This is a genomic window from Streptomyces sp. NPDC042638 (assembly GCF_040647235.1).
GTDB lineage: Bacteria > Actinomycetota > Actinomycetes > Streptomycetales > Streptomycetaceae > Streptomyces > Streptomyces rameus.
The window spans coordinates 1-57,671 of record NZ_JBEZBT010000002.1 but is presented as its reverse complement, the minus strand read 5'-3'; the positions used below and the strand labels follow the sequence as shown (position 1 = coordinate 57,671).

General features: G+C 71.9%; 48 protein-coding genes and 1 tRNA gene (1 of these 49 running past the window's edge). 15 read left to right on the top strand and 34 right to left on the bottom strand.

The annotated features are described in order from the left end of the window. The 5 genes in view from hisH to hisD are tightly spaced (at most 5 nt apart) and all read right to left on the bottom strand, a layout consistent with a single transcriptional unit that may run on beyond the window. A protein-coding gene (gene hisH / locus AB0B40_RS01845; protein WP_345050515.1) for an imidazole glycerol phosphate synthase subunit HisH crosses the window boundary here: on the bottom strand, positions 1 to 605 show its 5' portion. 37 nt of this gene lie to the left of the window's left edge; only the first 605 of its 642 coding nucleotides appear in the window; it begins with the start codon at positions 603 to 605; the stop codon falls past the left edge of the window. Continuing rightward, positions 605 to 769 (bottom strand): hypothetical protein, encoded by a 165-nt coding sequence (locus AB0B40_RS01840; protein ID WP_345050512.1) that lies wholly within the window; start codon positions 767 to 769, stop codon positions 605 to 607. The genes hisH and AB0B40_RS01840 overlap by 1 nt, the downstream gene beginning before the upstream one ends. 5 nt (positions 770 to 774) lie before the next feature. Further along, positions 775 to 1,368: an imidazoleglycerol-phosphate dehydratase HisB gene (hisB, locus tag AB0B40_RS01835; RefSeq protein WP_161295998.1), complete on the bottom strand. Its 594-nt coding sequence runs from the start codon at positions 1,366 to 1,368 to the stop codon at positions 775 to 777. Beyond that, a complete protein-coding gene (locus AB0B40_RS01830; RefSeq protein ID WP_345050508.1) occupies positions 1,365 to 2,471 on the bottom strand; it encodes a histidinol-phosphate transaminase in 1,107 nt (368 codons plus the stop codon). The genes hisB and AB0B40_RS01830 overlap by 4 nt, the downstream gene beginning before the upstream one ends. Then, positions 2,468 to 3,793, bottom strand: coding sequence for a histidinol dehydrogenase (gene hisD, locus AB0B40_RS01825; RefSeq protein WP_362262115.1), 1,326 nt, complete (start codon positions 3,791 to 3,793; stop codon positions 2,468 to 2,470). The genes AB0B40_RS01830 and hisD overlap by 4 nt, the downstream gene beginning before the upstream one ends. A gap of 211 nt (positions 3,794 to 4,004) precedes the next feature. On the opposite strand from hisD, the gene AB0B40_RS01820 reads away from it, so the two are divergent. The 4 genes from AB0B40_RS01820 to ybaK all read left to right on the top strand — a co-directional run bounded on the left by AB0B40_RS01820 (position 4,005) and on the right by ybaK (position 8,334). After that, positions 4,005 to 5,582 carry an oxidoreductase gene (locus AB0B40_RS01820; protein WP_345050503.1) on the top strand — a complete coding sequence of 526 codons (1,578 nt, stop codon included), beginning with the start codon at positions 4,005 to 4,007 and terminating at the stop codon, positions 5,580 to 5,582. A 409-nt stretch (positions 5,583 to 5,991) separates the two neighbouring features. Then, positions 5,992 to 7,044, top strand: coding sequence for a hypothetical protein (locus AB0B40_RS01815; protein WP_345050501.1), 1,053 nt, complete (start codon positions 5,992 to 5,994; stop codon positions 7,042 to 7,044). 11 nt (positions 7,045 to 7,055) lie between these two features. Beyond that, positions 7,056 to 7,796, top strand: a complete 741-nt coding sequence (locus AB0B40_RS01810; protein WP_345050499.1) for an LON peptidase substrate-binding domain-containing protein — start codon at positions 7,056 to 7,058, stop codon at positions 7,794 to 7,796. A 34-nt stretch (positions 7,797 to 7,830) separates the two neighbouring features. Next, complete coding sequence (gene ybaK, locus AB0B40_RS01805; protein WP_345050496.1) at positions 7,831 to 8,334, top strand: Cys-tRNA(Pro) deacylase; 504 nt, start codon at positions 7,831 to 7,833, stop codon at positions 8,332 to 8,334. A gap of 382 nt (positions 8,335 to 8,716) precedes the next feature. Here the strand turns inward: ybaK and AB0B40_RS01800 are convergent, their stop codons facing one another. From AB0B40_RS01800 to AB0B40_RS01785, 4 genes are all read right to left on the bottom strand, one after another. Further along, positions 8,717 to 9,358, bottom strand: a complete 642-nt coding sequence (locus AB0B40_RS01800; RefSeq protein WP_362262109.1) for an AAA family ATPase — start codon at positions 9,356 to 9,358, stop codon at positions 8,717 to 8,719. A gap of 34 nt (positions 9,359 to 9,392) precedes the next feature. Continuing rightward, entirely contained in the window at positions 9,393 to 10,214 is an 822-nt protein-coding gene (locus AB0B40_RS01795; RefSeq protein WP_345050493.1) for an ABC transporter permease, read from the bottom strand. 64 nt (positions 10,215 to 10,278) lie between these two features. Further along, positions 10,279 to 11,289 (bottom strand): ABC transporter ATP-binding protein, encoded by a 1,011-nt coding sequence (locus AB0B40_RS01790; protein WP_345050967.1) that lies wholly within the window; start codon positions 11,287 to 11,289, stop codon positions 10,279 to 10,281. 62 nt (positions 11,290 to 11,351) lie between these two features. Then, the gene (locus AB0B40_RS01785) at positions 11,352 to 12,572 is read right to left on the bottom strand and encodes an NYN domain-containing protein (RefSeq protein ID WP_345050490.1); all 1,221 of its coding nucleotides are present in this window, start codon (positions 12,570 to 12,572) and stop codon (positions 11,352 to 11,354) included. A gap of 225 nt (positions 12,573 to 12,797) precedes the next feature. On the opposite strand from AB0B40_RS01785, the gene AB0B40_RS01780 reads away from it, so the two are divergent. Then, on the top strand, positions 12,798 to 12,968 hold the full coding sequence (locus tag AB0B40_RS01780) for a hypothetical protein (protein WP_345050488.1): 171 nt from the start codon (positions 12,798 to 12,800) through the stop codon (positions 12,966 to 12,968). Between the two features lie 71 nt (positions 12,969 to 13,039). On the opposite strand, the gene dnaE is transcribed toward AB0B40_RS01780, so the two are convergent. Beyond that, positions 13,040 to 16,579: a DNA polymerase III subunit alpha gene (dnaE, locus tag AB0B40_RS01775; RefSeq protein ID WP_345050485.1), complete on the bottom strand. Its 3,540-nt coding sequence runs from the start codon at positions 16,577 to 16,579 to the stop codon at positions 13,040 to 13,042. A gap of 170 nt (positions 16,580 to 16,749) precedes the next feature. Between dnaE and AB0B40_RS01770 the strand changes: the two genes are divergently transcribed. From AB0B40_RS01770 to AB0B40_RS01755, 4 genes are all read left to right on the top strand, one after another. Further along, positions 16,750 to 18,075 carry a DUF2252 domain-containing protein gene (locus tag AB0B40_RS01770; protein ID WP_345050483.1) on the top strand — a complete coding sequence of 442 codons (1,326 nt, stop codon included), beginning with the start codon at positions 16,750 to 16,752 and terminating at the stop codon, positions 18,073 to 18,075. Positions 18,076 to 18,143: 68 nt separating this feature from the next. Beyond that, positions 18,144 to 18,830: a hypothetical protein gene (locus AB0B40_RS01765; RefSeq protein WP_362262104.1), complete on the top strand. Its 687-nt coding sequence runs from the start codon at positions 18,144 to 18,146 to the stop codon at positions 18,828 to 18,830. A 102-nt stretch (positions 18,831 to 18,932) separates the two neighbouring features. Continuing rightward, positions 18,933 to 19,745: a thioredoxin domain-containing protein gene (locus AB0B40_RS01760; protein ID WP_345050477.1), complete on the top strand. Its 813-nt coding sequence runs from the start codon at positions 18,933 to 18,935 to the stop codon at positions 19,743 to 19,745. Positions 19,746 to 19,825: 80 nt separating this feature from the next. Beyond that, positions 19,826 to 21,496: an alkaline phosphatase D family protein gene (locus AB0B40_RS01755; protein WP_362262101.1), complete on the top strand. Its 1,671-nt coding sequence runs from the start codon at positions 19,826 to 19,828 to the stop codon at positions 21,494 to 21,496. Between the two features lie 7 nt (positions 21,497 to 21,503). On the opposite strand, the gene AB0B40_RS01750 is transcribed toward AB0B40_RS01755, so the two are convergent. Beyond that, entirely contained in the window at positions 21,504 to 22,073 is a 570-nt protein-coding gene (locus AB0B40_RS01750; RefSeq protein ID WP_345050472.1) for a dienelactone hydrolase family protein, read from the bottom strand. A 107-nt stretch (positions 22,074 to 22,180) separates the two neighbouring features. Between AB0B40_RS01750 and AB0B40_RS01745 the strand changes: the two genes are divergently transcribed. Then, positions 22,181 to 23,287, top strand: a complete 1,107-nt coding sequence (locus tag AB0B40_RS01745) for a mechanosensitive ion channel domain-containing protein (RefSeq protein ID WP_345050470.1) — start codon at positions 22,181 to 22,183, stop codon at positions 23,285 to 23,287. Between the two features lie 16 nt (positions 23,288 to 23,303). On the opposite strand, the gene AB0B40_RS01740 is transcribed toward AB0B40_RS01745, so the two are convergent. From AB0B40_RS01740 to AB0B40_RS01715, 6 genes are all read right to left on the bottom strand, one after another. Further along, the gene (locus tag AB0B40_RS01740; RefSeq protein WP_345050467.1) at positions 23,304 to 24,044 is read right to left on the bottom strand and encodes an SDR family oxidoreductase; all 741 of its coding nucleotides are present in this window, start codon (positions 24,042 to 24,044) and stop codon (positions 23,304 to 23,306) included. Positions 24,045 to 24,140: 96 nt separating this feature from the next. Next, positions 24,141 to 25,727, bottom strand: coding sequence for a Na+/H+ antiporter (locus AB0B40_RS01735; protein WP_345050464.1), 1,587 nt, complete (start codon positions 25,725 to 25,727; stop codon positions 24,141 to 24,143). Between the two features lie 196 nt (positions 25,728 to 25,923). Beyond that, entirely contained in the window at positions 25,924 to 26,391 is a 468-nt protein-coding gene (locus AB0B40_RS01730; RefSeq protein ID WP_345050462.1) for a GNAT family N-acetyltransferase, read from the bottom strand. Then, entirely contained in the window at positions 26,388 to 27,332 is a 945-nt protein-coding gene (locus AB0B40_RS01725) for an RluA family pseudouridine synthase (protein ID WP_345050459.1), read from the bottom strand. The genes AB0B40_RS01730 and AB0B40_RS01725 overlap by 4 nt, the downstream gene beginning before the upstream one ends. Positions 27,333 to 27,394: 62 nt before the next feature. Next, a complete protein-coding gene (gene lspA / locus AB0B40_RS01720; RefSeq protein WP_345050456.1) occupies positions 27,395 to 28,039 on the bottom strand; it encodes a signal peptidase II in 645 nt (214 codons plus the stop codon). A 67-nt stretch (positions 28,040 to 28,106) separates the two neighbouring features. Next, positions 28,107 to 29,519 (bottom strand): TraR/DksA C4-type zinc finger protein, encoded by a 1,413-nt coding sequence (locus AB0B40_RS01715; RefSeq protein WP_362262094.1) that lies wholly within the window; start codon positions 29,517 to 29,519, stop codon positions 28,107 to 28,109. A gap of 528 nt (positions 29,520 to 30,047) precedes the next feature. Here AB0B40_RS01715 and ileS point away from each other — a divergent pair. Beyond that, positions 30,048 to 33,191: an isoleucine--tRNA ligase gene (gene ileS, locus AB0B40_RS01710; RefSeq protein ID WP_362262091.1), complete on the top strand. Its 3,144-nt coding sequence runs from the start codon at positions 30,048 to 30,050 to the stop codon at positions 33,189 to 33,191. A 77-nt stretch (positions 33,192 to 33,268) separates the two neighbouring features. Here the strand turns inward: ileS and AB0B40_RS01705 are convergent. From AB0B40_RS01705 to rsmH, 17 genes are all read right to left on the bottom strand, one after another. After that, positions 33,269 to 33,343, bottom strand: a tRNA-Ala gene (locus AB0B40_RS01705). Between the two features lie 250 nt (positions 33,344 to 33,593). Next, a complete protein-coding gene (locus tag AB0B40_RS01700) occupies positions 33,594 to 34,775 on the bottom strand; it encodes a DivIVA domain-containing protein (RefSeq protein ID WP_362262088.1) in 1,182 nt (393 codons plus the stop codon). A gap of 52 nt (positions 34,776 to 34,827) precedes the next feature. After that, complete coding sequence (locus tag AB0B40_RS01695) at positions 34,828 to 35,118, bottom strand: YggT family protein (protein ID WP_059248823.1); 291 nt, start codon at positions 35,116 to 35,118, stop codon at positions 34,828 to 34,830. 61 nt (positions 35,119 to 35,179) lie between these two features. Continuing rightward, positions 35,180 to 35,821 (bottom strand): cell division protein SepF, encoded by a 642-nt coding sequence (gene sepF, locus AB0B40_RS01690; RefSeq protein WP_362262085.1) that lies wholly within the window; start codon positions 35,819 to 35,821, stop codon positions 35,180 to 35,182. Positions 35,822 to 35,949: 128 nt separating this feature from the next. Further along, a complete protein-coding gene (locus AB0B40_RS01685) occupies positions 35,950 to 36,669 on the bottom strand; it encodes a YggS family pyridoxal phosphate-dependent enzyme (RefSeq protein WP_362262082.1) in 720 nt (239 codons plus the stop codon). A gap of 6 nt (positions 36,670 to 36,675) precedes the next feature. Beyond that, positions 36,676 to 37,404, bottom strand: a complete 729-nt coding sequence (gene pgeF / locus AB0B40_RS01680; RefSeq protein ID WP_362262079.1) for a peptidoglycan editing factor PgeF — start codon at positions 37,402 to 37,404, stop codon at positions 36,676 to 36,678. Beyond that, entirely contained in the window at positions 37,401 to 38,609 is a 1,209-nt protein-coding gene (ftsZ, locus tag AB0B40_RS01675) for a cell division protein FtsZ (protein WP_345050432.1), read from the bottom strand. The genes pgeF and ftsZ overlap by 4 nt, the downstream gene beginning before the upstream one ends. 279 nt (positions 38,610 to 38,888) lie before the next feature. Then, entirely contained in the window at positions 38,889 to 39,683 is a 795-nt protein-coding gene (locus tag AB0B40_RS01670) for an FtsQ-type POTRA domain-containing protein (RefSeq protein ID WP_345050430.1), read from the bottom strand. Between the two features lie 26 nt (positions 39,684 to 39,709). Continuing rightward, positions 39,710 to 40,798: an undecaprenyldiphospho-muramoylpentapeptide beta-N-acetylglucosaminyltransferase gene (gene murG / locus AB0B40_RS01665; protein ID WP_345050428.1), complete on the bottom strand. Its 1,089-nt coding sequence runs from the start codon at positions 40,796 to 40,798 to the stop codon at positions 39,710 to 39,712. A 6-nt stretch (positions 40,799 to 40,804) separates the two neighbouring features. Beyond that, positions 40,805 to 42,166: a putative lipid II flippase FtsW gene (gene ftsW / locus AB0B40_RS01660; protein WP_345050426.1), complete on the bottom strand. Its 1,362-nt coding sequence runs from the start codon at positions 42,164 to 42,166 to the stop codon at positions 40,805 to 40,807. A gap of 68 nt (positions 42,167 to 42,234) precedes the next feature. Further along, complete coding sequence (gene murD, locus AB0B40_RS01655) at positions 42,235 to 43,668, bottom strand: UDP-N-acetylmuramoyl-L-alanine--D-glutamate ligase (protein ID WP_362262074.1); 1,434 nt, start codon at positions 43,666 to 43,668, stop codon at positions 42,235 to 42,237. Further along, positions 43,650 to 44,723: a phospho-N-acetylmuramoyl-pentapeptide-transferase gene (mraY, locus tag AB0B40_RS01650; RefSeq protein WP_201838575.1), complete on the bottom strand. Its 1,074-nt coding sequence runs from the start codon at positions 44,721 to 44,723 to the stop codon at positions 43,650 to 43,652. Before mraY ends, murD begins: the two co-directional genes overlap by 19 nt. Continuing rightward, the gene (gene murF / locus AB0B40_RS01645; protein WP_345050418.1) at positions 44,720 to 46,135 is read right to left on the bottom strand and encodes a UDP-N-acetylmuramoyl-tripeptide--D-alanyl-D-alanine ligase; all 1,416 of its coding nucleotides are present in this window, start codon (positions 46,133 to 46,135) and stop codon (positions 44,720 to 44,722) included. Before murF ends, mraY begins: the two co-directional genes overlap by 4 nt. Positions 46,136 to 46,139: 4 nt before the next feature. Beyond that, on the bottom strand, positions 46,140 to 47,660 hold the full coding sequence (locus tag AB0B40_RS01640) for a UDP-N-acetylmuramoyl-L-alanyl-D-glutamate--2,6-diaminopimelate ligase (protein WP_345050415.1): 1,521 nt from the start codon (positions 47,658 to 47,660) through the stop codon (positions 46,140 to 46,142). Positions 47,661 to 47,826: 166 nt separating this feature from the next. Next, positions 47,827 to 49,791 carry a penicillin-binding protein 2 gene (locus AB0B40_RS01635; RefSeq protein WP_345050413.1) on the bottom strand — a complete coding sequence of 655 codons (1,965 nt, stop codon included), beginning with the start codon at positions 49,789 to 49,791 and terminating at the stop codon, positions 47,827 to 47,829. Positions 49,792 to 50,014: 223 nt separating this feature from the next. Beyond that, positions 50,015 to 50,566, bottom strand: a complete 552-nt coding sequence (locus tag AB0B40_RS01630; protein WP_362262069.1) for a septum formation initiator family protein — start codon at positions 50,564 to 50,566, stop codon at positions 50,015 to 50,017. A 67-nt stretch (positions 50,567 to 50,633) separates the two neighbouring features. After that, positions 50,634 to 51,590: a 16S rRNA (cytosine(1402)-N(4))-methyltransferase RsmH gene (rsmH, locus tag AB0B40_RS01625; RefSeq protein WP_345050411.1), complete on the bottom strand. Its 957-nt coding sequence runs from the start codon at positions 51,588 to 51,590 to the stop codon at positions 50,634 to 50,636. Positions 51,591 to 51,943: 353 nt separating this feature from the next. Here rsmH and AB0B40_RS01620 point away from each other — a divergent pair, with 353 nt between their 5' ends. The 4 genes from AB0B40_RS01620 to AB0B40_RS01605 all read left to right on the top strand — a co-directional run bounded on the left by AB0B40_RS01620 (position 51,944) and on the right by AB0B40_RS01605 (position 57,526). Beyond that, a complete protein-coding gene (locus AB0B40_RS01620; RefSeq protein ID WP_345050408.1) occupies positions 51,944 to 52,492 on the top strand; it encodes a carbonic anhydrase in 549 nt (182 codons plus the stop codon). A 257-nt stretch (positions 52,493 to 52,749) separates the two neighbouring features. Continuing rightward, on the top strand, positions 52,750 to 53,787 hold the full coding sequence (locus tag AB0B40_RS01615; RefSeq protein ID WP_345050406.1) for an AAA family ATPase: 1,038 nt from the start codon (positions 52,750 to 52,752) through the stop codon (positions 53,785 to 53,787). After that, positions 53,787 to 55,148, top strand: a complete 1,362-nt coding sequence (locus AB0B40_RS01610; RefSeq protein WP_345050404.1) for a DUF58 domain-containing protein — start codon at positions 53,787 to 53,789, stop codon at positions 55,146 to 55,148. Before AB0B40_RS01615 ends, AB0B40_RS01610 begins: the two co-directional genes overlap by 1 nt. Then, positions 55,145 to 57,526 carry a DUF3488 and transglutaminase-like domain-containing protein gene (locus tag AB0B40_RS01605; protein WP_345050402.1) on the top strand — a complete coding sequence of 794 codons (2,382 nt, stop codon included), beginning with the start codon at positions 55,145 to 55,147 and terminating at the stop codon, positions 57,524 to 57,526. The genes AB0B40_RS01610 and AB0B40_RS01605 overlap by 4 nt, the downstream gene beginning before the upstream one ends. Positions 57,527 to 57,671 lie beyond the last annotated feature (145 nt).

Below are 57,671 nucleotides of genomic sequence, written 5' to 3'. Positions count from 1 at the left end.
CCGGCGTCGCCGGACTTCTCGGGGTGGAACTGCGTGGCCCACAGGGCGCCGTTCTCCACGGCGGCCACGAACGGCTTGCCGTGCGTCGACCAGGTGACCTTGGGGGCCTCGATCACCGGGTTGTGGCTCTCCAGGGCCCAGTCGTGGACGGCGTAGGAGTGCACGAAGTAGAAGCGGGCGTCGGCGTCGAGGCCGGCGAACGCCTGCGAGCCGGCCGGGGCGTCCACGGTGTTCCAGCCCATGTGCGGGACGACGTCGGCCTGGAGGGGCTCGACCGTGCCGGGCCACTCGTCCAGGCCGTCGGTCTCCACGCCGTGCTCGATGCCGCGCGCGAAGAGGATCTGCATGCCGACGCAGATGCCCATGACCGGGCGGCCGCCGGACAGCCGGCGGTCCACGACCCAGTCACCGCGGGCCTCGCGCAGGCCCCGCATACAGGCGGCGAAGGCACCGACGCCCGGCACCAGCAGGCCGTCGGCGTTCATCGCCTTGTCGAAGTCGCGCGTGATCTCGACGTCGGCGCCCACGCGCGCGAGGGCGCGCTCGGCGGACCGGATGTTGCCGAAGCCGTAGTCGAAGACGACGACCTTCTTCGGCACGCTCATCAGCTCCACACCTCCAGTCGCATGACACCCGCGACCAGGCACATGGCCGCGCCGATGGAGAGCAGCACGATCAGGCTCGTGGGCATCTTCTGCTTGACGAAGGAGATGATCCCGCCGACGAGGAAGAGGCCGACGACGATCAGGATGGTGGACAGACCGTTCATGGGGTTTACAGCGCGCCCTTCGTCGACGGGAGGATGCCGGCCGCGCGCGGGTCGCGCTCGGAGGCGTAGCGCAGTGCCCGGGCCAGCGCCTTGAACTGGCATTCCACGATGTGGTGGGCGTTGCGGCCGTACGGCACGTGCACGTGCAGCGCGACCTGTGCCTGGGCGACGAAGGACTCCAGGATGTGCCGGGTCATCGTCGTGTCGTACTCGCCGATCATCGGCGCCATCTTCTCGGGCTCGGTGTGCACGAGGTAGGGGCGGCCGGAGAGGTCGACGGTGACCTGGGCGAGGGACTCGTCCAGCGGGACCGTGCAGTTGCCGAAGCGGTAGATGCCCACCTTGTCGCCGAGGGCCTGCCTGAAGGCGGCGCCCAGCGCGAGGGCGGTGTCCTCGATGGTGTGGTGGGAGTCGATGTGCAGGTCGCCGTCGGTCTTCACGGTCAGGTCGAACAGACCGTGCCGGCCCAGCTGGTCGAGCATGTGGTCGTAGAAGCCGACGCCGGTGGCGATGTCGGTCCGCCCGGTGCCGTCGAGGTCTATCTCGACGAGGACCGAGGTCTCCTTGGTGGTGCGCTCCACACGTCCTACGCGGCTCATACCTGGGACTCCTTCTTGACTTCACGGACCGCGTCGAGGAACGCGTCGTTCTCTTCGGGGGTGCCGGCGGACACCCGCAGCCACCCCGGCACGCCGTTGTCCCGGACCAGGACGCCGCGGTCGAGGATCCTCCGCCAGACCTCGTGGGCGTCCTCGAAGCGGCCGAACTGCACGAAGTTGGCGTCGGACGCGGTGACCTCGTAGCCGATCGCGCGCAGCTCGGTGACCAGCCGGTCCCGCTCCGACTTGAGCTGCTCGACATAGCCCAGCAGCGTGTCGGTGTGCTCCAGCGCGGCCAGCGCGGTCGCCTGGGTGATCGCCGACAGGTGGTACGGCAGCCGGACGAGCTGTACGGCGTCCACGACCGCCGGGTCGGCGGCGAGGTAGCCGAGGCGCAGACCGGCCGCGCCGAACGCCTTGGACATGGTCCGGGAGACGACCAGGTGGGGACGGCCCGCCAGCAGCGGCAGCAGCGAGTCGCCGTGGCTGAACTCGACGTACGCCTCGTCCACGATCACCATCGACGGCTTGGCCGCCTGCGCCGCCTCGTACAGCGCGAGCACCGTCTCCGGCGGGATCGCGTTGCCGGTGGGGTTGTTGGGGGTGGTGAGGAAGACGACGTCGGGCCGGTGCTCGGCGATGGCCCGCTCGGCGGCGGCGAGGTCGATCGTGAAGTCCTCGCTCCGCGGGCCGGAGATCCAGCCGGTGCCCGTCCCGCGCGCGATGAGCGCGTGCATCGAGTACGACGGCTCGAAGCCGATGGCCGTGCGGCCCGGTCCGCCGAAGGTCTGCAGCAGTTGCTGGATGACCTCGTTGGAGCCGTTGGCGGCCCACACGTTCTCCACGCCGAGCGGGTACTTGCCGGTCTTGGTCAGATACGCGGCCAGCTCGGTGCGCAGCTGGACCGCGTCCCGGTCGGGGTAGCGGTTCAGGTCGCGGGCGGCCTCGCGCACCCGCTCCGTGATCCGCTCGACCAGCGGCTCGGGCAGCGGGTAGGGGTTCTCGTTGGTGTTCAGCCGTACGGGGACGTCCAGCTGGGGCGCGCCGTAGGGGGACTTGCCGCGCAGCTCGTCCCGTACGGGGAGATCGTCGATGCGAGTCACTTGCTCTCGGGTACCTTCCAGCCGAACCTCGCCTTGATCGCCGCGCCGTGTGCCGGCAGGTCCTCGGCGTCGGCCAGCGTGACCACGTGGTGCGCGACCTCGGCGAGCGCGTCCCGCGTGTAGTCGACGATGTGGATACCGCGCAGGAACGACTGCACGGACAGGCCCGAGGAGTGGCAGGCGCAGCCACCGGTGGGCAGGACGTGGTTGGACCCGGCCGCGTAGTCGCCGAGCGAGACGGGGGCCCAGGGGCCGATGAAGACCGCGCCGGCGTTGCGGACCCGGTCGGCGACCGCGGCGGCGTCGGCGGTCTGGATCTCCAGGTGCTCGGCGCCGTACGCGTCGACCACCCGCAGGCCCTCCTCGATGCCGTCCACGAGGACGATCGCGGACTGCTTGCCCCTCAGCGCGGGCACGATCCGGTCGTCGACGTGCTTGGTGGCCGCGACCTGGGGCTCCAGCTCCTTCTCCACCGAGTCCGCCAGTTCGACGGAGTCGGTGACCAGGACGGCCGCCGCGAGCGGGTCGTGCTCGGCCTGGCTGATCAGGTCCGAGGCGACGTGCACCGGGTCGGCGGTGGAGTCCGCGAGGATCGCGATCTCGGTGGGGCCGGCCTCGGCGTCGATGCCGATCTTGCCGGTGAAGTAGCGCTTGGCGGCGGCGACCCAGATGTTGCCGGGGCCGGTGACCATGTTGGCGGGCGGACAGGACTCGGTGCCGTGGGCGAACATCGCGACGGCGGTGGCGCCGCCGGCCGCGTAGACCTCGTCCACGCCGAGCAGGGCGCAGGCCGCGAGGATCGTCGGGTGCGGCAGGCCGCCGAAGCCGGCCTGGGCCGGCGAGGCGAGCGCGATGGACTCGACCCCGGCCTCCTGCGCGGGCACCACGTTCATGACCACCGAGGACGGGTAGACCGAACGGCCACCGGGCGCGTACAGCCCGACGCGCTCGACCGGCACCCACTTCTCGGTGACCGAGCCGCCGGGCACGACCTGCGTGGTGTGGGTGGTCCGGCGCTGCTCGCGGTGGACGAGGCGGGCGCGGCGGATGGACTCCTCCAGGGCGGCGCGCACCGCCGGGTCGAGGCCGGCGAGCGCCTCGGTGAGTGCCCGGGCCGGGACACGGACGCTTTCCAGCCGTACTCCGTCGAACTTCTCGGCGAAGTCGATCAGCGCCGCGTCGCCACGATGATGCACGGCCTCGCAGATCGGGCGCACCTTCTCCAGGGCGGCCTGAACGTCGAAGTCGGCTCGGGGCAGCAGGTCGCGCAGGGCGGGTCCCTCGGGAAGGGCGTCGCCGCGCAGATCGATTCGGGAAATCACAGTCCCAATTCTCTCAGACCGCCGTCGGGAGCCGTCCGCGCGTATCAATGGCTGATACAGAACGTGGGCCAATGGCTGGTACATAGGCTGGCCGGAACCCGGAAGATCACCCTCACGCTTTGTGTTCGAGACGTCACCCACCGGGCATGAACGCCAGTACGACACAAGTGACTCACTAGTAGCCCCTGGGGGCGAGGGAGAAGGAACAGCGGTGACCGAGGGGACCGGCGCCCGCGCCGGGGACCTGCCGGACGACCTGACCGCGACCGAGGCGGGCATGTGGCAGGCCTTCCGCAACGGCAGCCTGTACGACCTGAGCAGCGGCGAATTCGTGGTGGACGATCCGCACGGCGGGCACCCCTGGGGCCCGGAGCGGACCGTGCGGGCCCGCATCGTCTGCTGGCTGCTGCTGGACGGCCCGCCGGCGCTCGCCGGCCGGGTGGCCTCGCTGAAGCTCGTCGGCGTGCGGATCACCGGCGTGCTGGATCTGGCGGGCGGCCAGGTGACGCCGTACGTGGAGCTGCGCGGCTGCCGCTTCGACGAGGAGGTCCGGCTGCCGGAGGCCCGGTTCACGACCGTACGCCTGGTGGACTGCGCGGTGCCGCGCCTGGAGGCGGCCCGTGTGCACACGGAGGGTGACCTGCACCTGCCGCGCTGCCGCTTCCAGAACGGAGTCCGGCTGACGGACGCGCACATCGGCACCGACCTGCTGCTCAACCAGGCGATCGCGTACCGCGACCGCAGCGGCCGGTCGATCGCGGCCGACGGCATGACCGTCGGACAGGACCTCCAGGCGGAGATGCTGGAGTCGCACGGCGAGATGAGCCTGCGCGGCGCCCAGGTGGGCGTCTCGCTCAGCCTGCGCGGCGCGAAGCTCACCAACCCCTACTCACGCTTCGCCCTGAACGCGCCCCAGATGACGGTCGAGCGCACCCTGTACCTGACCCCGGCCGGCGTGGGCAGCCCGCTGCTGAGCGGCACGACCCCCGCGCGCGGGACGCGCATCCAGCGGTTCGAGTGCCGGGGCGGGGTGCGGCTGGACGACGGGCGGTTCGGGGACGCCGTCGACCTGGAGCGGGCCCGGTTCGTCTTCACCGACGACCAGGAGCTGTCGCTGCGCCGGGCGCAGACGCCGGAGCTGCGCTTCCTCGGGGACCGGCCGGAGCGCGGCAAGGTCGTGCTCTCGGGCGCCCGGATCACGACCCTGGTGGACCGCGCGAGCAGCTGGCCGGAGGCGGGCAACCTGCACATGGGCGGGTTCACCTACGAGAACCTGGTGCCGCAGGGGCCGTTCCCGCTGGCCCGGCGCCTGGACTGGGTGGCGGCGGCCACCGCCGAGTACGCCCCGGAGCCGTACGAGCGGCTGGCCGCGGTGCTGCGGGCCGCCGGTGAGGACGAGGACGCGCGCGAGGTGCTGCTCGCCAAGCAGCGCCGGCGGCGCGAGACGCTGCCGCCGGCCGCCAAGGTCTGGGGGTTCGCACAGGACTGGACCGTGGCCTACGGCTACCGTCCGGGCCGGGCCGCGGTGTGGATGGCGGTGCTGTGGGCGGCGGGCACGCTCGCGTTCGCGCACGCGGACCATCCGCCCGTGAACGCCGGTGGCCATCCCGCCTGGAATCCGGCGCTGTTCACGCTGGACCTGCTGCTGCCGGTGATCGACCTGGGCCAGGTCGGCCAGTGGCAGCTGCGGGGCGGCTGGCAGTGGCTCGGGGCGGCGATGGTCCTGCTCGGCTGGGTCCTCGCGACGACGGTGGCGGCGGGCGCGACCCGGATGCTGCGCCGGAACTGACGGGCGCACGCCGCCGGCGGTCACCGGCGGCCGCGCACCCCCGGCCGTCGGCGGTCACCGGCCGCCATGTGTACGGCATGACCGAGGTGGGCGGCCCTTCGTCACCCTCGGCCCCGCCGAACACCCGGCCCCGGGCGACGGGCTGCCCGAGGTGATGCCCGGCGGCACATCCCCGGCCGTCGCCGTGCATCGCCCCGGCCGTCGCCGTCGCCGCGCATCGCCCCGGCCGTCGCCGTCGCCGCGCATCCCCGGCCGTCACCGCCGGACCACATCGCTCACCGCGACCCCTCACCCGCCCCGCTCGCTCACCGGATCGACATGGACCCTTTACCGGTCCTTGACCGCGGGGCGTACAACCTTCCATGACTTGGCACAACGCTCTGGCGCCGCCCCGACCTGCGGACTTTCAATGGTCGACACCATGGCTCTGCTGCCCTCGTTCATCCGCCCGACCCGGATGACCAAACGCCCCGCGCGCCCGGCCGGCCGACCACCGGCCGGGGACGAGGCCGTGCTCGACGCGCCCGACGACCGCCTCTCCCCCGCGCTCGTCGCGGCGGGCCGGGGCGAGTGGGCCGCCGCGGCCGGCCTGCTCGCCGCCACCCGCGCCGCCGCCGAGTGGGAGCCCCGCGACCGGTACGTGCGGCGCCTGGCCGCGTTCGCCCGCTCGCGCCCCGAGTGGTACGAGGAGTGGCGCACCACCGCCCCGGCCGACCCCGGGGTGCTGCTGGTCGGCACCCAGCTTGCGGTGGACCGCGCCTGGCCCTCGCCGGCCCGGGCCGAGCTGCTGCGCGAGGTGAGCCCCCTGATCACCGCGGCCGCCCGCGCCGACGACCGTGACCCGGTGCCCTGGCGGATCGCGCTCGACCACGCGCGCGGCTCACGGGCCGGACACCGCTACTTCGAGGAGCTGTGGGAGGCGGCCGTCCGGCGTGCCCCGCACCACTACGGCTGCCACGTGGCCGCTCTGCGCTACCTGGCCGCCTCCTGGCACGGCTCCCACCGCGAGTGCTTCGACTTCGCCGACCGGGCCGCGCAGGACGCCCCGGCCGGCTCGCTGGTCCAGGCTCTGCCCGCCCGTGCGGCCTTCGGCTATCTCACCGACGGCTGCGGGCCCGCCGTGCCGCGGGCCCGGCTGGACGCGGCGGCGGACCGGGCGATCGCGCTGTCCGGGCGTCTGCCGGCGGCCGACCCCGCTTCCGCCGAAGTGCGCAACAAACTGCTGTACGTCCTGCTCACGCTGGACCGCTGGGAGGACGCCCGGGTCCAGCTGCGCCTGATCGGGCCGTACGCCACCTCGTTCCCCTGGGACCGGTTCTCCGACGACCCGCTCGGCCACTTCCTGCGCCTGCGCGAACACCTGGAGACGGCGGGTCCGGGGCCCGCCCCGGCCGGGCTGCTGCCGGTGCCCGTGGAGTCCCTCGGCGCCCGCGGCGGACACGCCCGCGGCGCGGACCACTAGGCTGGGGCGCCGTGACCACCGTCCGTCTCCCGCTCTTTCCGCTGAACTCGGTGCTCTTCCCGGGTCTCGTGCTGCCGCTGAACGTCTTCGAGGAGCGTTATCGCGCCATGATGCGCGATCTGCTGAAGACCCCGGAGGACGAGCCGCGCCGGTTCGCCGTCGTCGCCATCCGCGACGGCCACGAGGTCGCGCCCAGCCTCCCCGGCATGCCCGACCCCACGGCGCAGCCCGAGCGGGGCCCGGCCGCGGGTCTCGGCCCCGATCCGCTCAAGGCCCTGCACGCGGTGGGCTGTGTGGCGGACGCGGCGACCGTCCGGGAGCGGTCCGACGGCACCTTCGAGGTGCTGGCGACCGGTACGACCCGGGTGCGGCTGCTGTCCGTGGACGCCTCGGGCCCGTTCCTCACCGCGGAGCTGGAGGAGCTGTCCGAGGAGCCGGGGGACGAGGCCGGCGCGCTGGCCGAGGGCGTCCTGCGCTCCTTCCGCCAGTACCAGAAACGCCTGGCGGGCGCCCGGGAACGGTCGATGTCGACCGGGGCCGAACTGCCGGACGACCCGAGCGTGGTGTCGTACCTGGTGGCGGCGGCGATGGTGCACGACACGCCGACCAAGCAGCGCCTGCTCCAGGCCCCCGACACCGCGTCCCGGCTGCGGGACGAGCTGAAACTCCTTCGCGCGGAGACGGCGATCATCCGTAGCCTGCCGTCGTTGCCCGCGTTCGAGCTCACGCGGGCGCCGACGAGCCTGAACTGAGGAAGACCGGGAAGACCGAGGCCGAGACACTCCGATGGCGAAGAAGTCGAAGAAGCAGCAGCAGTCCGGGGGCACGCCCGCCACGGTCGCGCTGACGGCGGCGGGTGTGGGCTTCACGGTCCATGCCTACGACCACGACCCGTCCCACCCCTCCTACGGCGAGGAGGCGGCTGAGGCGATGGGCGTCTCCCCGGACCGCGTCTTCAAGACCCTGGTGGCCGACGTGGACGGTTCCCTGGTGGTCGGCGTGGTCCCGGTGGCCGGCTCGCTGGATCTGAAGGCCCTGGCGGCGGCGGTGGGCGGCAAACGGGCGGCCATGGCCGACCCGGCCCTCGCCGAGCGCACCACCGGCTACGTCCGCGGCGGCATCTCCCCGCTGGGCCAGCGCAAGAAGCTCCGCACGGTCCTCGACGACTCGGCACCGGCCCACGCGACGATCTGTGTGTCGGCCGGCCGCCGCGGCCTGGAGGTGGAGCTGGCACCGGGGGACCTGGCGAAACTGACGGAAGCGGTCCTGGCACCGATCGGCCGGGGCTGAGACAGCCCCCGCACACCCGGCCAGAACGTCAGCCTCCCGCCCGCCCGCCCGGCCGCACCGGACAGACAGCCGTATCGGGCGGACGGCGGCAGGCCGCTACGGCTGCCGCGGATACGGCGGCTCGGGATCCCGGGGCGGGCAGACGGCCGCACCGGGCGGACGACCCCACCGGGCAAACGACCCCACCGGGCAGACGACCCCACCGGGCAGACGGCCGTGCCGGGCAGACGGCCCCACCGGGCAGACGGCCCCACCAGGCAGACGGCCGTGCCAGGCAGACGACCCGGCCACCGGGCGAACGGCTCCACCGCGCGAACGGCCGCGCCGAGCGGACAGCCGCGCACCGGACAGACAGCCGTACCGAGCAGACGGCGGCAGGCCGCTACGGCTGCTGCGGATACGGCGGCTCGGGATCCCGGGGCGCGAACAGGGCGGTCAGACCGAGGTGCGCCAGCAGCCCGGCGAGCGGCCACGCCAGCAGCGCGCCCTTCGCCGAGAGCTTCAGCGGCGCCGAGAACGTCACGCCCTTGCCCACGGCCCGCGCGTGCGCGAGCACGTCGGACTCGGGGCCCAGCCAGACCCCGAGCCGCCAGGCGAGCAGGGAGCCCAGCAGCCCGCCGAGGCCCAGTGCCACGACGATCGGCACACCCCCGCGCCGCCGCCACAGGAACACCACGACCCCGACGACCAGCCCGAAGGCGAGGCCCAGCAGGGTGAACGTGCCGTCCACCCCGATCGCCTGCTCCCCCTCGGTGTCCCTCAGATAGACGACCCAGCTCTTGTCGATCTCGTCACCGACCAGCGGCACGTGCGGCGCCAGCCACCACCACAGCAGCCCCAGCAGCACCCCGCCGAGCACCGACACCACGGTGAGCACGGCGGCCTCGCGCAGTTCCGTCCGCAGGCCGGGACCGTCCTGTTCGTACCCGGCCCCGGCGGGTGCCACGGCGGACGGCGGAGCCTGCCGGACCTGGTGCGGGGAGTCGTCGTGCGGCGGCGGTGGCGGAGTCAACGGTGCGGTCACCCTGCCATCGTGCCAGGTCGCCCTGTGGGCCGCGTCACCGGACGGCGGCCCTGCGGTAGGCCCGGGCCGCCACGGCCAGCGTGATCATCCCGACACCCGCGCACACGCCCAGGTCAGCGAGGACGACGGCCCAGTCGGGGTGCGGCCCGAAGGTCCGCGCGTACGCCTCCACGCCATAGGTCGAGGGCAGCAGGTCGCGGGCCAGCCGTACGATCTCCGGCATCCGGTCGGCCGGCAGCACACCCAGCAGCAGCGCCGCCGACATGCCCAGCTGCCCCAGGAGCGTGGCCAGTTCGGGGCGGGGCGCGAGCAGCCCGCAGGCGGCGCCGAGCCCGGCCAGCGCGGCCCCGGCGAGCGGAATCACGGCCACCAGGATCCACAGGTTCGACAGCGGCAGCCCGAACAGCACGCAGCCGAACACGGCGGTCACCAGGGTCCCGGGCACGGTGAAGGAGGCGTACGCCGCCGCCGCGCCCAGCACCACGGCAGCCGGCGGCACCGGCAGCGTCGCGTAGTGGTCGAGGCCCCCGCTGGCCCGCAGCTGCCCGAAGTACTGCGACAGCAGGTTCAGCGCCACGTAGGCCACGACCAGTACGGACGACCCGGCCACCACGGACTGGGCCTCGGGGCCGCTGTCGACGACCCCGCGCATCATCACGGCGATGCCGACGGACTGGAAGGTCGCCACGAACAGCAGCGGGATCCGCGCCACACGGGCCCGGGACAGCTGCGCCCGGTAGACGGCCACCAGCGACGGCCACAGCCGCACGGGCGGCCCCAGCTCGGCCGCGGAGGGCGCCGTCTCCGGCACGGCCCGGGCGCCGCCCGGCAGAACCTCGGCGGGTACGACACTCACGACGAGCTGCTCCTCTTCCCTACGGCAGTCGCGCCGGTCCCTGCGCATTCCGCGGCCCGCCCGCTCACGCCCTCACCAGGCCCTGCCGGGCCTCGCCGCCCAGCGCCAGGTAGACGTCCTCCAGGCTGGGCGTGGTGAGCGTGAAGTCGTCCAGGGCGGCGAAGGCGGCCCCGCCGGTCACGGTGGCGACGACGGCGCGGGCCTCCTCGGGGGCGAGCCGGAGCGTCCAGCGCCGGCCGGACTCCACGGCCCGCTCGCGCAGGACGGCCACCTCGGGCACCTCCAGCGGCGCCCGCTCCCGCCACACCAGCTCCACCCGGACCTCGCCGGCGACCTGTGCCTTGAGCCCGGCGGGGGTGTCGCAGGCGATGACCCGGCCCTGGTCGAGCACGGCGACCCGGTCCAGGACCATCTCGGCCTCGATGACGTTGTGGGTGACCAGGAGCACGGTCGTACCGTGCTCGGCCCGGCGCCGGTCCACGGCCGCCCAGACGGCGCGCCGGGCCACCGGGTCCATGCCGGTGGTCGGCTCGTCCAGCACCAGCAGCGGCCGCTCGCCGACGAGGGCCGCGGCGAAGCAGGCGAGGCGCCGCTGGCCGCCGGACAGCTTCTTCAGCGCCCGCCCCGCGATCGGGGTGAGCCCCAGCTCCTGAAGTACGGCGTCCCGCTCGGCCCGCGCCCGCCGTGCGTCCAGGCCGCGCAGGCGTCCGGTGGTCTCGGCGGCGAGGGAGACGGTCAGCTCGTCCAGGGCCGTGGACTCCTGGCCCAGATAGGCGAGGAGCCGGGCGGCCCGCTCGGGGTGCCGCACGATGTCGTGGCCGAGAATCGCGACGCTGCCCGTGTCCGGGCGCAGCAGCCCGGTCAGCTGCCGTACGAGGGTGGACTTGCCGGCGCCGTTCGGGCCGAGCAGTCCGAAGACCTCGCCGCGCCGAACGTCCAGCTCCACCCCGTCGGTGGCCCGCACCTCCGGGGTGCCGGGCGTGCCCCGCCGGCCCTTCACGGCGGGATACGTCTTGCTGAGCCCGCGCACGCGTACGACATCGTCGTACCGAAGTGCCTGTGCCGCGCGCGTCATCACAAAGGACGAGCCTACGGGGTCGGGGGCCTTTACTCGCCTTTGGGGGCGGCCACGGGGACTCAGTCGGCGGTGGGCGCGTGCGTCTCGGCAGCCGCCGGAACGTCGAACTCGCGCCAGAAGCCCGCCCGGATGGCGTAACGGTCGTGCTCGTCGATCTGGTCGTCCTTGTGCGCGAGCAGCCCGAACCGCGCCGCGTACCGCAGCAGCTCCCCGTCGATCCGGTGCGGGATGCGCGGATACATCTGCGACAGCTTCTGCAGATGGCTCTGGTCGCCGAGCCGGGACATCCAGCGGCGGGCGAAGACCTGCCCCACCTCGTAGGGGTCGCCGCCGACGGTGGTGATGTCCTCCTCCCGGTCGGCCCAGCGCTGCTCGGCGGTGGTGAGCTGGGCGAGCGTCGGCATGGAGGCCATCTCGGGGGGCTCGGAGACCGTGCCCGGCCGGTCGACCCAGCCCTTGTCGGAGGACCAGCGCAGGGTCGCGGTCGCCGGGTGCTGCGCGGGGTGGGCGCCGGGTGCGCGCAGCGCGGCCAGGTCCTTGGGCGTGGGCACGCCCTTGGCCGTGGGGATCCGCTCCGCGGCGCCGTTCTCCGCCGGGGCGGCCGGGGGGTGCGCGGCGCGCTCGGCGGACCGCTCGCCCGACGCGGTGAGCGCGGACTCGGGCAGCGGTGCGGAGAGGATGGCGGCGATCTCGGGGCGGGGCTCGGGCGGCGGGGCGCAGACGCCGGTCAGCTCCTTGGCCCGGACGGCCTGGGTGATCCAGGCCCGGTCCAGCACGCGCCGCTCGTCGGCCTCGGCGACCAGGTCCTCGGACTGGTTGTAGTCGCCGTCGGCGGCCTGTACGGCCCAGAGGTGGACGGCGACACCGTGCTCCTTGGCGGCCATCATGCCGGGCAGCAGATCGCCGTCGCCGGTGACGAGGACGACGTCGGAGCAGGCGCCGTTGCGGGCCAGCTCGGTCAGCTCGGCGTGCATGGCGGCGTCGACGCCCTTCTGCGCCCACCGTCCGTCGCTGCGGGTGAGGGCGCCCAGCCGGACGGTGACCCGGGGCATCACGCGCAGCCGTCGGTGCTCCGGCTGGGGGACCCGGTCGGGAGCGCCGTCGAACCAGTAGATGCGCAGCAGCGGGCGCTCGGTGTCGGACTCCGCTCGTTCGCGCAGTGCCTGGATCAACGCGGTGTGGTCGACGGTGATCCGGGATCGCGAGGGCTCACCGGCGAGGAGGCTGGCGGCGGCTCCCAGCAGATACCCGGCGTCCACCAGGACGATGCAGCGGTCCACGCGACTCACCCTCTTCCCGGGAGGTTTTGCTTCGGACTTCCTTCGAGTCTGCCCGACCGCACGGGGCTTAACGGCCCGAACTCGATCTTCGGCGTGGCGTTTCCGGATCCCGCCCGCTCATCATGCCTGTCACACACGGTAATTATCCGACATGCGCCCGATATCAGCCTATGTGAATCTGGATCCGGCCCTGGCCCCTAGATCCCCCACAGGAGGTTGATCACCATGGCCAAGAACAAGAACCGCAAGCAGGCCGGTCCGCAGAACCGCACACAGCGCGGTGAGCACGCGCAGCGCCCGTCCGCCGAGGAGCACGAGCCGCCCATGGCGGCCGTCCCGGGCAGCCCTTCGGAGGCTGCTCGTGGCAAGAAGCAGAAGAGCTTCGGCCACAACTAGGGGCAGTTGAAGCCCGGGAACAGTGAAGGGGCGCACCCGTCTCGGGTGCGCCCCTTCCTGCCGCACCGGCCTCAGCCGGCCAGGCAGGACGGACCGAGCAGCACCTTCAGGTCGCCGAACAGCGCCGGGTCGGGCTTGACCCGGTGCCGGTCCAGGCGGAGCACGGTGGTCTTGCGCGGGCCCTGAAGCCTGATCCGGACCTCGCTGTCGCCCTTGTGGTGGCTCAGGATCTCCCCGAGGCGGCTGACCATGGGCGGAGTGACCCTGGTGGCCGGGATGGTGAGGATCACCGGCGCGTTGGTGCCCGCGTTGGACAGGTCCGGGACCATCAGCTCCATGGCGACGAGCCGCGGCACGTCCTCGCGCTTGTCGAGCCGGCCCTTGACGAAGACGACGGCGTCCTCGACGAGTTGGGTCGACACCAGCTGGTAGGTGGCCGGGAAGAACATGCACTCGATGGAGCCCGCCAGGTCCTCCACGGTGGCGATGGCCCAGGCGTTGCCCTGCTTGGTCATCTTGCGCTGGAGTCCGGAGATGATGCCGCCGATGGTGACGACGGCGCCGTCGGAGTGCTCGCCACCGGTCAGCTGGGAGATGCCCGCGTCGGCCTTGTCGGCGAGGACGTGCTCCAGGCCGAAGAGCGGGTGGTCGGAGACGTACAGACCGAGCATCTCCCGCTCCTGGGCGAGCAGATACGTCTTGTCCCACTCGTCGGCGGAGAACTCCACGTCGAGTCCGAAGCCGGGCTCGCTGCTGGTCTCCTCGCCCATGCCGCCGAAGAGGTCGAACTGGCCCTCGGCCTCCTTGCGCTTGACCGCGACCACGTTGTCGATCATCGGCTCGTACTGCGCGGTGAGCCCCTTGCGGGTGTGCCCCATCTCGTCGAAGGCACCGGCCTTGATCAGCGATTCCGTGGTGCGCTTGTTGCAGACCACCGCCTCGACCTTGTCGAGGTAGTCGGGGAAGGAGGCGTACTTCCCCTTGGCCTTGCGGCACTTGATGATCGACTCGACGACGTTGGTGCCGACGTTGCGGACGGCGGAGAGGCCGAAGAGGATCACGTCGTCGCCCTGGGCGGCGAAGTTCGCCTCGGACTCGTTGACGTTCGGCGGGAGCACGCGGATGCCCATGCGGCGGCACTCGTTGAGGTAGACCGCGGACTTGTCCTTGTCGTCCTTGACGGAGGTCAGCAGGGCGGCCATGTACTCGGCGGGGTGGTTCGCCTTCAGGTACGCCGTCCAGTACGACACCAGGCCGTACGCGGCCGAGTGCGCCTTGTTGAAGGCGTAGCCGGCGAACGGGACCAGCACGTCCCACAGGGCCTGGATCGCTTCGTCGCTGTAGCCGTTCTTGCGGGCGCCGGCCTGGTAGATGACGAAGTTCTTCTCCAGCTCCTCCGGCTTCTTCTTGCCCATCACGCGGCGGAGGATGTCGGCCTCGCCGAGTGAGTAGCCGGCGATGATCTGGGCGGCCTTCTGCACCTGCTCCTGGTAGACGATCAGGCCGTAGGTGACGTCCAGGACCTCCTTGAGGGGCGCCTCCAGCTCGGGGTGGATCGGCGTGATCTCCTGCTGCCCGTTCTTGCGCAGCGCGTAGTTCGTGTGGGAGTTCATGCCCATCGGGCCCGGCCGGTACAGGGCCGACACGGCGGAGATGTCCTCGAAGTTGTCGGGCTTCATCAGCCGGAGCAGCGAGCGCATGGGGCCGCCGTCGAACTGGAAGACGCCGAGGGTGTCACCGCGCTGGAGCAGCTCGAAGGTCGTGGGGTCGTCCAGCGGCAGGGACAGCAGGTCGATGTCGAGGCCCTTGTTGGCCTTCACCATCTTGACCGCGTCGTCCATGATCGTGAGGTTGCGCAGGCCGAGGAAGTCCATCTTCAGCAGGCCGAGCGACTCACAGCTCGGGTAGTCCCACTGCGTGATGGTGACCTGGTCGGTGTGGCGGACCCAGACCGGGACGTGGTCGACGATGGGCTCGCTGGACATGATCACGCCGGCGGCGTGCACACCCATCTGCCGGACCAGGCCCTCCACGCCGCGCGCGGTGTCGATGACCTTCTTCACGTCCGGCTCGTTCTCGTACATCCCGCGGACCTCGCCGGCCTCGCTGTAGCGCGGGTGCTGCGGGTCGGTGATGCCGGACAGCGGGATGCCCTTGCCGAGGACGTCGGCGGGCATGGCCTTGGTGATCCGGTCGCCCATCGCGTACGGGTAGCCCAGCACGCGCGCGGAGTCCTTGATCGCGTTCTTGGCCTTGATGGTGCCGTAGGTGCCGATCATGGCGACCTTGTCGGCGCCGTACTTCTCGGTCACGTACCGGATCACCTCGACGCGCCGGCGCTCGTCGAAGTCGATGTCGACATCGGGCATCGAGATGCGCTCGGGGTTGAGGAACCGCTCGAAGATCAGGCCGTGCGGGATCGGGTCCAGGTCGGTGATGCCCATGGCGTAGGCGACGATCGAGCCGGCCGCGGACCCTCGGCCGGGGCCTACGGCGATGCCGTTGTTCTTGGCCCACATGATGAAGTCGGCGACCACGAGGAAGTAGCCGGGGAAGCCCATCGAGATGATCACGTCCATCTCGTAGTCCGCCTGCCTCTGGCGGTCCTCGGGGATGCCACCGGGGAAGCGGCGCTCCATGCCCCGGCGGACCTCCTCCTTGAACCAGGTGACCTCGGTGTAGCCCTCGGGGATGTCGAACTTGGGCATGAGGTCGCGCTTTTCGAACATGCCGTCCGTGTCGACCATCTCGGCGATCAGGAGCGTGTTGGCGCAGCCCTCCTGCCAGGCGTCCGAGGAGTCGATGGCGTACATCTCGTCCGTGGACTTCAGGTAGTAACCGGTGCCGTCGAACTTGAAGCGGTCCGGGTCGGAGAGGTTCTTGCCGGTCTGGATGCACAGCAGCGCGTCGTGGGCGCCCGCCTCGTGCGCGTACGTGTAGTGCGAGTCGTTCGTGACCAGCGGGGGGATGCCGAGCTTCCGGCCGATCTCCAGCAGGCCGTCACGGACCCGGCGCTCGATCTCGATGCCGTGGTCCATCAGCTCCAGGAAGTACTTGTCCTTGCCGAAGATGTCCTGGTACTCGGCGGCGGCCTTCAGGGCCTCGTCGAAGTGGCCGAGGCGCAGCCTGGTCTGCACCTCGCCGGAGGGGCAGCCGGTGGAGGCGACGATGCCCTCGGACCACTGGGCGATGGTCTCCTTGTCCATCCGGGGCCACTTCTGCAGCCAGCCCTCGGCGTAGGCGTCCGAGGAGAGCCGGAAGAGGTTGTGCAGGCCCGTCTTGTTGACGGCCCACATCGTCTTGTGGGTGTAACCGCCGGAGCCGGAGATGTCGTCCCGCTTCTGGTGCGGCTGGCCCCAGAGGATCTTGCGCTTGTTGCGCCGGGACTCGGGCGCGACATACGCCTCGATCCCGATGATCGGGGTGATTCCGGCCTTCTTCGCGGAGTGGAAGAAATCGTACGCCCCGTGGAGGTTGCCGTGGTCGGACATGGCGATGTGCGTCATCCCCATCTCGTTGCACGCGTTGAACATGTCCTTCAGCCGCGCGGCACCGTCCAGCAGCGAGTACTGGGTGTGGACGTGCAGGTGCGTGAAGGGCGGCTTCGACACGGGGCGGCCTCCGGGGGAAACACTGGGCGACGGTCTGGCGGACAGATCTGGGGTCAGCGTCGAAGTCTATGCCTCGGGACTGACACCCGACGGGCACTCCCGCGTACCTTCGTGCGTTGGAGACGGCAGAAACGCTGTCGTACAGGTAACGCACCAGGAGGCACCCCGCGATGTCGGTCCCCCAGCTCGACGAGGAGCAGCGCGGCGAGGAGATCCTCGCCGTCTTCGACACCGCCTTCGGCCGGCTCCTGGCCGCCGACCCGGCCGCGTTCCGCGTGAAATTCCGGAAGATGGCGGCCTCGGCGTTCGCGTTCTACCGGGGCACGGCGGCCCTCTTCTACCACGACCTCGACGCGGAGAAGCGCGGCGGCCCGTACCTGGACGACCGCACCTCGCGCGTGTGGATCCACGGCGATCTGCACGCGGAGAACTTCGGCACGTACATGGACTCCAACGGCCGCCTGGTCTTCAACGTCAACGACTTCGACGAGGCCTACGTCGGCCCGTTCACCTGGGACATCAAGCGCTTCGCGGCGTCCGTCGCGCTCATCGGGTACGCGAAGGCGCTCAGTGACGCGCAGATCACCGAGCTGGTGACGGTCTACGCCGACGCCTACCGCGAGCGCATCCACGCCCTGGCCACGGGCGCCAAGCGGGACGAGGTGCCGCCGTTCACGCTGGACACCGCGCAGGGTCCGCTGCTGGACGCGCTGCGTGACGCCCGCTCGCTGACCCGCTTCGGGCTGCTGGAGTCGATGACCGAGATCCGCGACTTCGAACGCCGCTTCGCCCCGGGCGGCGGCTCCATCGAGCTGGACGCGGCCACCCGCTACAAGGTCCTCGCGGCCTTCGACGGCTATCTGGAGACGCTGCCGGACTCCTCCCTGGCCCGCCCGGACTCCTACCGGGTGAAGGACGTCGTGGGCCGCCGGGGCATCGGCATCGGTTCGGCGGGCCTGCCGTCGTACAACATCCTCCTGGAGGGCCACAGCGACGCCCTGGAGAACGACGTCGTGATCTACATCAAGCAGGCCCAGACCCCGGCGGTCTCCCGGCACATCACCGATCCGGCCATCGCGGAGTACTTCCAGCACGAGGGCCACCGTACGGTGATCTCCCAGCGCGCCCTGCAGGCGCACGCCGACCCGTGGCTCGGCTGGACCGAGCTGGACGGCGCGGGCCAGCTGGTCGCCGAGGTCTCGCCGTACGCGGTGGACCTGGACTGGGGCGACATCGACGACCCGGAGGAGATCGCCGCCGTCGTCGCCGACCTGGGCCGGGCCACGGCCGCCATGCACGCGGCGGCGGACGACACCTCCGGCGAGTCCCTGGTGCCGTTCTCCACCGAGCGGGCCATCGACGCGGCGCTCGCGGCCGACGAGGAGGGCTTCGCGCCCCTGCTGGTGGACTTCGCGCACAGCTACGGCGCACGCGCGCGTGCGGACCACCAGATCTTCCTCGACCTGTTCCGCAACGGCCGGATCCCGGGGCTGTAGAACCCGCCGGTTCTCAGGCACCCTTTAGGGGTCCCTTACCGGCTTACGTGACAGACTCTCCTCTCGCTATGGACATATCCGGGACCCCGCTCAGAGCCGTGCGCGCGGCGCTGTTCACGGCCTTCGTCGTGACGCTCAGCACCGCGTCGCACGTGCTGCTGTCCCGTGCTCCTCTGCCGCCGGCGACCGTGGGCGCGGTCGTCGGCGGGGTGTTCGTCACCGCCTACGCGCTGGCGGGCCGCGAGCGGGGCTTCGGCCGGATCGCGGCCCTGCTGATCCCGCTGGAACTGGCCGCCGACACGGTGTTCACGACCGGCCAGCACGCCTGTTACGGCCGGGCGGGCGGCCCGATAGCGGGCCCGCTGCGCGCGGTCGGCCTGGACGTGCTGTGCGAGGGGCGGGTGGGCACCCCGCTGGCCCAGGTGACCGGCGACCCCGGTCACACCGCCGCGCTGCTCGCCCACGCCAGCCCGGCCGCCGCCTGGCTGCTGCTGGCCGCGCACGTCGGCGTGGGCCTGCTGGCCGCCGCCTGGCTGCGCCGGGGTGAGCGGGCACTGGCCCAGCTGCTGCGGGCGGTCGCCGTCTCCACCTTCCGGCCGCTGCTGCTGGCGGTGGCCGCGGTCGCCGTACGGCCGCTGCCGGCCCGCCGGCTGCCCCGCCCGGCCCCGCGCCCCGCCACCGGCCGCGACCGGCTCCTCGTGCACTCCCTGGGACGGCGTGGACCGCCGTGCTCCCCGGCCACCGCCCTCGCCTGAGCGGCGACCGCCCTCAGGCGGCCGGCGGCAGCTGAGCACAAGGCAGTCCCCCACACGTATCCCGCGCACGGTATGTGCGCGTCCCCTAGGGAGATCACCAGCATGAGCAAGCGGAACAGCCAGTCGGCGAAGACGGCGGCCCGGGAGCGGCTGCGCCAGGAGCGCGAGCGGCAGGCGAAGCGCGACAAGGCCAGGCGGCAGCTCGTCGTGGCCGCCTCGGTGGTGGCCGTACTGGCGGCGGCCGGCGGCATCGGCTACGCCGTCGTCCAGATGAACAAGCCCGCTTACTGGGAGGCCGCGAAGGACCACAAGCTCGTCAAGCCGGCCAACACCTCCGGCAAGGACGGCACGACGGTCCTCCTCGGCAAGAGCACCGCCAAGAAGACCCTGGTCATGTACGAGGACCCGCGCTGCCCGGTCTGCGCGACGTTCGAGCAGTCGGTGGGCTCGACGGTGAAGAAGGACTTCGACGCCGGCAAGTTCAAGATCCAGTACGTCGGCGCCACCTTCATCGACAACAGCCTGCCCGGTGAGGGCTCCAAGAACGCGCTCAGCGCCCTCGGCGCCGCGCTGAACGTCAGCCCCGAGGCCTTCCTCGAGTACAAGTCCGCGATGTACTCCACCAAGTGGCACCCCAGCGAGACCGAGGACAAGTTCAAGGACGACGCCTACCTGATCAAGATCGCCGACACGGTCCCCGCCCTGAAGGGCAACGCGGCGTTCCAGAAGGCCGTGAAGGACGGCACCTACGACAGGTGGGCGCTGGAGGAGTCGAAGATCTTCGGCAGGGACGGCATCTCGGGCACCCCGACCCTGAAGATGGACGGCAAGGCGCTGACGGGCGCCGACGGCAAGAACGCGCCCATGTCGCCGGCGGAGTTCAACACCGCGCTGGACGCGGCCCTCAAGGGCTGAACCGACGTCAGACCGAACGGCGGGCGAACTTTTGCGGGTTCGCCCGCCCCGACGGGTACCGATCAGTAACCTGATCGTCCGTGACCAGTCGATACAGATCAGCCGATGCCTCCCACGGCCTCGACTCGCTTTCCCCCCGCCGCCGTACGGTCGTCAAGGCCGCGGCGGCGGCCGCCGTCCTGGCCGGACCGCTGGCCGCCGCACTGCCGGCCCGCGCCGCCACGGACGCCCCCGCCTTCCTGCACGGTGTCGCCTCCGGCGACCCGCTGCCCGACGGCGTCCTGCTGTGGACCCGGGTGACCCCGACGCCGGAGGCCATACCGGGCTCCGGGCTCGGCCCGGACACCGAGGTCAGCTGGGCCGTCGCCCGGGACAAGGCGTTCACCACCGTCGTCGCCCGGGGCTCCACCACCGCGACGGCAGCCTCCGACCACACCGTGAAGGCGGACATCCGCGGTCTGGCCCCGGCCACGGACTACTGGTTCCGCTTCTCGGCCGGCGGCACCGACTCGCCGGTGGCGCGCACCCGCACCGCGCCGGCGGCGGACGCGGACGTCTCCTCCCTGCGCTTCGGCGTGGTCTCCTGCGCCAACTGGGAGGCGGGCTACTTCTCGGCCTACCGCCACCTCGCCGCCCGGAACGACCTCGACGCCTGGCTGCACCTCGGCGACTACATCTACGAGTACAAGTCCGGCGAGTACGGGACCCGGGGCAAGGTCGTCCGCCCGCACGCGCCGGCCAACGAGATCCTCACCCTCAGCGACTACCGGATCCGGCACGCCAAGTACAAGACGGACCCCGACCTCCAGGCGCTGCACCTGAAGGCCCCGGTCGTCGCGATCTGGGACGACCACGAGTTCGCCGACAACGCCTGGTCGGGCGGCGCGGTCAACCACACCGAGGGCGCCGAGGGCACCTGGACGGCCCGTCAGGCCGCCGCCAAGCAGGCGTACTTCGAGTGGATGCCGGTCCGCCCGGCGATCGCGGGCACCACCTACCGGCGGCTGCGCTTCGGCAAGCTCGCCGACCTCTCCCTGCTGGACCTGCGCTCCTTCCGCTCCCAGCAGGCGTCCACGGCGAGCGGCTCGGTGGACGACCCCGACCGCACGCTCACCGGGCGCGCCCAGCTGGACTGGCTGAAGGCCGGCCTGAAGGCCTCCGACACCAGGTGGCGGCTGGTCGGCAACTCGGTGATGATCTCGCCGTTCTCGTTCGGCTCCCTCTCCGCCGACCTGTTCAAGCCGCTCGCCAAGCTGCTCGGGCTGCCGCAGGAGGGCATCGCCGCCAACACCGACCAGTGGGACGGCTACACCGACGACCGCCGCGAGCTGCTGGCCCACCTGCGCTCCAACGCCATCGGCAACACCGTCTTCCTGACCGGTGACATCCACATGGCGTGGGCCAACGACGTGCCGGTGGACGCGGGCACCTACCCGCTGTCGGCCTCCGCGGCCACCGAGTTCGTGGTGACGTCGGTGACCTCCGACAACCTGGACGACATCGTGAAGGTCCCCGAGGGCACGGTCTCCGCGATCGCCTCCCCGGTCATCAAGGCCGCCAACCGGCACGTCCACTGGGTGGACACCGACCGGCACGGCTACGGCGTGCTGGACATCACAGCCGAGCGCACGCAGATGGACTACTACGTCCTGTCGGACCGCACCTCGCGGGACGCCACCTCCAGCTGGGCACGCTCCTACCGCACCCGCAGCGGCACGCAGCGGATCGAGCGGACCTACGACCCCGTGTGACCTGCCCTCACAGGCTGTCGAGGAAGCCGAGCGCCACCCGCCAGGTGGCCTCGGCGGCCTCCGCGTCGTAGTCCGGCAGACCGGGGTCCGTGTACAGGTGTCCGGCCCCGGCGTACCGGTAGACCTCCACGTCGGCCCCCGCCCGGCCCATCTGCAGGTACCAGGCGCTCAGCCAGTCGTCCGTCTCGAACGGGTCCGGCTCGGCCACGTGCAGCTGCACCGGCAGCTCGTCCACCTGCGCACCGGGCGCGATGTCCGACGTGCCGTGCAGGAGCAGCAGTCCGCGCGCCTTGGCGTCGCCGAGGGCGAGGGTCTGGGCGACGGAGGCGCCGAGCGAGAACCCCGCGTACACCAGCCCGCGGTCGGAGTACGGCGCCGCCGCCAGCACGGCCCGCTTCAGCAGCTCCTCCTTGCCGACGCGCTCCTTGAACTCCATGCCCTCCTCGACGGTGTCGAACGTGCGCCCCTCGAAGAGGTCCGGCGTCCACACCTCGTGGCCGGCCGTGCGCAGCCGGTCAGCGGCGTCGCGCACCGCGGGCCGGAGCCCGTAGGTCGAGTGAAACAGCATGATGTTCATGAGGCCATGGTGCCAGCCGGGCGCACCGCAGCCGTAGCGCGGCCGTACCCACTCGCGCTCCGAAGTCACATGTTCATGCCCCGCCGATGCCGGTTAGGTTCCGAGACATGGAGACCGTACTCCGCCCCGTGATCGTGATCGGCGCTTCCGTGTTCCTGACCGTGCTCATCGGCTGGGCCACGGACGTGCTGCTCCGCAAGGCCGACGCGCGACACAGCGAGACCCCGTTGTGGGGCCTGCTGCGGCGTGGCCGCGTGCCCTACCAGCTGGTGTTGTGCGCGGCCATGCTCAGAGGCTCCTACGACCAGGCGAAGCTGCTCAACGACCACCGCACCGGCGTCGGCCGCACGCTGACCCTGGTGCTCATCGGAGCGGCGGCCTGGCTGGTGATCCGGATCGCGGCGGCCATAGTCGAGACGACCTACACCCGTTACGCGCGCGCCCACCACGACCCGGCCCGGGTCCGGCGGGTGCGCACCCAGGTGACGCTGATCATGCGGGTGGTGGCGGCGATCGTCGGGGTGGTCGCCGTGGCGGCGATGCTGCTGACGTTCCCGGCGATGCGCGCGGCCGGCGCGTCCCTGCTGGCCTCCGCCGGTGTGCTCGGCATCGTGGCCGGTGTCGCGGCCCAGTCCACGCTGGCGAACATGTTCGCCGGGCTGCAGATCGCCTTCGGGGACATGGTCCGGCTCGGCGACACCGTCGTCGTGGACGGCGAGTGGGGCACGGTCGAGGAGATCACCCTGACCTTTCTGACGGTACGGACCTGGGACGAGCGCCGGATCACCATGCCGGTGTCGTACTTCACCTCCAAACCCTTCGAGAACTGGTCCCGCGGCACCCCGCAGATGACCGGCATCGTCTACTGGCACCTCGACCACAGCGCGCCGCTGGAGGCGATGCGCGAGAAGCTGCGGGACATCCTGCGCGCGTGCCCGGCCTGGGACGGCCGCGCGTGCGGCCTCCAGGTGACGGACACCACGCCGAACACCGTCCAGGTACGTGCCCTGGTGACCGCGAAGGACGCGGACGACATCTGGACGGTCCGGGTCACGGTCCGCGAGCAGATGATCACCTGGCTGTCCATGGAGCACCCCTATGCGCTGCCCCGGGTCAACACGGCGGAGTCCGTGCTCCCGCCGCACCACATCCCCTCCCCCGACGGCACCTCCCTCCGCCGGGCCTACGACTTCCCGCGCACCGGCCGGGGCTGACCGGCCGGGCGGGGGGTCAGTGGCCCCGCTCGGCACCCCCGTTCACCTGGATCACCTGTGAGGTGATGTGTCCGGCCGCGGGCGAGGCCAGCCAGCGCAGGGTCTCGGCCACGTCCCCCGGTGTGCCGGGGCGGCCGGTCGAGGTGTCGGCGATGAGTCTCGTCCGCCGGGCCTCGTCCATGGTGTCGCCGAAGAACTCGGTGTCCTCGATGTATCCGGGTGCGACCACGTTGACGGTGATGCCGTGCGGGCCCAGCTCCCGGGCGAGGTCATGGGCGTACGGGTGCAGTCCGGCCTTGGCCGCCGCGTAGGCGCCGGTGCCCGAACCGCGGTAGGCGGCGATGGAGCTGATGAAGAGCACCCGGCCGCCGGGCTCGGCGAGCCGGTGCCTCAGCGCCTCGGTGAGCAGCGCCGCGGTCAGGGTGTTCTGCCGGAAGTTGACGGTCCAGTGGTGGGCGACCCGGTCGAGGGGGTCGTCGCTGTCGGCCGGGGGCTCCAGGTGCCCGGCGCCGCCGGCGCCGTGCACGAGCACGTCGACGGTGCCCAGCTCCTCGGCGACGAACCGGGCGACACCGCGGACCTGGCCGGGCTCGGTGAGATCCGCGGCGAAGGTGAGCGCCCCGGCCACCCCTGCCTTCTCGAGCACCTCGGCACGCCGGCCCAGCAACAGCACCCGGTCCCCGTCCGCGGCGAAGGCGTGCGCCGCCGCGCGTCCGATCCCCGTGCCGCCCCCACTGATCACGATGTTGCGAGTCATGATCCGAGCGTAGGAGCGATCCGCGGGTGACGCGTGGCGTCATCCACAGGATCGACACATTCGTATGACTGATCGGGCCCCTGTGGACGCACCCGCTCAGCGCAGGCTGCGCACGTCCAGATGGCGCAGCACCCGGTCCACGACCTCCGGATCCGCCCCGGCCTCGCTCCGTGCGGCCAGCACCTCGTGCCGCGCGGCACTCAGCATCTCGCTCTGGATGCGCCGCACCCGCTTCAGGCGCTTGACCCGCTGCTGCTGGGCCTCCCGCCGCTCCGCCTCCCCCATGTCCGGACTGATCCGGATCCCGATGTCGAAGGCGCGCCGCAGCATCTGCTCGGACAGCTCCTCGGGCAGCTCCTCCACCTGTTCGATCTCCCGGAGCCGGCGCTTCGCCGCCTTCGCGGCCCGCACCGCCAGCTCCTTCTCGAACTCCTTCTCCCGCTCGGAGTCGGCCCGCACCCCGAGCCGCCTCACCAGCCAGGGCAGGGTCAGCCCCTGGAGCACCAGCGTGACGACGATCACTCCGAAGGCGATGAAGATGATCTCGTCCCGGTCGGGGAACGCGGAGCCGTCGGCGGTCCTGAGCGGCACGGCCAGCGCCAGCGCCACCGAGGCCACACCGCGCATTCCGGACCACCACATCACGACGGTCTCCCGCCAGCTGACCGGGATCTCCTCGTCGTAGTCCCGGCGGGCGTGCAGCCGCTTGGTCAGCCAGGTCGCCGGCAGCAGCCACACCAGCCGTACGACGACCACCACGCCCACGACGGCGGCCGCCCAGCCGAGCATCTCGGCCCACCGCCCCTGGGCCGTACGGATGGCGTTGTGCAGCTCCAGGCCGATGAGTCCGAAGGCGACACCCGTGACGAGGGTGTCGATGATGTCCCAGAAGGTGTGCCCGGCGAGCCGGGTCATCACGTCGTCGGCGTCGGTGGCGTACTCGGCGAGGAAGAGCGCCGTGGTGAGCACGGCGAGCACCCCGGAGCCGTGCAGCTTCTCCGCGAGCACATAGGAGGCGTACGGCACCAGCAGCGTCATGCCGATCTGCAGGGTCGGATCGCCCAGCAGGTCCATCAGCCGGTTCGCCCCCCAGCCCAGCGCCAGACCCACGGCGACCGCGACGACGGCGGACAGCACCAGGTCCAGCCCGGCCCGCCAGGGCGAGAACGTGCCGCTCACGGCGGCGGCGATCGCCACGTGGTACAGCACGATGGCCGTGACGTCGTTGAAGAGCCCCTCGCCCTCCAGGATCGACACCAGCCGGCGCGGCAGCCCCAGCTGTCCGGCGACGCTGGTCGCGGCGACCGGGTCGGGCGGCGCGATCAGAGCGCCGAGCGCGACGGCGGCGGCGATCGGCAGCCCCGGCACAATGGCGTTGGCGACGACCGCCACGCACACCGTCGTCACGAACACCAGGGCGACGGCCAGCAGGAAGATCGGGCGGATGTTGGCCGCGAACTGCCGCCAGGAGGTCCGGCGGACGGCGGCGTAGAGCAGCGGCGGCAGCAGCCCCGGCAGGATCAGGTCGGGCGGGATGTTCACGTTGGGCACGAAGTCGGCCACCGCCAGGACCCCGCCGAACAGGGTCATCAGCACCGGTGCCGGCACCCCCAGCCGGTCGCCCACCGGGACGCTCACCAGGGCCCCGAGCAGCAGTACGAACAACAGAGCCAGCTGGTCCACGGACGGCGCTCCGGGGGGTTGACGATCACACGGCAGGTCTCAAGTCTGCCACCGCGGCACCCGCCGACTCCCCGCGACCTGCGGTGTCCTGCGCGCCGAAGCGACCTGCGGTGTCCTGCGCGCCGAAGCGCCGAGGCCGGGGGCCGGGGCCAGGGGCCGCCCGGCCGGTCCCGGCGGCTCCGGGCCGCTCGAAGCCCTACAGCGCCCGGCGCATCGCCCGGTGCGGTATGCCGGCGTCCGGGAACTCCGGGCCGTACGCCGTGTAGCCGAGGCGCTCGTAGAAGCCCAGGGCGTGGGTCTGCGCGTGCAGGTCCACCGACGCGAGGCGGCGCGCGCGGGCCGCGTCCTCGATGGCGCGCACCAGGGCCGCGCCGACGCCGTGCCCGCGCGCCGCCCGGGACACGGCGAGCCGCCCCAGCGAACCGACTGAGAGGTCCCCGCCGGTCTTCGAGGCCGCCGCCTCGCCGGACAGCAGCCGCCCGGTGCCCAGCGGCACACCGTCCTCGCGGAGCGCCAGCACATGGACGGCCACGGCGTCGTAGGCGTCGTACTCGATGTCCTCGTCGACGCCCTGTTCGACCACGAAGACCTCCTTGCGGACCGCGAAGCACGCCTCACGGTCGGCAGGGCCCTCGGCGACCCGGACGGTGTACGGCGTGCTCACGCGTAGGTCTCCTCGCGGACCTGCTCGAGGGCCTGCTGGAGGTCCTCGGGGTAGTCGCTGGCGAATTCCACCCACTGCCCGTCGCCGGGGTGCTCGAAGCCGAGCCGTACGGCGTGCAGCCACTGACGGGTCAGGCGCAGCCGCTTGGCGAGGGTCGGATCGGCGCCGTAGGTGAGGTCGCCGACACAGGGGTGGCGGTGCGCGGACATGTGGACGCGGATCTGGTGGGTGCGGCCCGTCTCCAGCTTCACGTCCAGCAGGGAGGCGGCGCGGAAGGCCTCGATGAGGTCGTAGTGGGTCACCGAGGGCTTGCCGTCGGCCGTGACCGCCCACTTGTAGTCGTGGTTCGGGTGGCGGCCGATCGGGGCGTCGATCGTGCCGCTCGTCGGGTCCGGGTGGCCCTGGACCAGCGTGTGGTAGCGCTTGTCGACCGTGCGCTCCTTGAACTGGCGCTTGAGCGACGTGTAGGCGCGCTCCGACTTGGCGACCACCATCAGGCCCGAGGTGCCGACGTCCAGGCGGTGCACGATGCCCTGGCGCTCGGCGGCGCCGGACGTGGAGATCCGGTATCCGGCGGCGGCGAGACCACCGATGACGGTCTGGCCGGACCAGCCGGGCGAGGGGTGCGCGGCCACGCCGACCGGCTTGACGATCACGACCACGTCATCGTCGTCGTGCACGATCTCCATGCCCTCGACCGGCTCGGCGACCACCTGCACCGGGGCGGGTGCCTGCGGCATCTCGACCTCCAGCCAGGCGCCGCCGCGCACCCGCTCGGACTTGCCGACCACCGATCCGTCGACCTGGACCTTGCCGGCGGCGGCCAGCTCCGCCGCCTTCGTGCGGGAGAAGCCGAACATCCGGGAGATGGCGGCGTCGACGCGCTCGCCCTCCAGGCCGTCGGGCACGGGCAGGGTGCGGATCTCGGGAAGCGTGCTCACCCGTCGAGTATGCCGGACGGCTCCGCCGCTCCCGAACGAGCCTGTGGACAAGTGCCCCGCGCTCAGTCCTTGTGGACCGTGCCGTCGGGGTCCAGACCGCGGAAGGACAGCAGCACGATCAGGATGCCGCCGCACACGATCGCCGAGTCGGCGAGGTTGAACACCGCGAAGCCCTTGGGCGCGATGAAGTCGACCACCTCGCCCTCGAAGACGCCCGGCGCCCGGAAGATCCGGTCGGTGAGGTTGCCGAGCGCGCCGCCGAGCAGCAGGCCGAGCGCGACCGCCCAGGGAAAGCTGTACAGCTTGCGGGCCAGCCGGATGATCACCACGATCACGGCCGCGGCGATCAGCGTGAAGATGATCGTGAAGGCCGCGCCGAAGCCGAAGGCCGCACCCGGGTTGCGGATGGCGTGCAGCTCCAGCAGGTCCCCGACGAGCCGGATAGGCGCGTGCCCCTCCAGCCGGGAGACGACCAGCAGCTTGCTGATCAGGTCGAGGCCGTACGCGAACACGGCCACCGCGAACAGCACGGCGATCCGCCGCCCGCGGCCGGCCCGCCGCTGCGCAGGTGCGCGCCGCTCGTCCGCGCCGGCCTCGCCGGGCGCATCGGCCGCGCCGGTGCCGACGGGCGCTCCGGCCGCCGCCGTCTGCTCGCCGTCACCGTCCGGGGTGTCCGGCGTACCGATGATGCGCTCCGCCTCTGCCACGTGAGTCCCTCAACCTAGGTGCCTGACTGGGGACGAGACTACGGCACGGTCCGGCGGCGCCCCACGCTCAGGAGCGGCGTTCCTGTTTCTGCTTGCACTCCACGCACAGAGTGGCCCTCGGAAACGCCTGCATGCGTGCCTTGCCGATGGGGTTGCCGCAGTTCTCGCACAGGCCGTAGGTGCCCGCGGCCAGCCGCTCCAGGGCCCGTTCGGTCTGCGTGAGCATCTCGCGCGCGTTGGCGGCCAGCGCCAGCTCGTGTTCGCGCGTGATGTTCTTGGTGCCGGTGTCGGCCTGGTCGTCGCCGGCGCCGTCCCCGGAGTCCCGCATCAGTCCGACCAGGGACGCCTCGGACGAACTGATCTCCTCCCGCAGCCGCTCCATCTCCGACTGCAGTTCCGCGCGGGCCTTCTCGACCTCCTCCTCGGTCCAGGGGTCCTCTCCGGGGCGCACCGCCAGCTCGCCGGGCTCCGCCGCGGCGACCCGCGCCTTGGGAACGGCGGTCTGTTCCGTCGTGGCCGTGCCAGGAGTCTTCTTCGCAACCACCGTCGTGGCTCCCGTCTGCTCCGCGGCATGCGCCGCGCCCGCTTTCTTGGCCGTGCTCTTCCCGGCCGCCTCCCGCACCGCGGCCTTCTGACCAGTTCCTTTCTCACCGGTGGCCTTCTTCGCGACCGCCTTCTTCGCGACCGCGTCCTTCGCGACCGCGTTCTCGGCGCCGGCCTTCTTCGCGGCCCCCTCCTTGGCGACCCGCTCCTTGGAGGCCCCCTCCTTGGCGCCCGTCTCCCTGGGGCCCGTCTCCTCGGCGCCCGCCGCCTCGACGGGCGTTTCCCTGGCTGCCGCCTTCTTGGCTGCCGTGGCCGTCCTGTCCGTGGCCGCCCTCTCCGTGGCCACCTTCTTCACCGCGGCCTTGGCCGCCGCGGCCGCCCCCCCGGCGGCCTTCTTCCCACCCGCCGTCCCCTTCCCGGCGGCCGCCGTCTCCGTGACCGGCTCCTTCCCGGCCGGCTTCTTCCCTGCCACTTTCCCGGCGGGCGGCCTCTTCGCGGGCACCTTCTCGGCAGCCGGATCCCTCCCGCTCACTTTCTCGGCAGCCGTTTTCTTCCCGACCGTCTTCTCGGCAGACGCATTCTCAGCAGACGTCGTTTCGGCGGCCGCCTTCTCACCGGCCGTCTTCCCGGCGACCGCCCCCCTCCCGACCGCCTTCTTCCCGACCGCCGCCTTCCCGACCGTCTCCGTGGCGACCGCGTCCGCGGCGGCCACCTTCCCGGCAGCCGTCTTCCCGGCAGCCGTCTTCGCGGCAGGCTTCTTCCCGGCGGCCGTCCTGCCCGGGGCCGTCTTCTCGGTGGCAGGCCTCGCGCCGGTCTTCCCGGTCGCCGGCTGCTGTACGGCGGTCTTCTTCGCCACCATGGCCGCGGCCCCTTCACATATTGTGATCTTGCTCGCGAATCGTGCTGGGACGATAAATCGACTTGAGTCCCGCGGCAACGGGGCACACCGCCCGATTCGCCCGCCCGCACCCCCCGAGCCACGGGCCTGCATCCGTTGTGCCCAGCTCCCCGCCGGGTAATCCGCCGGGCCCGGCCGGCCCGGACCCGGGCGCCGGACCCCCTCGCCATTCGGGTCACGCGCCCCCCTGCCGCGACGTCCGCCCGCGCCCCGCGGAAAACCGGTCCGCCGCTGTCCGCGCCGCGCCGTACACTGGGCGGAGCGAGAAGCGTGGATGGGGACGAGTAGCGGCGTACGCAGCCCAGAGCGACCCGGGGACGGTGTGAGCCCGGGGGCGAGCGCGACGTGAAGATCACCCCGGAGCCGCCGGAAGAAAGCCGCAGCCCGAGCGCCGCGGCGAGTAGAACCGGTTTCGCGACCCCAATGAGGGGGCTCCCCGGCGCGTACGGCGCGGCGGAGGGCCAAGGAGGGTGGTACCGCGGGAGCGCGCCGCACACGGCGTAGACAGGAACGAAGGCTCTCGTCCCTCCGACGGAAGGCAGCAAGTCCGTTGGAGGATGCTCGCAGATGACAGCGCCGACGTACCGCCAGGTGCCCGCACAGGTCGACCTGCCCGCTCTTGAGCACGCCGTGCTCGACTTCTGGCGCGACCAGAAGATCTTCGCCAAGAGCCTGGAGCAGTCCGAAGGCCGCCCGGAGTGGGTGTTCTACGAGGGGCCGCCCACCGCGAACGGCATGCCCGGCGCCCACCACATCGAGGCACGCGTCTTCAAGGACGTCTTCCCCCGCTTCCGCACCATGCGCGGCTACCACGTGGCCCGCAAGGCCGGCTGGGACTGCCACGGCCTGCCCGTGGAGCTGGCCGTCGAGAAGGAGCTGGGCTTCTCCGGCAAGCAGGACATCGAGGCGTACGGCATCGCCGAGTTCAACGCCAGGTGCCGCGAGTCCGTGACCCGGCACACCGACGCCTTCGCCGAGCTGACGACCCGCATGGGCTACTGGGTCGACCTGGACGACGCCTACCGGACCATGGACCCCGAGTACGTGGAGTCGGTCTGGTGGTCGCTGAAGGAGATCTTCACCAAGGACCTGCTGGTCCAGGACCACCGCGTCGCCCCCTGGTGCCCCCGCTGCGGCACCGGCCTGTCGGACCACGAGCTGGCGCAGGGATACGAGACGGTCGTCGATCCGTCCGTCTACGTCCGTTTCCCGCTCACCTCCGGTCCGCTCGCCGGCGAGGCCGCCCTCCTGGTGTGGACGACGACCCCCTGGACGCTGGTGTCCAACACGGCGGTCGCCGCGCACCCCGAGGTCACCTACGTCGTCGCCACCGACGGCGAGGAGAAGCTCGTCGTCGCCGAGCCGCTCCTCGCCAAGGCGCTCGGCGAGGGCTGGCAGACCACGGGCCAGACCTTCACCGGCGCCGAGATGGAGCGCTGGACATACCAACGCCCGTTCGACCTCGTGGAGTTCCCGGAGCCGGCGCACTACGTGGTCAACGCCGACTACGTCACCACCGAGGACGGTACGGGTCTGGTCCACCAGTCCCCCGCCTTCGGTGAGGACGACCTCAAGGTCTGCCGTGCCTACGGCCTGCCGGTGGTGAACCCGGTCCGCCCGGACGGCACCTTCGAGGAGGACGTACCCCTCGTCGGCGGCGTCTTCTTCAAGAAGGCCGACGAGAAGCTCACCGAGGACCTGGCGCAGCGCGACCTCCTCTTCAAGCACCTGCCGTACGAACACAGCTACCCGCACTGCTGGCGCTGCCACACCGCGCTGCTCTACTACGCGCAGCCCTCCTGGTACATCCGCACGACGGCGATCAAGGACCGTCTCATCCAGGAGAACGAGAGGACCAACTGGTTCCCGGAGACGGTCAAGCACGGCCGCTTCGGCGACTGGCTGAACAACAACATCGACTGGGCGCTGTCCCGCAACCGCTACTGGGGCACCCCGCTGCCGATCTGGCGCTGCGAGGACGACCACCTCACCTGCGTCGGCTCCCGCGCGGAGCTGACCGAGCTGACGGGCACCGACCAGTCCGGCCTCGACCCGCACCGGCCGTACATCGACGAGGTCACCTTCGCCTGCCGTCACGACGGCTGCGGGAAGACGGCCACGCGCGTACCGGAGGTCATCGACGCCTGGTACGACTCGGGTTCGATGCCGTTCGCGCAGTGGGGCTACCCGTACAAGAACAAGGAGCTGTTCGAGAGCCGGTACCCGGCGCAGTTCATCTCCGAGGCGATCGACCAGACCCGCGGCTGGTTCTACACGCTGATGGCCGTCGGCACGCTCGTCTTCGACAAGTCGTCGTACGAGAACGTCGTCTGCCTCGGCCACATCCTCGCCGAGGACGGCCGCAAGATGTCCAAGCACCTGGGCAACATCCTGCAGCCGATCCCGCTCATGGACCAGCACGGCGCGGACGCGGTGCGCTGGTTCATGGCGGCCGGCGGTTCCCCGTGGGCGGCCCGCCGGGTCGGCCACGGCACCATCCAGGAGGTCGTCCGCAAGACCCTGCTGACGTACTGGAACACGGTCGCCTTCCAGGCCCTGTACGCCCGTACGTCGGGCTGGGCGCCGTCCGCGGCGGACCCGGCCCCGGCCGAGCGTCCGGTGCTGGACCGCTGGCTGCTGTCCGAGCTGCACGCGCTGACCGACCAGGTGACGCAGGCGCTGGAGGCGTACGACACCCAGCGCGCAGGCAAGCTGCTGTCCGCGTTCGTCGACGACCTGTCCAACTGGTACGTCCGCCGCTCGCGCCGCCGCTTCTGGCAGGGCGACAAGGCCGCGCTGCGCACGCTGCACGAGGTGCTGGAGACGGTCACCAAGCTGATGGCGCCGATCACCCCGTTCATCACCGAGCGGGTGTGGCAGGACCTGGTGGTGCCGGTGACCCCGGGCGCCCCGGATTCGGTCCACCTGGCCGCCTGGCCGGAGGCGGACCTGTCGGCCATCGACCCGGAGCTGTCGAAGCAGATGGTCCTCGTCCGCCGGCTGGTGGAGCTGGGCCGCGCCACGCGCGCGGAGTCGGGCGTCAAGACGCGTCAGCCGCTGTCCCGTGCGCTGATCGCGGCCACCGGGTTCGACGCCCTGGACCGGGAACTGCACGCGCAGATCACCGAGGAGCTGAACGTCGAGGGGCTGGCCTCGCTCAGCGAGGTCGGCGGCAGCCTGGTGGACACGACCGCCAAGGCCAACTTCCGGGCGCTGGGCAAGCGGTTCGGCAAGCGCGTCCAGGACGTGGCGAAGGCCGTCGCGAGCGCCGACGCCGCCGCCCTCTCCCTCGCCCTGCGCGAGGGCACGGCGACCGTGGAGGTCGACGGTGAGACGGTCGCCCTCGCCCCGGACGAGGTGATCATCACGGAGACCCCGCGCGAGGGCTGGTCCGTGGCCTCCGACTCCGGTGCCACGGTGGCGCTGGACCTGGAGATCACGGAGGAGCTGCGGCAGGCGGGCCTGGCCCGGGACGCGATCCGGCTGATCCAGGAGGCCCGCAAGAACAGCGGCCTGGACGTCGCCGACCGGATCGCCCTGCGCTGGACCTCCACGGACCCGGCGGTCATCGCGGCGCTCACCGAGCACGCCGGACTGATCGCCGACGAGGTGCTCGCGACCGACTTCGCCCAGGGCGAGGCGGACGACACCTTCGGCGAGCCCTTCACCGACGAGGGTCTGTCGCTCGTGTTCCGCCTGCGCAAGGCGTAGGCGCCGGACAGTCCGAAGGCCCGGCCCCTCTGCTGCGCAGGGGCCGGGCCTTTCGGCGTTCCGGAAGAGCGACGCGCCGGGGCGGGCCGGACTCGAACCGGCGTCCTCCTGGATGCCATCGAGGCGCGACGACCGTCTGCGCTACGCGCCCCGGCGCCCGGAGTACGCCACACGAGTCGATCATGGGGGCGTACGGCCTTTCGCGGCGGCCCCCGCGTCCCCCGGCCGCCGGACCAGACCCGTGCGCCCGCGCGGCGCAGGCGCACAGCGGTGCGGCCCCGCGCCCCTGAGGCACGCCCCGCGCAACCCGCGTAAAAAGGGCGGGCCCCCGGGACCGAAGTCCAGGGGGCCCGCCCTAGTGGACGCTGCCGACGCCGTTGTCGTACTGGCCTCAGGGGCCGGTCAGTTGTCGTCCTCGTCGATCAGGAACCCACGCATCGGCGAGGGAGCCTGGCCCATCGGGGACGGGCCCTGCGGGCGGACCGGGGCCATCGGCTGGGTCATGGCCGGGGTCATCTGCTGCTGGCCGCCGTAGGACGGGCCGGACGGAGCGGGCGAGCCGCCCATCGTCTGGTTGCCGCCGTAGGACGGGGCGCTCGCGCCGGCCGGTGCCATGGAGGGCGCCGGGGACGGCGGCAGCGACGCGGTCGCCGGGGTACGCGGCGGGGCCAGGGAGTCGTCCGCCTGGGTCTCCAGCTGGCGCAGCTGCGACTCCAGGTACGACTTCAGGCGCGTGCGGTACTCGCGCTCGAAGCCGCGCAGGTCCTCGACCTTGCGCTCCAGCGTGGCGCGCGCGGACTCCAGGGAGCCCATGGCGACACGGTGCTTCTCCTGCGCGTCCCGCTCCAGGGCGTCGGCCTTGGCTCGGGCGTCACGCTCCAGACCCTCGGCGCGGCTGCGGGCCTCGCCGACGATCTTGTTGGCCTCGGAACGGGCCTCGGCGATCGCCTGGTCGGCGGTCTGCTGGGCCAGCGAGAGGACACGGGCGGCGCTGTCGCCACCGGGACCCTGACCGGGGCCGCCCATCGGACCGCCCATGGGGCCGCCCATCGGACCGCCCATCTGCTGCTGCATGGGCGGCTGACCGCCCATCGGGCCCTGCCCCATCGAGCCCTGTCCCATGGAGCCCTGACCCATCGGACCCTGGCCCATCGGACCCTGGCCCATCGGACCCTGGCCCATCGGGCCGGGACCCTGCGGGCCGCCCTGACCGCCGGGGCCGGCGGGCAGCTGCGGGGCACCGCTCGGCAGCTGGGGCGGGCCACCCATGGGGCCGCCCATCTGCTGCTGCGGCGGGCCCGATATGCCGGCGGGCACCGGCTGGCCGGGACCTCGCATGCCCTGCTGCTGCTGAGGGTGCTGCTGGTCCTGCTCGGGAGGCTTGCGCATGTTCTGCTGGTTCTGGGCAGCAGCGCGCGTGGCCGCGGCCAGCTTGGCGCGCAGGTCCTCGTTCTCGCGGAGCAGACGGGTCAGTTCGGCTTCGACCTCGTCGAGGAAGGCATCGACCTCGTCCTCGTCATAGCCTTCTCGGAGGCGGACGGTCGTGAACTGCTTGTTCCGCACGTCCTCGGGGGTCAACGGCATCTCTTCACCTCAACGTAGTCATCGGCAGTCGGCAAGACCGGATCGTCCACCCTCATCTCACGAAACTCTGCGCAATGGAGATGAGAATGTAGACGATGATCATCAGTACGAAGAAGGACAGGTCGAGCGCCACGCCCCCGAGACGCAGCGGCGGGATGAACCGCCGCAGAAGCTTCAGCGGTGGATCGGTGACAGTGTAGGTGGCCTCCAGTACGACCACCATCGCCTTGCCGGGTTGCCACGAGCGGGCGAACTGGAAGACGTAGTCCATGACCAGCCGGAAGATGAGCACGACAAGGAACACCATCAGCGCGATGTAGATCACCTGCGCGAACACGCTCATGGCCTGTGGTTCCCTCTCCCCTGTTCCCGTGCTCTTCCGTACTTCGGTTCGGTCCCGCGTCTCAGCTCTGGTTGAAGAACCCGCCCTCTGCGATGCGGGCCTTGTCCTCCGCCGTGACATCGACGTTAGCAGGAGACAACAGGAACACCTTCTGCGTCACCCGCTCGATGCTGCCGTGAAGACCAAACACCAAACCGGCCGCAAAGTCGACAAGTCGCTTGGCGTCTGTGTCATCCATCTCAGTCAGATTCATGATCACCGGGGTGCCTTCACGGAAGTGTTCCCCGATGGTACGGGCCTCGTTGTAGGTCCGGGGGTGAAGTGTGGTGATCCGGTACGGCTCTCGTTCCGACACGACCTTGGGCATGATCACCGGTGCGTTCTTCTCCAGGGACTGACGTTCTTGTGTGATGGATGCCACGGGCGCGATGCGCGCCGGACGTCCGGATTCCGCGGCGAGCGAAGCCGAACGGGCCACCGGCTCGCGGGGCGCGGGCGGTTGCACGATTCGCACCTCTTCGTCCCTTTGGGACTGGTGTGGGCTGTGCGACTGGTGTGACGATTCATGCCGTCGGTGGTCCCGCTCGGGCTCCGGGTCCAGCTCCGGCTCGAAGTCGTCGTCGGGGTCGAATCCGCGGCCGTCGTACCCATCGTCCTCCACGAGGCCGAGGTAGACCGCCATCTTGCGCATCGCGCCGGCCATGCTCTGAGTCCTCCGCTCTGTGGTGGATCGACTGACGACTGCCAAGTGCCCGCGATCCACGTGGTCGTTGTGCCCAACTTCACGGGCATTGACCATATTTTCTGCTGTGGTCCGACTTCCTGGCGACGTTACCCGAGCCTGGGGCGGACTCCGAGTACCGCGGTGCCGACGCGCACATGTGTCGCCCCGGCGGCCACGGCCTGTTCGAGGTCCGCGCTCATCCCTGCGGACACCATGGTTGCAGCAGGATGGGCTCGGCGCAGGTCAGTCGACAAATCCATGAGGCGCTCGAACGCCGCCTGTTCGCGCCCCGCGTACTCCCCGGTGAGCGGGGCGACGGTCATCAGCCCGTCGAGCCGCAGTCCGGGCGAGCCGGCGATCAGACCGGCCAACTCTTCGATTCCGCCCGGCGCCACGCCACCGCGCTCCCCCCGGCCACTCGCGTCGGCGTCGAACGCGACCTGGATCAGACAGCCCAGCTCGCGCTCCGCCCGTACGGCCTCCTTCGACAGGGCGACGACGAGCCGGGACCGGTCGACGGACTGCACGACGTCGGCGTAACCGACCACGGAACGCACCTTGTTGGTCTGCAACTGGCCGACGAAGTGCCACTCCAGGGGCAGGTCCGCACAGGCCGCGGCCTTCGGGGCCGCGTCCTGGTCGCGGTTCTCGGCGACAAGGCGCACACCGAGATCCGACAGGATCCGCACATCGCTCGCCGGATAGGTCTTGGTGACCACGATCAGGGTCACCTCATCCCGGTCGCGCCCGGCCGCCGCACACGCGGCGGCGATACGCTCATCCACCTTCGCCAGATTCGCGGCGAGTTCGGTCTTACGGTCCGTCATGCCCCATCAGTCCAGCCAGACGTAGCCCGCGAGGCGCCCGGTGGCGCGGTCGCGGCGGTACGAGAAGTGGTCACCCGACTCCAGCGTGCACACCGGCGACTGCACCCGGTCGCACACCCCGAGCCGGTCCAGCTGCGCGTGCACCCCGGCGCTCACGTCGACCGCCGGCGTGCCCCAGCTCGTTTCGGCGTGCGCCTCCGGCTCGACGGCGGCCACCTCGGCGCGCATCGTCTCCGGCACCTCGTAACACCGGCCGCACACGGCCGGTCCGGTGCGGGCGACGATGCGGGCCGGGTCGGCGCCGAGCGACTCCATGGCCTCGATCGCGGCGGGCACGATCCCCTTGACCATGCCGGGCCGCCCGGCGTGCGCCGCGGCGGCGACCCCGGCGACCGGGTCGGCCAGCAGGACCGGCACACAGTCGGCGGTCAGGACGGCCAGGGCCAGCCCGCGGGTCGCGGTCACGAGCCCGTCGACCTCCGGGGTGAGCCGGGTGGTCCACGGTCCCTCGACCTCGGCGACATCGCTGCCGTGCACCTGGTTCATCCAGACCACCCGCGCCGGGTCCAGGCCGAGCGACCTGGCGGCCAGCGCCCGGTTGGTGCGTACGGCGTCGGGGTCGTCCCCGACCGCCCCACCGAGGTTCAGCTCCTCATACGGAGCGGCGCTCACCCCGCCCCACCGGTCGGTGAAGGCGAAGTGCGCGCCGCTCACGCTCTCGCGCTGTCCTATCACTTGAGGAAGTCCGGCACGTCCAGCTCCTCGGCCGCGCTGTCCGAGTAGGTCCGGGGCGACGGCGTCACCGGCGGGGTGACCGGGATGTCGGGCACCGGCTCGGGCGTCGGCTCCGGCTCCTCCTTCGGCTTGACGCTGCCCAGCGAGCCGAAGGACGGACGGCTGGGCTCGCTCGGCCGGGCCGGTGCGGGCTCCTCGCGGCGGCCGGAGGCCGAACCGGAGGTGGAGCTGAGGACGTTCTCCCGGCGGGCCGGCGGCTGGCCGCCGTCGAAGCCGGCCGCGATCACGGTCACCCGGACCTCGTCACCGAGGGCGTCGTCGATGACCGCGCCGAAGATGATGTTGGCCTCGGGGTGGGCGGCCTCGCTGACCAGCTGGGCGGCTTCGTTGATCTCGAACAGGCCGAGGTCGGAACCGCCGGAGATGGAGAGCAGCACGCCCCGGGCGCCGTCGATGGACGCCTCCAGCAGCGGCGAGGAGATCGCCATCTCGGCGGCGGCCACCGCGCGGTCGTCGCCGCGGGCCGAGCCGATGCCCATGAGGGCCGAACCGGCCTCGGACATGACCGACTTGACGTCGGCGAAGTCCAGGTTGATCAGGCCGGGGGTGGTGATGAGGTCGGTGATGCCCTGGACACCGGAGAGCAGGACCTGGTCGGCGGACTTGAAGGCGTCCAGGACCGAGACCTGGCGGTCCGAGATGGACAGCAGCCGGTCGTTCGGGATGACGATGAGGGTGTCGACCTCTTCGCGCAGTTCGGCGATGCCGTCCTCCGCCTGGTTCGCGCGGCGCCGTCCCTCGAAGGTGAACGGGCGCGTGACCACACCGATGGTGAGGGCGCCGAGCGACCGTGCGATGTTGGCCACGACGGGCGCCCCGCCGGTGCCGGTGCCGCCGCCTTCACCGGCCGTCACGAAGACCATGTCGGCCCCCTTGAGGACCTCCTCGATCTCCTCACGGTGGTCCTCGGCGGCCTTGCGGCCGACGGCCGGGTTGGCTCCGGCGCCGAGTCCGCGGGTGAGTTCCCGGCCGACGTCGAGCTTGACGTCGGCGTCGCTCATCAACAGCGCCTGTGCGTCGGTGTTGATGGCGATGAACTCGACACCCTTGAGACCGACCTCGATCATCCGGTTGATGGCATTGACACCACCGCCGCCGACACCGATGACCTTGATGACTGCGAGGTAGTTCTGCGGTGCTGCCACGTCGAAGGCCTCTCGCCTCGAATTACGTTGTCGTCGCCGTGCGGTGCCCCGCACCGGGACGACAGATGCCGAATGGGACGGTCCGTAGCGCCGACCCGAACCCTAACCCTGAAGTTTAGGGTTACCAGTGTGTCTGTTCCCTGGAGTCTTCTGAACAGGACACTAAGTCGACAAGTGGCGCCCGTTCAACGAACACGCCGAACCTCCCGTTTTTCTTTTCACCCTATGTGATCAGCCATAGCGGTGCCCAACCAGGGTGCTGGCCTGCGCTGATGTGCGTCAACTCCCCGATGACGCAGGGGCGGTGGGGACGCTGACATCGAAGTACCGCGCGCCGGGAGCTGCTTTCATGAGAGCCGTGAGGGCCCGTGCCTTGGCGCGGCCCTCCTCGTCGCTGCCCCATGCCACCGTGCGGCCGTCACCCAGGTCCAGCGAGATGGCGTCGTAGGAGCGGACTTGCACGGTCCGGGTGGTCTGCGCCACGCGGGCGGGCAGGTCGCCGGCGACCCGGACGGCCGCGCGCACGAGCCGGTCGCTGCCGAAGCGGCGGAGACTCGCGGCGCCCGGCCCCTTCCCCGAGGCGGACAATTCCAGCGCCGGAACGCCTTTCGGTGCCTGCGGAACCGTGGCGAAACGGACACCTTCGTCATCGACTTCGGTGAACTTCCCGCCCTTTCGGACAAGAAGAACCGGAGTGCGCTCGATCACTTTCAGGCCGATTCCATGGGGCCAGGAACGAACCACGTCTACCGTGTCAATTCGGGGCAATTTCCGGCGAAGACGGGACTCGATGGCCTTCGTGTCGACGGAGACCATCGGCGCCCCGACGGGCACGGCCGCCGCCCGGCGGACCTCCTCGGGGGTCAGTACCAGGGTGCCCGACACCGAGACGTGTCTGACGCGCAGCCACTGGGAGCCGTACAACACCCAAGTCCCGCCGGCCCCCAGAAGCACGGCGAGCACGACCAGAATGACGATCGTACGAAAGCGCCGGTTTCTGAGCCCGCGGGCGAGCGGCGGGCCGGACGACTCCTGCTGGCGTTCACCGCGCTCGGCGGTCGTCGGTCCGGCCACGCTCACTGCCCTTTCGTCATACGGTCCTAACGGCGCGAGGCGATCGCCTCGTACACCATGCCGACGAGCAGCTCGTCGGCGTCCCGGCGGCCGAACTCGCTTGCCGCGCGGGACATCTCGTACAGCCGGTGCGGGTCGGCGAGCACGGGCAGCACGTTCTGCTGCACCCACTCGGGCGTCAGTTCCGCGTCGTCGACGAGCACTCCGCCGCCGGCCTTCACCACCGGCTGGGCGTTGAGCCGCTGTTCGCCGTTGCCGATGGGCAGCGGGACGTAGGCGGCCGGGAGCCCGACGGCGGAGAGTTCGGCGACGGTCATCGCGCCCGCGCGGCAGAGCATCATGTCGGCCGCGGCGTACGCGAGGTCCATCCGGTCCAGGTAACTTACCGGGATGTAGGGGGGCATCCCCGGCATCTGGTGCACCTGCGGCAGTTCGTTCTTCGGGCCGACCGCGTGCAGGATCTGGATCCCGGCCTGCTGGAGCCACGGGGCGACCTGCTGGACCACCTCGTTGAGGCGCCGGGCGCCCTGGGAGCCGCCGGAGACCAGCAGCGTGGGCAGGTTCGGGTCGAGCCCGAAGCGGGCGCGGGCCTCCGGGCGGACGGCGGCGCGGTCCAGCGTGGCGATGGAGCGGCGCAGCGGGATGCCGATGTAGCGGGCGTCACGCAGCTTGCTGTCCGGGGTGGAGACGGCGACCCGGGCCGCGTACCGCGAGCCGATCTTGTTGGCCAGGCCCGGGCGCGCGTTGGCCTCGTGGATCACGATGGGCACGCCGAGGCGCTTGGCGGCCAGGTAGCCGGGCAGGGCGACATAGCCGCCGAAGCCGACCACGCAGTCCGCCTTGGTGCGCTCCAGGATCTGCTCCGCGGCCTTGATCGTGCCGCGCAGCCGGCCCGGGACGGTGATCAGCTCGGGAGTGGGCTTGCGGGGCAGTGGCACCGCGGGGATGAGCGCCAGCTCATAGCCGCGCTCCGGGACGAGCCGGGTCTCCAGGCCGCGCTCCGTGCCCAGGGCCGTGATCCCCACGGTCGGGTCCTGCCTGCGCAGGGCGTCCGCGAGGGCGAGCGCGGGCTCGATGTGGCCGGCGGTCCCCCCACCGGCGAGTACGACATGCACCGAAATTCACCGCTCTCCGGACGAACGCGCCGCCGAGGCACGCCGTCGCATCGTGTTCCATCTCCGAGGCCCCCGCTCGGCACCGGAGCCTCCCGCCCGCTTTTTACCAAAGCGAGGTTGCCGCATCGCAAGCGCTGCCCGCGCAGCGGGCTCGTCGCGCGCGAAGGCGATCAGCAGCCCGATGGCGAACATGGTCGGCAGCAGGGCGGACCCTCCGTAGGAGAACAGCGGGAGCGGGACGCCGGCGATCGGCAGCAGGCCGAGCACCGCACCGATGTTGATCACCGCCTGGGCGGTGATCCAGGTGGTCACGCCTCCCGCGGCATACCTCACGAAGGGGTCCTCCGTGCGTCCGGCCACGCGGATACCCGCATAGCCTAGAGCCGCGAACAGGGCGAGCACCGACAGCGTCCCTGCCAGGCCCAGTTCCTCACCGGTGACGGCGAAGATGAAGTCGGTGTGGGCTTCGGGGAGTTGGCCCCATTTTTCCACACTCGCACCCAGTCCGGAACCGAAGAGTCCGCCGGAGGCGAGCGCGTAGATGCCGTGCACGGCCTGCCAGCAGTCGGCGACCCCCGTCCTGGGCTCGGTGGCGCCGATGCAGGCGAGCCGGGCCATCCGGTTGGGACTGGTCTTGATCAGGAGCACACCGATCAGCGCGGCGACCGACAGCACCCCGGCGAACAGCCGGGTCGGCGCGCCCGCGAGCCACAGCAGACCGAAGAGGATCGCTGTGAGAATGATCGCGGTGCCCATGTCGCCGCCGAGCATGATCAGCCCGAGCAGCAGGAAGGCGACCGGGACCAGCGGCACCAGCATGTGCTTCCACTGGTTGAGCAGCTTCCGCTCCTGTTTGCGGGCGATCAGGTCCGCGCCCCACAGCACCAGGGCGAGCTTGCCGAACTCGCTGGGCTGGATCTGGAAGGAACCGCCGAGGGAGATCCAGTTCTGGTTGCCGTTGACCGCCATCCCTATCCCGGGCACCTGCACCAGGGCCATCAGGAAGACGGCGGCGGCGAGGATCGGGTAGGCCAGCGCCCGGTGCAGTTTCACCGGCATGCGGGAGGCGACGAACAGCAGTGCGCCGCCGATGGCCGCGGCGAGGAACTGCTTGCGGAAGAAGTACGACCCGGGCAGCGACAGCTGGAGCGCGGTGATCTGGGAGGCCGAGTAGACCATCACCAGGCCCAGCACGATGATCAGCACACAGCCGCCGACGATCAGGTAGTAGGCCGTCAGCGGCCGGTCCCACGCCTTCCGCGCGCGGGAGGAGAGCCGCTGTACGGGGTTCTCCCGCGCGGGGCGGGGGGTGGCGGGACGGCGGGACGCCCGCTGTACGGGCGGCCGGCCGGTACGGCTACCGGGCATCGGCGCCTCCACTGAACGTCGACCGTCCCACGCGTCCCTCCCAAGATCCGCCCGGCAGGCGGCCGGGGTCAGGCGCCGAGTTCGCGGACCGCAGCCGCGAACGCGTCACCGCGCTGGTTGTAGTTGGTGAACATGTCCATGGAGGCGCAGGCCGGGGCCAGCAGCACCGTGTCGCCGGGCTGAGCCAGCCGCTTCGCTTCCGTCACCGCCTGGAGCATCGCCCCAGTGTCGGTCCGGTCGAGGTCGACCACGGGTACTTCCGGGGCGTGTCGCGCGAGGGCCTCGCGGATCAGGGCCCGATCGGCGCCGATCAGGACCGCGCCGCGAAGTCGCTTCGCGGACCTCGCGACCAGTTCGTCGAAGGCCGCGCCCTTGGCCAGACCGCCCGCAATCCATACGATCGGTTCATATGCCGCCAACGAGGCTTCCGCGGCGTGGGTGTTGGTCGCCTTGGAGTCGTCCACGTACGCGACCCCGTCGATGTCGGCCACGTGCGCGATGCGGTGGGCGTCCGGGCGGAAGGCCCGCAGACCGTCCCGTACGGCGGTGGCGGGGACCCCGAAGGCGCGCGCGAGGGCCGCCGCCGCAAGGGCGTTGGCGATGTTGTGCGGGGCCGGCGGGTTGACGTCCGAGACCTCGGCCAGCTCCTGCGCGTTCTTGTGCCGGTTCTCCACGAAGGCACGGTCGACCAGAATGCCCTCCACGACGCCGAGTTGGGAGGGGCCGGGCGTGCCCAGGGTGAACCCGACGGCCCGGCAGCCCTCTTCGACGTCGGCCTCGCGTACGAGGTCCTCGGTGGCCCGGTCGGCGGCGTTGTAGACGCAGGCGACCTTGTTGCCCTCGTAGACACGGCCCTTGTCGCGCGCGTACGCCTCCATGGAGCCGTGCCAGTCCAGGTGGTCCGGCGCGAGGTTCAGGACCACCGCCGAGTGCGCCCGCAGGGAGGGCGCCCAGTGGAGCTGGTAGCTGGACAGCTCCACCGCGAGGACGTCGTAGCGCTCCTCGCCGAGGACCGCGTCCAGCAGGGAGACACCGATGTTGCCGACGGCGGCCGTGCGCAGGCCCGCGGCCGTCAGGATCGAGGCGAGCATCTGGACGGTCGTGGTCTTGCCGTTGGTGCCGGTCACGGCCAGCCAGGGGGCCGCGTCGGGCCCGCGCAGGCGCCAGGCCAGCTCCACGTCGCCCCAGACGGGCACACCGGCCTGCTCGGCGGCGCGGAACAGCGGCTTGCCGGGCTGCCAGCCGGGCGCGGTGACGATCAGCTCAGTGCCCTCCGGCAGGGTGGCGCCGTCACCGAGGCGCACGGTGATGCCGAGCGCCTCCAGTTCGGCGGCCTGCTCGCGCGCGCGGGCGTCGTCGCCGTCGTTGACGACCGTGACGACCGCCCCGCGCGCGTGCAGCACCTTCGCCGCCGGGACGCCGGAGACGCCGAGCCCGGCGACGGTGACGTGCTTGCCCTGGAATTCAGAAGGCACCGAGGAGGTCACTTGTCCGCTGCCCATCCCGCGTAGAAGAGGCCCAGTCCGACGATCACACAGATGCCCTGGATGATCCAGAAGCGGACCACCACCAGGACCTCGGACCAGCCCTTGAGTTCGAAGTGGTGCTGGAGCGGTGCCATCCGGAAGACGCGCTTGCCGGTGAGCCGGAACGAGCCGACCTGGATGACGACCGACATGGTGATGAGGACGAACAGGCCGCCCATGATGGCCACCAGCAGCTCCGTGCGGGAGAGGATGGCCAGACCGGTGAGGACACCGCCGAGCGCGAGCGACCCGGTGTCACCCATGAAGATCTTGGCCGGCGAGGTGTTCCACCACAGGAAGCCGAGGCAGGCGCCCATCAGCGCGGAGGCGACCACGGCGAGGTCCAGCGGGTCGCGCACCTCGTAGCAGGCGCCCGGGTTGGTGAGGGTCTGCGCGTTGGCGCAGGACTCCTGGAACTGCCAGACCCCGATGAAGGTGTAGGCGCCGAAGACGAGGACCGAGGCGCCGGTGGCGAGACCGTCCAGACCGTCGGTCAGGTTCACACCGTTGGACATCGCGAGGATCATGAACAGCGCCCAGACCACGAACAGCACCGGGCCGATGGACCAGCCGAAGTCGGTGATGAACGACAGCTTCGTGGACGCCGGGGTGTTGCCGCGCGCGTCGGAGAACTGCAGCGACAACACGGCGAAGGCGATGCCGACGATCAGCTGGCCGGCCATCTTCGCCTTGGCCCGCAGACCCAGCGAGCGCCGCTTGACGATCTTGATGTAGTCGTCGAGGAAGCCGACCAGACCCATGCCGAACATCAGGCCGAGGACCAGCAGGCCCGAGTACGTCGGCGTCTGGCCGGTGATCACCTTGGACAGGAAGTACGCGGCGATCGTCGCCAGGATGAAGGCGATACCGCCCATGGTCGGGGTGCCGCGCTTGCTGGCGTGCTCCCGGGGGCCGTCGTCACGGATGTACTGGCCGTAGCCCTTGCGGGCGAGCAGCTTGATCAGCAGCGGGGTGCCGATCAGTGTCAGGAAGAGGCCGATGACACCCGAGAACAGGATCTGCTTCATCATCGGGCATCAACCCCGTGCCCGGCACCGGCCTCGACGAGCGCCTGGGCGACGCTCTCCAGCCCCACCGAACGGGACGCCTTCACGAGTACGACGTCCCCCGGGCGCAACTCGCTGCGCAACAGGTCGATCGCCGCCTGTGCGTCGGACACGTGCACCGACTCCTCACCCCACGAACCCTCGTTATATGCGCCCAGTTGCAGCCAGGAGGCCTCAATCCCCCCGACGGCGACGAGCTTGCTGACGTTGAGCCGGACGGCGAGCCGTCCGACGGCGTCGTGCTCGGCGAGCGCCTCGTCCCCCAGCTCGGCCATCTTGCCGAGCACCGCCCACGTGCGGCGCCCCTTGCCCATGGCCGCGAGCGCCCTGAGGGCGGCCCGCATGGACTCGGGGTTGGCGTTGTAGGCGTCGTTGACGATGGTCACGCCGTCCGGGCGCTCAGTGACCTCCATGCGCCAGCGGGAGAGGGAGCCCGCCTCGGAGAGCGCGAGGGCGATCTCTTCCGCGGACATGCCCAGCTCATGGGCGACGGCGGCCGCGGCGAGCGCGTTCGACACGTGGTGCTCACCGTACAGGCGCATGGTCACATCGCTTGCACCGGAGGGTGTGTGAAGCCTGAACGCGGGCTGTCCGCTGTCCGTGAGTCGCACGTTCTCGGCGCGTACGTCCGCTTCGGCCGACTCTCCGAAAAGGACCACCTTCGCCTTGGTACGGGAGGCCATGGCCCGGACCAGCGGGTCGTCGGCGTTGAGGATCGCCGCGCCGCCGTCCGCCGCGGCGGGGAGAGCCTCGACCAGCTCGCCCTTCGCCTGGGCGATCTGCTCACGTCCGCCGAACTCGCCGATGTGGGCGGTGCCGACGTTGAGCACCAGGCCGATCCTCGGCGGGGTGAGGCCGGCGAGGTAGCGGATGTGCCCGATGCCGCGGGCGCCCATCTCCAGCACGAGGAACTTCGTCTCCTCGGTGGCGGACAGGGCGGTCAGCGGCAGCCCGATCTCGTTGTTGAGCGAGCCGGGCGTGAACACCGTCGGCGCCTTGCGCTGCAGGACCTGGGCGATGAGGTCCTTGGTGCTGGTCTTGCCGGCCGAACCGGTCAGGGCGACGAGGGTCGCGCCGAGCCGGCGTACGACGTGCCGGGCGAGGGCACCGAGGGCGGCCTGGACGTCGTCCACGACGACGGCGGGGACGCCGACCGGCCGGGAGGCCAGCACGGCGACCGCGCCGGCCTCGACGACCCGCTGTGCGTAGTCGTGGCCGTCCACGCGCTCGCCGACGAAGGCGGCGAACAGGCTGCCGGGCACCACCTCACGGGAGTCCCGGACGACCGGTCCCGTCACCTGCGCGGACGGATCCGGTATGTCGTGCGTCTGCCCGCCGACGACTGCTGCGATCTCGGCGAGGGAGAGGGCGATCACAAGTTCATCCCTGGGTCTTCTGGATAGCTTCGCGAAGCACCTGGCGGTCGTCGAAGGGACGGACCACGCCGGCGATGTCCTGGCCCTGCTCGTGACCCTTGCCCGCGACCAGCACGGTGTCGCCGGCCTGGGCGCGGCCCACGGCGGCGGCGATGGCGGCGGCCCGGTCCTCGAAGAGGAGCACCTCGCCGCGCTGGTGCGCGGGCACGGAGGCCGCGCCCTGGAGCATGGTCGCGAGGATCGCGAGGGGGTCCTCGGAGCGGGGGTTGTCGGAGGTCAGTACGGCCGTGTCGGAGAGGCGGGCCGCGGCGGCGCCCATCGGGGCGCGCTTGGTCTGGTCGCGGTCGCCGCCGCAGCCGAGGACGATGTGCAGCCGGCCCTTGGTGACCTTGCGCAGCGCCTTGAGCACGGACTCGACCGCGTCGGTCTTGTGGGCGTAGTCGACGACCGCGAGGTAGGGCTGCCCGGCGTCGACGCGCTCCAGACGGCCCGGGACGCCCGGTACGGCGGCGACGCCGTCGGCGGCGGTCTGCGGGTCGAGGCCGGCGGCGGCGAGGGCGACGACGGCGGCGAGGGTGTTCGCCACGTTGAAGGGGCCGGCGATCGGCGACCTGGCGTGGATCCGCTCGCCGTTCGGGCCGAGCACGGTGAACGTCGAGTCCATCGGGCCGACCTGGACGTCCTCGGCGCGCCAGTCGGCGTCGGGGTGGCCCTCGGCGGAGAAGGTGACGACCGGGACGGTCGCCTCCTCGGCGAGCCGGCGGCCGTACTCGTCGTCGGCGTTGACCACGCCGAGCCGGCTGCGCTGCGGGGTGAAGAGCTGTGCCTTGGCCCGGAAGTAGTCCTCCATGTCGGAGTGGAACTCCATGTGTTCCGGGCTGAGGTTGGTGAAGACGGCGACGTCGAAGACGCAGCCGTCGACCCGGCCGAGGACCAGGGCGTGGCTGGAGACCTCCATGGCGACCGCCTCGACGCCGCGCTCGCGCATGACGGCGAACAGGGCCTGCAGGTCGGTGGCTTCGGGGGTGGTCCGCTCGGACTTGATGCGCTCGTCGCCGATGCGCATCTCGACGGTGCCCACGAGACCGGTGGCGCGGGCGGTCCTCAGGCCGCCTTCCACCAGGTAGGCGGTGGTGGTCTTGCCGGAGGTGCCGGTGATGCCGATCTGGAGCAGATCGCGGCCCGGGTGCCCGTAGACGGTGGCCGCCAGTTCGCCCATCCGCGCGCGCGGGTCGTCCACGACCAGGACGGGCAGGCCGGCCGCGGCGGCGCGCTCGGCGCCGCTCGGGTCGGTGAGCACGGCGACCGCGCCGAGGCTCGCGGCCTGGGTGACGAAGTCGGCGCCGTGCAGCCGGGCGCCCGGCAGGGCGGCGTACAGGTCGCCGGGCCGGACGGCGCGCGAGTCGTGGGTGATCCCCGTGACCTCGGCGGAGCCGGCCGGAGCGGCGGCACCCAGCTGATCGGCGAGTTCCGCGAGGGGTGTGGCGGAGACCTGAACCGGTCGCGGCGGTCCCGGATATGTCACGGAAGCGCCCTTCTGGGTGGTTTGGGACTGATCAGCGTGTGGCACGGCGGTGAGCGTACCGGGCGTACCCGCCCGGGAGCGAAGTGAGGGGTTCTCGGCCCCGTGGTTCCCGGCGTCCGGGGTGATCGTTGTCACGAGCTCGTTCCTGGTGTTTCCGTGGTGCTGATCAGGGCTTGTACTCGACGGGCAGGTTGGCGGGCTTCGCCCCGGTCGGCGGGACCTGGAGGGTCTTCAGGGCGAACTCCATCACCTGCTTGTAGATGGGACCGCAGATCTGGCCGCCGAAGTAGCTCCCGGAGGTGGCGTTCTGGATGGCGCAGTAGACGGTGATCCGCGGGTTGTCGGCGGGGGCGAAACCGGCGAACGACGAGGTGTAGCCGCGGTAGCGGCCGGTGGCCGGATCCACGCGGTTGGCGGTGCCGGTCTTGCCCGCAACCCGGTACCCGGGGATGCGGGCCTTGATGCCGGTGCCCTGCTCGTCGTCGACCACGGACTCCAGCATCTGGGCGAGGCTCCTGGCGGTCTTCTCGCTGACGACCCGGGCCTGCCGGGGCTTGGGCGCCGGGACGAAGCGCCCGTCGGCGCCCTTGGTGCCGCGCACCAGGCTCGGCTGGACGCGGACGCCGCCGTTGGCGATGGTCGAGTACACGGAGGCGGCCTGCATCGCGTTGATGGAGAAGCCCTGGCCGAAAGGGATCGTGTACTGCTGCGAGGTGGACCACTTCTGGGGCGGCGCGAGGATGCCGGGGGTCTCACCGGGGAAGCCGAGGCCGGTGTAGCCGCCGATGCCGAACTTGCGCAGGTACGAGTAGAGGACCTTGTTGGCCTCGGCCTGGCTCTTGCCCAGCTCGCCGGTGGCCAGGATGGTGCCGATGTTGCTGGACTTGGCGAGCACCCCGTTGAGCGTGAGGTTCCAGGTGGCATGGTCGACGTCGTCCTGGAAGAGCCGGTCGCCGCGGTGCAGCCGGTTGGGTACGACGACGTGGGTGAGCGGGGTGGCCACGTTCCGCTCCAGCACGGCCGCCATCGACATGACCTTCGCGGTGGACCCGGGCTCGTAGGCGTCCTGGAGGGCCGCGTTGCCCATGGCCTCGCCGTCGGCCTTCGACAGGTCGTTCGGGTCGAAGCCGGGCGAGTTGGCCATGGCCAGGATCTGGCCGGTGCGGGTGTCCTGGACGATGACGTAGCCGCGGTCCGCCCTGGACTTCCTCACCTGCTCGCTGATCGCGTTCTGCGCGGCCCACTGGATGTCGCGGTCGATGGTCAGCTCGACGTCGGCGCCGGGCACGGCGGGCGTCCCGGTGGATCCCGCCGTGGGCACCTCACGCCCGCCGGACTGTGCGTACCGGAGCTTGCCGTCCTTGCCGGACAGCTGCTTGTTCAGCTGCTGCTCGACACCGCCGCCGCCCTGGCCGTCGGCGTTGACCCAGCCCAGTATCCCGGCGGCCAGGTCCCGGTTCGGGTACACCCGCTGGCTGCTGGGGTCGGCGAAGACACCGGCCAGTACGTTGACGGTGGTCCGGTCGGCCTCGCCCTTCTTCGTGAGCGCGGTCTTGAGGTCCTTGATCTGCTTCCAGACCTGCGGGGTCTGCCGGGCGGCGAGCCGGGTGTAGCGGGAGTTCCTGTTCTCGGGCCGCAGCTTCCTGACGAGCGCGGCCTGGTCCTGGCCGAGGATCGGGGCGAGCAGCGCGGCGGCCCGCTCCGGGCCGTCGTGGATCTTCAGCTGCCGGGGGCCGAACATGGTCGGGTCGGCGGTGATGTCGTACGCGTCCTCGCTGACGGCGAGGGCGACGCCGTTGCGGTCGGTGATCTCGCCGCGCTCGGCGGCCAGGGTGTGCACCACGTACCGGTTCTGCTCGGCCCGCGCCGCGTAGGCGCTGGCGTCGACGGCCTGGACCTGGAGCAGCCGTACGACGAAGACGAGCAGCACCAGGGTCAGGGCGAGGCCGACCAGGCGCAGCCGGGGCCGGGGGCTGCCGAGCCGGAGCGGGCGCGGGGGCATGGGCCGGGCTCCGCTCGGGCGGCGGGCCGGCCGGGCACCGGGTCCGGGCTGCCGCCGGACGGCGCCCCGCGGTCGCGGAGGCCCCGCGGGCCCGGGCACACGGCGGCGCGGCGGTTGCCTGTCGGTCACTTCCGTCACCTGCCGGGGGTCGGGGAGGGAATGGGCTGAGGCGCGGCCGCCGGGGCGCAGGTCCGTACCGGACGGCGCCGGAGCACCGGACGTCGCCGCCTCACGCCCAGAACCGGTCCGACACCGCACCGGAAACGGCCACTGCCGTCCCCGTCACCCGAGCGGAGCGCACACGCGGGCCCGGCCGGACGCCGGCGCGGCGGTTGCCTGTCGGACACTTCCGTCACCTGCCGGGGGTCGGGGAGGCGAGGGGCTGGGGGGCGGCGGGCGGCGCGGAGACCGCGGGGGCCGGGGCTCCCTGGGGCTGGGCCGGCGGGGCGGCGGGCGCCGCGGCGGGGCCCGGGGCGGCGAAGGTGCCCACGGCCGGGACCAGCGCCTCGGGGGCGGCCGGGCGCGAGAGGACGGCGGCTTCGGGGGCGGCACTGGGCACGCCCTTGACCGTGCCGTCGGGGCCGAGGAAGGCCGGGTCGCCACCGGGGACCATGCCGAGTTCGCCGGCGCGCCGCTGGAGGGCGTCGGGGGACGAGTAGGCGTCGATGTCCCGCTGGAGGGCCTGTTCCTCGTCGGTGAAGTTCTTCGTCCGCTTCTGCAGGTCGGCGAGTTCGAACGAGCCTTCGCTGACCGCCGAGTTCAGCACCAGCAGCCCGATGAGGCCGCCGCCGAGCAGCACGACGACGAGGAGGACGAACGGGGTGCGGGCCGCCCGGGCGCGGCCGGCCGGCAAGAGCCGGGCGAGCCGGGCGGCCCTCCCCTTCAGTTCGGGTTTCCTGCTCACTGCTCCCCCGGTGCGTGGGGGACGCCGCTCCCCCGGTGCGCGGGGGGAACCCTCCGACCCGTCTGGCTCACTCGACGTCCTCCCTGATGCGCTCGGCGCCCCGCAGTCTGGCCGGGGCGGCCCGGCGGTTCTCGGCGATCTCTTCCTCGGTGGGAAGTTCGGCACCGCGGGTGAGCAGCTTGAGCCGCGGCTGGTAGCGCTCGGGCACGACCGGCAGTCCGGGCGGCGCGGTGGAGGTGGCCCCGGCCGCGAACACCTGCTTGACGAGCCGGTCTTCGAGCGAGTGGTACGACAGGACGCCGATCCGTCCGCCGACGTCCAGGGCCTTCACGGCGGCCGGGATCGCCCGCTCCAGCACGGACAGTTCGCCGTTGACCTCGATGCGCAGCGCCTGGAAGGTCCGCTTGGCAGGGTTGCCGCCGGTGCGCTTGGCGGCCTGCGGCAGCGCGTCACGGATGAGCTCCACCAGCCGGGCGCTGTTGTCGAACGGCTCCTTCTCGCGCTCGCGGACGATCGCGGAGACGATCCGCTTGGCCTGCTTCTCCTCGCCGTACGCGCGCAGGATGCGCACGAGTTCGCCCGCCGGGTAGGTGTTGAGGACCTCGGCGGCGCTGATCCCGGTCGTCTGGTCCATGCGCATGTCCAGGGGCGCGTCCTGCGCGTAGGCGAAGCCGCGGTCGGCCTCGTCGAGCTGCATGGAGGAGACCCCGAGGTCGAACAGGACGCCCTGCACGCGCGCGACGCCGAGCCGGCGCAGTACGTCGGGCAGCTCGTCGTACACGGCGTGCACGAGGGTGGCGCGGTCCCCGAACGGAGCGAGCCGCTCGCCGGACAGGCGCAGCGCCTCCTTGTCCCGGTCCAGGCCGATCAGCCGTGCGTCGGGGAACCGGTCCAGCAGTGCCTCGCTGTGCCCGCCGAGGCCGAGGGTGCAGTCGACGACCACCGCTCCCGGGAGCTCCAGGGCGGGCGCCAGCAGATCCAGGCACCGCTGGAGCATCACCGGGACGTGTCGACTCTGGCTCAAGGGGGCCTCTCAGTTCCGGCGGGCCGTACGCACCGTCGGTCCCCCGAGCCGTACGTACGCGCCGCGCGCGCGAGGAGACCGGTCCGGGCACCGTGCCGGGGTCTCCGGGGGTTCACCAGCGGGCAGAGACTCGTCTCCCGCTTTCGCGCCACTTTAGTCCACGCTGTCCCCGGGTCAATCAACCGGCCTGCGCGTCGCGCACCGCGTCACAGCGGGAACCGGCTTTCGCGCCGATCCACCCGTTCGGCCCACCTTTGCCCTCCCTGTGGGTTAGCTCACAACACGCCGTGCTGACGTTCTTTGTCCCCTCCCACGGCAGGCCGGACCGCTGCCTGACCAGTAACGTCTTGGGTATGACGACTTCTGCAGCAGCGCCCACTGGATCCGAAGACGCCATAGCAGCCGGCGACACCGTGACCGACCGTCTCGTCGAGGCCAACCAGCGGTATGCCGAGGCGTTCACGGATCCCGGTATGGACGCCCGTCCGGTCCTGCACGTCGCCGTGGTCGCGTGCATGGACGCCCGCCTCGACCTGCACAAGGCCCTCGGCCTGCAGCTCGGTGACTGTCACACCATCCGCAACGCGGGCGGTGTGGTCACCGACGACGTCATCCGGTCCCTGACCATCAGCCAGCGCAAGCTGGGCACCCGCAGCGTCGTGCTCATCCATCACACCGGCTGTGGCCTGGAGGCCCTCACCGAGGACTTCCGCACCGAGCTGGAGATGGAGGTCGGGCAGCGGCCGGCGTGGGCGGTGGAGTCCTTCCGGGACGTGGACCAGGACGTGCGCCAGTCCATGCAGCGGGTGCGCACCTCGCCCTTCCTGCCGCACACCGACGACATACGCGGGTTCGTCTTCGACGTGCGCACCGGTCTGCTGCGCGAGGTCGACCCGGCCTGACCCCGGTGCACCGGCCGGCCGCCCCGGGACCCCGGGAAGCGTCCCGCCGGTCCGTGTCGAGAACACGGTCGGCGACGTCGTGGGGCCGACCTCGCGGGGGCAGTTGTCCACAGGCGAGTGACACGAATCGGTAACGGCGGCAAGAATGCGGGATGTGGCGTCACGCGGAACCTTTCCCGCGTGGTGCCCGTGTTTCGGGGTGGGCCGGTTTCGCATCGAGAGCGTCGGCCCGGAATGAACGGGCCGAGGAGGGCCGGGTGACGACCTATGACGATCGAGCGAGCCTCAACGATCTGACCGCCACGGTGGAACGGGTGCGCGGTTCGGTGGAGGGCGTGATCGAGGGCAAGCCCGAGGTCGTACGGCTCGCGCTGACCGTGCTGCTCGCCGAGGGCCACCTGCTGATCGAGGACGTCCCCGGAGTGGGCAAGACGATGCTCGCCAAGGCGCTGGCGCGGTCCATCGACTGCTCGGTGCGGCGCATCCAGTTCACGCCGGACCTGCTGCCCTCGGACATCACCGGCGTGTCGATCTGGGACCAGCAGCGCAGGGACTTCGAGTTCAAGCCGGGCGCCATCTTCGCGCAGATCGTGATCGGCGACGAGATCAACCGCGCCTCGCCCAAGACCCAGTCCGCGCTGCTGGAGTCCATGGAGGAACGGCAGGTCACCATCGACGGGCAGACGTACGAACTGCCCAGCCCCTTCATGGTGGTGGCCACCCAGAACCCGGTCGAGATGGAGGGCACCTACCCGCTGCCCGAGGCCCAGCGCGACCGCTTCATGGCCCGCGTCTCCGTCGGCTACCCCAGCGTCGAGGCCGAGTTGAAGATGCTGGACGTCCACGGCGGGGTCAGCCCACTGGAGGACCTCCAGCCGGTGGCGCACGCGCACGAGATCGTGAAGCTGGTCGAGGCGGTGCGCGGGGTGCACGTCGCCGAGCCGGTCCGGCGGTACGCGGTCGAACTGGTCGCCGCCACCCGCGCCCACCCGGACCTCAGACTCGGCGCCTCCCCGCGCGCGACCCTGCACCTGCTGCGCGCGGCGAAGGCTTCCGCGGCCCTCGCCGGGCGGGAGTACGCGCTGCCGGACGACGTCCAGGCACTCGCCGCCGCCGTCCTCGCCCACCGTCTGCTGCCCACCGCCCAGGCCCAGCTCAACCGCCGTACGGCCGAGCAGGTGGTGCTGGAGATCCTGCAGCGCACCCCGGTGCCCACGGCGGGCCGGCAGAGCGGCTACGGCGGCCTCGGCCAGGACATCCCGGCCTATCCCCAGCAGCCGCCGCGGAGTCTGTGATGAGCCCCGGGGGGGCCGGGCCGGCGGACGACGACCGGGAGGAGACGGGCGGCGTCCGGACGGCCCTGGCGGGTCTGACCACCCGCGGCCGGTCCTTCCTCGCGGCCGGCATCGCCGCCGTGATCTGCGCGTTCGTACTGGGCCAGAGCGATCTGCTGCGGGTCGGCCTGCTGCTCGCGGTGCTGCCCCTGATCTGCGCGGGCGTGCTCTACCGCACGCGCTACCAGGTGGCCGCCGACCGCCGGCTCGCCCCCGCGCGCGTCCCGGCCGGCAGCGAGGCCCGGGTCCACCTGCGCATGGACAACGTCTCCCGGCTGCCCACCGGTCTGCTGATGCTCCAGGACAGGGTGCCCTACGTCCTCGGACCGCGGCCCCGGTTCGTGCTGGACCGGGTGGAGGCGGGGGGCCGCCGTGAGGTGTCCTACCGGGTCCGCTCCGACCTGCGGGGCCGCTATCCGCTGGGCCCGCTCCAGCTGCGGCTGACGGACCCCTTCGGCATGTGCGAGCTGACCCGCTCCTTCTCGACGTACGACACCCTGACGGTCATCCCGCGCGTGGAGCCGCTGACCCCGGTCCGCTTCGGCGGCGAGGCCCAGGGGTACGGCGACGGGCGCCAGCGCGCGCTGGCCTTCGCGGGCGAGGACGACGTGATCCCGCGCGGCTACCGCTACGGCGACGATCTGCGCCGGGTGCACTGGCGGTCCACCGCCCGCTACGGCGAGCTGATGGTGCGCCGCGAGGAGCAGCCGCGGCGCTCCCGGTGCACCGTCCTGCTGGACACCCGGGGCGGCGCCCACGAGGGCGCGGGACCCGGCTCCGCCTTCGAGTGGGCCGTCTCCGGTGCCGCCTCGGTGCTGGTGCACATGCTGGAGCGCGGCTTCTCGGTACGGCTGCTGACCGACAGCGGCAGCGCGGTGCCCGGCGAGGGCGGCGACGGCTTCGCGGGCACCGGCCAGGAGACGGCGGACGCGGCCGGGCTGATGATGGACACCCTCGCGGTGATCGACTACTCCGACGGCACCGGACTGTCCCGCGCGTACGACGTGCTGCGCGGCGGCCACGAGGGGCTGCTGGTCGCCTTCCTGGGCGATCTGGACGAGGAGCAGGCCACGACGGTCGCCAAGATGAGCCGGCGCAGCGGGGGTGCCGTCGCCTTCGTACTGGACCCGGACACCTGGACGCGGGAGCCGACCGACGTGCCCCGCCCGGGCGACCGGCACGCGCAGCGGCTGCGCCTGCTGCGTGAGGCGGGCTGGACGGCGCTGAGCGTGCCGCACGGCGCCTCACTGGACGAGCTGTGGCGGCAGGCGGACCGGGAACGCTCCGCAGCGGCCCCGCTGAGCGGGGAGGCACTGGGATGAGCGGGCGGGCACGACTGGCACTGTGCGCGGCGGCGGCCACGCTGATGACCTGCTCCGCGCTGCTGCCGCTGGTCGCCGAGCCGATCTGGCTGCTGCAACTGGTCCCCCTGCTGGCCGTGCAGACCGGGGTGGGCGCGGCGGCCCGGCGGGTGCCGCTGGGCCGGCCGCTGACGGTGGCGGCGCAGGTCCTGGTCACCCTGGTGCTGCTGACCCTGGTGTTCGCCCGGCAGCACGCGGTCGCCGGACTGATCCCCGGCCCGGACACCTTCCGGTACTTCGCCCGACTGCTCAGCCAGGGCGCGGACGACGTCAGCCAGTACGCGATACCGGCGCCGGTCACCGACGGCATCAAGCTGATGCTGATCGGCGGCGCGCTGCTGATCGGACTGCTGGTGGACGTGCTCGCGGTGACCGTGCGCAGTGCGGCCCCGGCCGGGCTGCCGCTGCTCGCGCTGTACTCGGTGGCCGCGGGCCTGTCCGACGGCGGCGCCGAGTGGCTGTGGTTCCTGGTGGCGGCGGCCGGCTATCTGATGCTGCTGCTCGCGGAGAGCCGGGAGCGGCTCGCCCAGTGGGGCCGGGTCTTCGGCGGCGTGCCCCGCGGGCCGGGCGCCCCCGAGCCCGGCGCCGAGGCGCCGGTGCGCACCGGCCGCCGGATCGGCGCGGTCGCGCTCGGCGTGGCCCTGGTGGTGCCGCTCGCCCTGCCCGCGATGCACGGCGGCCTGCTGGACGCCGCCGGCACCGGAGTGGGGGCGGGCAACGGCCACGGCACGATCTCGACGGTCAACCCGCTGGTGTCGCTGCGCGACAACCTGAACACGAACGACGACCGCGTGGTGCTGTCCCTGCGCACCACCACGGACGACATCTCGGACCTGTATCTGCGGATCGTCTCCCTGGACGACTTCGACGGCACCACCTGGACGCCGGCCCAACGGCACGTCGTGGGTGTGCCGGACAGGCTGCCCACGCCCACGGGCCTCGGGGCGGACGTCCGGCGCGGCGAGGTGCGCACGACCGTCACGGCGGCGGACACGTACGCCCAGAACTGGCTGCCGATGCCCTACCCGCCGAGCGACGTGAAGGTCAGCGGCCGGTGGCGGTACGAGCCCGTCGGGATGACCCTGCTCGGCGACCACGGCCAGACCACGCGCGGCGAGACCTACCAGGTGACCAGCCTGGACGTGCAGCCGACCGCGGAGCAGCTGGCCTCCGCGCCGCAGCCGCCGGCCGCCCTGCGCAGCGAGTACACCAAGGTGCCCTCCTCACTGCCCAGGGTGGTGGCCCGCACGGCCAGGGAGATCACCGCGGGCGCGAACAGCCACTACGAGGAAGCCGTCCGGCTCCAGGACTACTTCGCCGTCTCCGGTGGCTTCCAGTACGACACCTCGGTGAAGGTGGGCCGCGGTCCCGAGGCCATCGCGAACTTCCTGAAGGCGAAGGAGGGCTTCTGCGTCCACTTCTCCTTCGCGATGGCGGCGATGGCCCGCACGCTCGGCATCCCGGCGCGGGTCGCGGTGGGCTTCGCCCCCGGCACCCCGCAGACCGACGGCACGATCGCGGTGAACCAGAAGGACGCGCACGCCTGGCCCGAGCTGTACTTCGAGGGCGTGGGCTGGACCCGCTTCGAGCCGACGCCCACCCGCGGCACCACCCCGTCCTACACCCAGTCGGACACGCCCGGCACCTCGCTGCCGGACGAGGCGCTGCCGTCCAGGGGCGCGTCCTCGGCGCCCTCGGCCGCGGCCTCGCCGAGCGAGAGCTGCGCCGGTGGACCGCGCGAGCTGCGGGTCTGCGACAGCCCGTCCGCGGCGGCGGTCCCGCACCAGGACCACGGGGGCACGGACGGCTGGTGGTGGCTGCTGACCGGGCTGGGCGCGCTGTTGGTCCTGGCGGTTCCCCTGGCGCCGATGCTGTGGCGCGGGCGGGTGCGCGCGCTGCGGCTGGGCGCGCACGCCCGGACCGCGGACGGGGCGTCGGCACACGCGCTGGCCGCCTGGCAGGAGCTGACGGACAGCGCCTGGGACCACGGCATTGCGCCGGACGACTCGCTGACCCCGCGCAAGGCCGCCGAACGGATCGTCCGGCTCGGGCGGCTGGCTCCGGAGTCCGGGGCCGCCGTGCACCGGGTGGCGGACGCGGTGGAGCAGGTGCTGTTCGCGCCCCGGCCGCGTCCGGCGGCGGGGACGGCGCAGGACGTGCGCCGGGCGGTCGAGGGACTGCGGGCCCCGGTGAGCGCCGGGACCCGGCTGCGGGCGCTGCTGCTGCCCCGCTCCTCGGTCCGGGTGCTGTGGGCGGTGTCGGCCCGCTGGTCGGCGCTGCGGGCCAGGGCCGCGGCGGCCCGTCCGAGGCTGCGCCGGCCGTCCGGGCAGCGGGGCTGAGCACACACCGGCGGCGGGACCGGGCGCACGCGTGAGGGGCGGGCCCCCGGGGGGGGGGCCGGCCCACACCAGGGTGGGGGGGCGGGAGCGGGTGTGCCCCCGGGGCGGGCGGGGGGCCGGCGGGGCCGCGGCGGGGGGGGGAGTG

Excerpts from the sequence above, each read along its gene's own strand:
- sepF (WP_362262085.1), bottom strand. The coding sequence starts at position 35,821 with ATGGCCGGCGCGATGCGCAAGATGGCGGTCTACCTCGGCCTCGTGGAG.
- AB0B40_RS01815 (WP_345050501.1), top strand. The coding sequence starts at position 5,992 with ATGGTCGACACCATGGCTCTGCTGCCCTCGTTCATCCGCCCGACCCGG.
- AB0B40_RS01685 (WP_362262082.1), bottom strand. The coding sequence starts at position 36,669 with ATGACGGACCGTAAGACCGAACTCGCCGCGAATCTGGCGAAGGTGGAT.
- ftsW (WP_345050426.1), bottom strand. The coding sequence starts at position 42,166 with ATGCCCGGTAGCCGTACCGGCCGGCCGCCCGTACAGCGGGCGTCCCGC.
- ileS (WP_362262091.1), top strand. The coding sequence starts at position 30,048 with ATGACAGCGCCGACGTACCGCCAGGTGCCCGCACAGGTCGACCTGCCC.
- ybaK (WP_345050496.1), top strand. The coding sequence starts at position 7,831 with ATGGCGAAGAAGTCGAAGAAGCAGCAGCAGTCCGGGGGCACGCCCGCC.
- AB0B40_RS01840 (WP_345050512.1), bottom strand. The coding sequence starts at position 769 with ATGAACGGTCTGTCCACCATCCTGATCGTCGTCGGCCTCTTCCTCGTC.
- AB0B40_RS01770 (WP_345050483.1), top strand. The coding sequence starts at position 16,750 with ATGTCGGTCCCCCAGCTCGACGAGGAGCAGCGCGGCGAGGAGATCCTC.
- AB0B40_RS01695 (WP_059248823.1), bottom strand. The coding sequence starts at position 35,118 with ATGAGCGTGTTCGCGCAGGTGATCTACATCGCGCTGATGGTGTTCCTT.
- murD (WP_362262074.1), bottom strand. The coding sequence starts at position 43,668 with ATGGGCAGCGGACAAGTGACCTCCTCGGTGCCTTCTGAATTCCAGGGC.
- AB0B40_RS01760 (WP_345050477.1), top strand. The coding sequence starts at position 18,933 with ATGAGCAAGCGGAACAGCCAGTCGGCGAAGACGGCGGCCCGGGAGCGG.
- AB0B40_RS01605 (WP_345050402.1), top strand. The coding sequence starts at position 55,145 with ATGAGCGGGCGGGCACGACTGGCACTGTGCGCGGCGGCGGCCACGCTG.
- AB0B40_RS01745 (WP_345050470.1), top strand. The coding sequence starts at position 22,181 with ATGGAGACCGTACTCCGCCCCGTGATCGTGATCGGCGCTTCCGTGTTC.
- AB0B40_RS01780 (WP_345050488.1), top strand. The coding sequence starts at position 12,798 with ATGGCCAAGAACAAGAACCGCAAGCAGGCCGGTCCGCAGAACCGCACA.
- AB0B40_RS01765 (WP_362262104.1), top strand. The coding sequence starts at position 18,144 with ATGGACATATCCGGGACCCCGCTCAGAGCCGTGCGCGCGGCGCTGTTC.
- AB0B40_RS01740 (WP_345050467.1), bottom strand. The coding sequence starts at position 24,044 with ATGACTCGCAACATCGTGATCAGTGGGGGCGGCACGGGGATCGGACGC.
- mraY (WP_201838575.1), bottom strand. The coding sequence starts at position 44,723 with ATGATGAAGCAGATCCTGTTCTCGGGTGTCATCGGCCTCTTCCTGACA.
- AB0B40_RS01790 (WP_345050967.1), bottom strand. The coding sequence starts at position 11,289 with ATGACGCGCGCGGCACAGGCACTTCGGTACGACGATGTCGTACGCGTG.
- AB0B40_RS01700 (WP_362262088.1), bottom strand. The coding sequence starts at position 34,775 with ATGCCGTTGACCCCCGAGGACGTGCGGAACAAGCAGTTCACGACCGTC.
- AB0B40_RS01750 (WP_345050472.1), bottom strand. The coding sequence starts at position 22,073 with ATGAACATCATGCTGTTTCACTCGACCTACGGGCTCCGGCCCGCGGTG.
- AB0B40_RS01620 (WP_345050408.1), top strand. The coding sequence starts at position 51,944 with ATGACGACTTCTGCAGCAGCGCCCACTGGATCCGAAGACGCCATAGCA.
- hisB (WP_161295998.1), bottom strand. The coding sequence starts at position 1,368 with ATGAGCCGCGTAGGACGTGTGGAGCGCACCACCAAGGAGACCTCGGTC.
- AB0B40_RS01610 (WP_345050404.1), top strand. The coding sequence starts at position 53,787 with ATGAGCCCCGGGGGGGCCGGGCCGGCGGACGACGACCGGGAGGAGACG.